General features: G+C 38.1%; 46 protein-coding genes (1 of these 46 running past the window's edge). 27 read left to right on the top strand and 19 right to left on the bottom strand.

Features of this window, described 5'->3' with window-relative positions; all coding sequences use genetic code 11:
- From BVC88_RS17020 to BVC88_RS16975, 10 genes are all read left to right on the top strand, one after another.
- On the top strand, positions 1-112 hold the 3' end of the coding sequence (locus BVC88_RS17020) for a LysM peptidoglycan-binding domain-containing protein (protein WP_075351925.1). The gene continues 1,256 nt to the left of window position 1, outside the view; only the last 112 of its 1,368 coding nucleotides appear in the window; the start codon falls outside the window, past its left edge; it ends in the stop codon at positions 110-112.
- A gap of 113 nt (positions 113-225) precedes the next feature.
- Positions 226-1,323: a DUF4837 family protein gene (locus tag BVC88_RS17015; RefSeq protein WP_075351924.1), complete on the top strand. Its 1,098-nt coding sequence runs from the start codon at positions 226-228 to the stop codon at positions 1,321-1,323.
- Between the two features lie 23 nt (positions 1,324-1,346).
- Complete coding sequence (locus BVC88_RS17010) at positions 1,347-3,617, top strand: NADP-dependent malic enzyme (protein ID WP_075351923.1); 2,271 nt, start codon at positions 1,347-1,349, stop codon at positions 3,615-3,617.
- Positions 3,614-4,207: a Holliday junction branch migration protein RuvA gene (ruvA, locus tag BVC88_RS17005; protein ID WP_075351922.1), complete on the top strand. Its 594-nt coding sequence runs from the start codon at positions 3,614-3,616 to the stop codon at positions 4,205-4,207. The genes BVC88_RS17010 and ruvA overlap by 4 nt, the downstream gene beginning before the upstream one ends.
- A 12-nt stretch (positions 4,208-4,219) precedes the next feature.
- Positions 4,220-11,350, top strand: a complete 7,131-nt coding sequence (gene sov, locus BVC88_RS17000; RefSeq protein WP_449353816.1) for a T9SS outer membrane translocon Sov/SprA — start codon at positions 4,220-4,222, stop codon at positions 11,348-11,350.
- A gap of 55 nt (positions 11,351-11,405) precedes the next feature.
- Positions 11,406-11,783, top strand: a complete 378-nt coding sequence (gene gcvH, locus BVC88_RS16995) for a glycine cleavage system protein GcvH (RefSeq protein ID WP_075351921.1) — start codon at positions 11,406-11,408, stop codon at positions 11,781-11,783.
- A gap of 8 nt (positions 11,784-11,791) precedes the next feature.
- Complete coding sequence (locus tag BVC88_RS16990; protein WP_139316596.1) at positions 11,792-12,166, top strand: VanZ family protein; 375 nt, start codon at positions 11,792-11,794, stop codon at positions 12,164-12,166.
- A gap of 69 nt (positions 12,167-12,235) precedes the next feature.
- Positions 12,236-12,913: an energy transducer TonB gene (locus tag BVC88_RS16985; protein ID WP_075351919.1), complete on the top strand. Its 678-nt coding sequence runs from the start codon at positions 12,236-12,238 to the stop codon at positions 12,911-12,913.
- A gap of 147 nt (positions 12,914-13,060) precedes the next feature.
- Positions 13,061-13,729 carry an energy transducer TonB gene (locus tag BVC88_RS16980; RefSeq protein WP_075351918.1) on the top strand — a complete coding sequence of 223 codons (669 nt, stop codon included), beginning with the start codon at positions 13,061-13,063 and terminating at the stop codon, positions 13,727-13,729.
- Positions 13,730-13,824: 95 nt separating this feature from the next.
- Positions 13,825-15,402, top strand: a complete 1,578-nt coding sequence (locus tag BVC88_RS16975; RefSeq protein WP_075351917.1) for an N-acyl-D-amino-acid deacylase family protein — start codon at positions 13,825-13,827, stop codon at positions 15,400-15,402.
- Here BVC88_RS16975 and BVC88_RS16970 read toward each other — a convergent pair.
- The 3 genes from BVC88_RS16970 to BVC88_RS16960 are packed head-to-tail and all read right to left on the bottom strand — an operon-like array spanning position 15,399 to position 20,653.
- Complete coding sequence (locus tag BVC88_RS16970) at positions 15,399-16,268, bottom strand: YicC/YloC family endoribonuclease (protein ID WP_245803666.1); 870 nt, start codon at positions 16,266-16,268, stop codon at positions 15,399-15,401. The genes BVC88_RS16975 and BVC88_RS16970 overlap by 4 nt on opposite strands.
- A 20-nt stretch (positions 16,269-16,288) precedes the next feature.
- Positions 16,289-19,585 carry a biopolymer transporter Tol gene (locus BVC88_RS16965; protein WP_075351915.1) on the bottom strand — a complete coding sequence of 1,099 codons (3,297 nt, stop codon included), beginning with the start codon at positions 19,583-19,585 and terminating at the stop codon, positions 16,289-16,291.
- Between the two features lie 21 nt (positions 19,586-19,606).
- On the bottom strand, positions 19,607-20,653 hold the full coding sequence (locus tag BVC88_RS16960; RefSeq protein ID WP_075351914.1) for an NAD(P)/FAD-dependent oxidoreductase: 1,047 nt from the start codon (positions 20,651-20,653) through the stop codon (positions 19,607-19,609).
- 55 nt (positions 20,654-20,708) lie between these two features.
- Here BVC88_RS16960 and BVC88_RS16955 point away from each other — a divergent pair, with 55 nt between their 5' ends.
- Genes BVC88_RS16955 through BVC88_RS16935 form a run of 5 tightly spaced genes read left to right on the top strand, consistent with a single transcriptional unit; the run spans position 20,709 to position 27,784 of the window.
- On the top strand, positions 20,709-21,362 hold the full coding sequence (locus tag BVC88_RS16955) for an MBL fold metallo-hydrolase (RefSeq protein ID WP_075351913.1): 654 nt from the start codon (positions 20,709-20,711) through the stop codon (positions 21,360-21,362).
- Positions 21,359-22,051, top strand: coding sequence for a CDP-diacylglycerol--serine O-phosphatidyltransferase (gene pssA / locus BVC88_RS16950; protein WP_075351912.1), 693 nt, complete (start codon positions 21,359-21,361; stop codon positions 22,049-22,051). The genes BVC88_RS16955 and pssA overlap by 4 nt, the downstream gene beginning before the upstream one ends.
- Positions 22,048-25,302 carry a type IX secretion system sortase PorU gene (gene porU, locus BVC88_RS16945; RefSeq protein ID WP_075351911.1) on the top strand — a complete coding sequence of 1,085 codons (3,255 nt, stop codon included), beginning with the start codon at positions 22,048-22,050 and terminating at the stop codon, positions 25,300-25,302. The genes pssA and porU overlap by 4 nt, the downstream gene beginning before the upstream one ends.
- Positions 25,299-26,513 (top strand): type IX secretion system outer membrane channel protein PorV, encoded by a 1,215-nt coding sequence (porV, locus tag BVC88_RS16940; protein ID WP_075351910.1) that lies wholly within the window; start codon positions 25,299-25,301, stop codon positions 26,511-26,513. Before porU ends, porV begins: the two co-directional genes overlap by 4 nt.
- Positions 26,513-27,784, top strand: coding sequence for a M16 family metallopeptidase (locus BVC88_RS16935; RefSeq protein ID WP_075351909.1), 1,272 nt, complete (start codon positions 26,513-26,515; stop codon positions 27,782-27,784). Before porV ends, BVC88_RS16935 begins: the two co-directional genes overlap by 1 nt.
- Here BVC88_RS16935 and BVC88_RS16930 read toward each other — a convergent pair whose 3' ends face one another.
- From BVC88_RS16930 to BVC88_RS16920, 3 genes are read right to left on the bottom strand one after another with little or no spacing between them, the layout of a single operon-like run.
- The gene (locus BVC88_RS16930) at positions 27,785-28,735 is read right to left on the bottom strand and encodes a glycosyltransferase family 2 protein (RefSeq protein WP_075351908.1); all 951 of its coding nucleotides are present in this window, start codon (positions 28,733-28,735) and stop codon (positions 27,785-27,787) included.
- Positions 28,722-29,663, bottom strand: a complete 942-nt coding sequence (locus tag BVC88_RS16925; RefSeq protein ID WP_083639141.1) for a hypothetical protein — start codon at positions 29,661-29,663, stop codon at positions 28,722-28,724. The genes BVC88_RS16930 and BVC88_RS16925 overlap by 14 nt, the downstream gene beginning before the upstream one ends.
- Positions 29,641-30,060 carry a sugar 3,4-ketoisomerase gene (locus tag BVC88_RS16920; protein WP_175574441.1) on the bottom strand — a complete coding sequence of 140 codons (420 nt, stop codon included), beginning with the start codon at positions 30,058-30,060 and terminating at the stop codon, positions 29,641-29,643. Before BVC88_RS16920 ends, BVC88_RS16925 begins: the two co-directional genes overlap by 23 nt.
- Before the next feature lie 128 nt (positions 30,061-30,188).
- Between BVC88_RS16920 and BVC88_RS16915 the strand changes: the two genes are divergently transcribed.
- Positions 30,189-30,785, top strand: coding sequence for an IMPACT family protein (locus BVC88_RS16915; protein ID WP_075351907.1), 597 nt, complete (start codon positions 30,189-30,191; stop codon positions 30,783-30,785).
- Here the strand turns inward: BVC88_RS16915 and BVC88_RS16910 are convergent.
- From BVC88_RS16910 to BVC88_RS16900, 3 genes are read right to left on the bottom strand one after another with little or no spacing between them, the layout of a single operon-like run.
- On the bottom strand, positions 30,775-31,377 hold the full coding sequence (locus BVC88_RS16910) for a 3'-5' exonuclease (RefSeq protein ID WP_075351906.1): 603 nt from the start codon (positions 31,375-31,377) through the stop codon (positions 30,775-30,777). The genes BVC88_RS16915 and BVC88_RS16910 overlap by 11 nt on opposite strands.
- A 1-nt stretch (position 31,378) precedes the next feature.
- Positions 31,379-32,836, bottom strand: a complete 1,458-nt coding sequence (gene nhaC / locus BVC88_RS16905; RefSeq protein ID WP_075351905.1) for a Na+/H+ antiporter NhaC — start codon at positions 32,834-32,836, stop codon at positions 31,379-31,381.
- Positions 32,837-32,890: 54 nt separating this feature from the next.
- The gene (locus BVC88_RS16900; protein ID WP_075351904.1) at positions 32,891-34,015 is read right to left on the bottom strand and encodes an NAD(P)/FAD-dependent oxidoreductase; all 1,125 of its coding nucleotides are present in this window, start codon (positions 34,013-34,015) and stop codon (positions 32,891-32,893) included.
- A gap of 74 nt (positions 34,016-34,089) precedes the next feature.
- Between BVC88_RS16900 and BVC88_RS16895 the strand changes: the two genes are divergently transcribed.
- Positions 34,090-34,566: an Mpo1 family 2-hydroxy fatty acid dioxygenase gene (locus BVC88_RS16895; RefSeq protein ID WP_075351903.1), complete on the top strand. Its 477-nt coding sequence runs from the start codon at positions 34,090-34,092 to the stop codon at positions 34,564-34,566.
- Here BVC88_RS16895 and BVC88_RS16890 read toward each other — a convergent pair.
- Complete coding sequence (locus BVC88_RS16890; protein WP_075351902.1) at positions 34,560-36,836, bottom strand: patatin-like phospholipase family protein; 2,277 nt, start codon at positions 36,834-36,836, stop codon at positions 34,560-34,562. The genes BVC88_RS16895 and BVC88_RS16890 overlap by 7 nt on opposite strands.
- 218 nt (positions 36,837-37,054) lie before the next feature.
- Here BVC88_RS16890 and BVC88_RS16885 point away from each other — a divergent pair, with 218 nt between their 5' ends.
- Positions 37,055-37,552, top strand: coding sequence for a DUF4494 domain-containing protein (locus BVC88_RS16885; RefSeq protein WP_075351901.1), 498 nt, complete (start codon positions 37,055-37,057; stop codon positions 37,550-37,552).
- Positions 37,553-37,605: 53 nt separating this feature from the next.
- On the opposite strand, the gene BVC88_RS16880 is transcribed toward BVC88_RS16885, so the two are convergent.
- The 3 genes from BVC88_RS16880 to BVC88_RS16870 all read right to left on the bottom strand — a co-directional run bounded on the left by BVC88_RS16880 (position 37,606) and on the right by BVC88_RS16870 (position 40,035).
- A complete protein-coding gene (locus BVC88_RS16880; protein ID WP_075351900.1) occupies positions 37,606-38,601 on the bottom strand; it encodes a DUF6515 family protein in 996 nt (331 codons plus the stop codon).
- Between the two features lie 20 nt (positions 38,602-38,621).
- A complete protein-coding gene (locus BVC88_RS16875) occupies positions 38,622-39,353 on the bottom strand; it encodes a DUF2092 domain-containing protein (protein WP_075351899.1) in 732 nt (243 codons plus the stop codon).
- Between the two features lie 79 nt (positions 39,354-39,432).
- Entirely contained in the window at positions 39,433-40,035 is a 603-nt protein-coding gene (locus BVC88_RS16870; RefSeq protein ID WP_075351898.1) for an HD domain-containing protein, read from the bottom strand.
- A gap of 81 nt (positions 40,036-40,116) precedes the next feature.
- On the opposite strand from BVC88_RS16870, the gene BVC88_RS16865 reads away from it, so the two are divergent.
- Complete coding sequence (locus tag BVC88_RS16865) at positions 40,117-41,160, top strand: PAS domain-containing protein (RefSeq protein WP_075351897.1); 1,044 nt, start codon at positions 40,117-40,119, stop codon at positions 41,158-41,160.
- Positions 41,161-41,235: 75 nt separating this feature from the next.
- Here the strand turns inward: BVC88_RS16865 and BVC88_RS16860 are convergent, their stop codons facing one another.
- Positions 41,236-42,108 (bottom strand): SDR family oxidoreductase, encoded by an 873-nt coding sequence (locus BVC88_RS16860; RefSeq protein WP_075351896.1) that lies wholly within the window; start codon positions 42,106-42,108, stop codon positions 41,236-41,238.
- A 103-nt stretch (positions 42,109-42,211) separates the two neighbouring features.
- Here BVC88_RS16860 and BVC88_RS16855 point away from each other — a divergent pair, with 103 nt between their 5' ends.
- On the top strand, positions 42,212-43,018 hold the full coding sequence (locus BVC88_RS16855) for a hypothetical protein (protein WP_075351895.1): 807 nt from the start codon (positions 42,212-42,214) through the stop codon (positions 43,016-43,018).
- Between the two features lie 54 nt (positions 43,019-43,072).
- Here the strand turns inward: BVC88_RS16855 and ahcY are convergent, their stop codons facing one another.
- Both ahcY and BVC88_RS16845 read right to left on the bottom strand, forming a co-directional pair.
- Complete coding sequence (ahcY, locus tag BVC88_RS16850; RefSeq protein WP_075351894.1) at positions 43,073-44,392, bottom strand: adenosylhomocysteinase; 1,320 nt, start codon at positions 44,390-44,392, stop codon at positions 43,073-43,075.
- A 79-nt stretch (positions 44,393-44,471) separates the two neighbouring features.
- Positions 44,472-45,236, bottom strand: a complete 765-nt coding sequence (locus tag BVC88_RS16845; protein ID WP_075351893.1) for a biotin--[acetyl-CoA-carboxylase] ligase — start codon at positions 45,234-45,236, stop codon at positions 44,472-44,474.
- A 64-nt stretch (positions 45,237-45,300) separates the two neighbouring features.
- On the opposite strand from BVC88_RS16845, the gene rsfS reads away from it, so the two are divergent.
- The 4 genes from rsfS to BVC88_RS16825 all read left to right on the top strand — a co-directional run bounded on the left by rsfS (position 45,301) and on the right by BVC88_RS16825 (position 49,451).
- Positions 45,301-45,648 carry a ribosome silencing factor gene (rsfS, locus tag BVC88_RS16840; RefSeq protein WP_075352005.1) on the top strand — a complete coding sequence of 116 codons (348 nt, stop codon included), beginning with the start codon at positions 45,301-45,303 and terminating at the stop codon, positions 45,646-45,648.
- A 64-nt stretch (positions 45,649-45,712) separates the two neighbouring features.
- Complete coding sequence (gene ftsH / locus BVC88_RS16835; protein ID WP_075351892.1) at positions 45,713-47,782, top strand: ATP-dependent zinc metalloprotease FtsH; 2,070 nt, start codon at positions 45,713-45,715, stop codon at positions 47,780-47,782.
- Positions 47,783-47,850: 68 nt separating this feature from the next.
- Entirely contained in the window at positions 47,851-48,627 is a 777-nt protein-coding gene (locus BVC88_RS16830) for a UDP-2,3-diacylglucosamine diphosphatase (protein WP_083639139.1), read from the top strand.
- Positions 48,624-49,451 carry a hypothetical protein gene (locus BVC88_RS16825; RefSeq protein WP_075351891.1) on the top strand — a complete coding sequence of 276 codons (828 nt, stop codon included), beginning with the start codon at positions 48,624-48,626 and terminating at the stop codon, positions 49,449-49,451. Before BVC88_RS16830 ends, BVC88_RS16825 begins: the two co-directional genes overlap by 4 nt.
- Positions 49,452-49,510: 59 nt before the next feature.
- Here the strand turns inward: BVC88_RS16825 and BVC88_RS16820 are convergent, their stop codons facing one another.
- Positions 49,511-49,936 carry an FKBP-type peptidyl-prolyl cis-trans isomerase gene (locus tag BVC88_RS16820; protein ID WP_075351890.1) on the bottom strand — a complete coding sequence of 142 codons (426 nt, stop codon included), beginning with the start codon at positions 49,934-49,936 and terminating at the stop codon, positions 49,511-49,513.
- A gap of 182 nt (positions 49,937-50,118) precedes the next feature.
- Here BVC88_RS16820 and BVC88_RS16815 point away from each other — a divergent pair, with 182 nt between their 5' ends.
- The 3 genes from BVC88_RS16815 to BVC88_RS16805 all read left to right on the top strand — a co-directional run bounded on the left by BVC88_RS16815 (position 50,119) and on the right by BVC88_RS16805 (position 54,550).
- Positions 50,119-51,501, top strand: coding sequence for a sigma-54-dependent transcriptional regulator (locus tag BVC88_RS16815; protein WP_075351889.1), 1,383 nt, complete (start codon positions 50,119-50,121; stop codon positions 51,499-51,501).
- Positions 51,491-52,834, top strand: coding sequence for a sensor histidine kinase (locus tag BVC88_RS16810; protein ID WP_075351888.1), 1,344 nt, complete (start codon positions 51,491-51,493; stop codon positions 52,832-52,834). The genes BVC88_RS16815 and BVC88_RS16810 overlap by 11 nt, the downstream gene beginning before the upstream one ends.
- Before the next feature lie 177 nt (positions 52,835-53,011).
- Positions 53,012-54,550, top strand: a complete 1,539-nt coding sequence (locus BVC88_RS16805) for a glycosyltransferase family 39 protein (protein WP_075351887.1) — start codon at positions 53,012-53,014, stop codon at positions 54,548-54,550.
- A gap of 316 nt (positions 54,551-54,866) precedes the next feature.
- On the opposite strand, the gene BVC88_RS16800 is transcribed toward BVC88_RS16805, so the two are convergent.
- Positions 54,867-56,186, bottom strand: a complete 1,320-nt coding sequence (locus BVC88_RS16800) for an Ig-like domain-containing protein (RefSeq protein ID WP_075351886.1) — start codon at positions 56,184-56,186, stop codon at positions 54,867-54,869.
- Between the two features lie 227 nt (positions 56,187-56,413).
- Positions 56,414-57,671, bottom strand: a 1,258-nt coding sequence (locus BVC88_RS16795) for an Ig-like domain-containing protein (protein WP_217694770.1), incomplete at its 5' end; no start/stop codon positions are given.

The raw sequence follows: 57,671 nt of genomic DNA, 5'->3' as shown, positions 1-57,671 counted from the left end.
GCTTTGGATCATTTCTAAAAAGAATCCAGGATTGACGGTAGAGCAGCTAAAAAGATTAAACAACCTCAATACCAATAATATCAAACCTGGACAGAAGCTTATCATCGGCTAAACCTAATCTTTCCTGTTTGTTAATTTTTTTTAACTCCATTGAAAATTAAGCCTTAAAAAAGGATAAGTATTTTTAAGTAGTTAATTTAATCGAGGAATAGAAAATCAACCCCCATGCGAATTATATCAAGCTGTATTTTAACATTAATATTTGCTGCCCTTTTCTCTTGTAGCCAGGATGGAAGTATGGCAGACAGCTCCAAACCAAAGGCACGTGGTTCCATTGGAGAAATCATAATGGTCATCGATTCAGTGAAATGGGCCGGTCCTGTGGGTGATGAACTGAGAAATATCTTTGAATCAGATCTCCCTGGAATGTTTAGGTCAGAAGCTAAATTCAAAGTCAATATTGTAGATCCTAGAGCAATGACCCGGATGCTGAAAATGTCCACCAATTTGATCTATGTGACAACATTTGATGATAAGAGAGGATCCAGTCAAGTCATTAATTCCCAGTTCTCGAAAGAGTCCAAGGAGAAAGCAATGAATGACCCAAGTATATATTCGCTTCGTATGGAAGATGAATATGCAATTGGGCAAGAGGTTTTATATCTTTTTGGAAATAATGAGAATGAACTCATCACCAATCTCAAGAAAAATGGAAGCCGCCTTCAAAATTTATTTGAAGTTCGGGAAAGGGGAAGATTAGAAAGAATTATCCTTGCCAGAAAAAATACAGAAGCCGCTGCGGAAGCTAAAAAAAACATAGGTATTCAGATCAATGTTCCCGCGTCTTATCAAATAGCAAAGTCCGAAAAAGGATTTTTATGGTTAAGGCAAATCACACCAACTGCCAACCGGCCAGATATAAGTTTAATTTTTCATGTGGAAGATTATGTTGATGAATCTCAAACTTTTCCTGAGAACATCCTCAAAATCAGAGACTCAGTTACAAGATTCAATATTTTTGGAGATCCAGAGGATCCTACCTCCTATGTATTAACGGAAAAACAAATCCCCCCAGCCTTCCGAAACATGGTGATAAATGATAATTTTACCACCGAAATCAGGGCTTCCTGGAGAACCAACAACTTAAGCATGGGTGGAACATACCTAGGCTATCTGATGGTTGACGAAGAAAAAGGAAAACTTTACTACCTTGAAGGTTTCGTGTATTACCCAAATGAGGTACATCGAGATGCCCTTCGAGAGATAGAGACCATTCTTCTAAACACAGATATAAATTGGAAAGAGGAGCAGGAGGAGACCTAACCCAAAAATAATTTTAGCTTTTTATGGCAATTAAAATTCGCAGAGAGGACGCCCTCAATTATCATACACAGGGTTCACCTGGCAAAATTGAGGTAGTCCCAACCAAACCACTTTCCAGTCAAATGGACCTCGCTCTTGCTTATTCCCCTGGAGTGGCTGAGCCTTGTAAAGAAATTGAAGCAGACGTGGAGAACGTCTATAAATACACAGCCAAAGGAAACCTCATCGGAGTTATCACAAATGGAACTGCTGTTTTAGGACTAGGAGACATCGGCCCTGAAGCGTCTAAGCCTGTGATGGAGGGGAAAGGGGTATTATTCAAAAAATTTGCAGGAATTGATGTATTTGATATTGAAATCAATGAAAAAGACCCAAAGAAATTAATAGAGATCATCCGATCTTTAGAGCCCACTTTTGGCGGAATCAACCTAGAAGATATCAAAGCACCAGAGTGCTTCGAAATAGAGCGAGAGCTCAAAAAACAAATGAATATCCCTGTGATGCACGATGATCAGCATGGGACTGCGATTATTTCTGGAGCTGCATTGCTAAATGCACTTGAAATCGTAGAAAAAGATATTACTAAAATAAAACTTGTTGTAAATGGCGCGGGGGCTTCAGCTGTTTCTTGTACCAGATTCTATATGTCTCTTGGGGTGAAACGAGAAAACCTAGTGATGTGCGACAAGGAAGGTGCAATCCGAAATGACAGACCTGATCTTGATGATATCAAAAAGGAATTTTCAACGGATCGTGATATACACACCCTTTCAGATGCACTTAAAGATGCAGATGTCTTTTTGGGACTTTCTGCGGGAAACATTGTCAACCAAGATCAAATAAAATTAATGGCTCCGAATCCAATCGTTTTTGCTTTAGCAAATCCGGATCCAGAGATACCTTACGAACTTGCAATCGAAGCCCGGGAAGATTTAATCATGGCTACAGGCCGATCTGATCACCCTAACCAAGTGAATAACGTATTGGGTTTCCCATACATTTTTAGAGGAGCTCTTGATGTCCGTGCCACTGCCATCAATGAAGAAATGAAGTTAGCTGCAGCAAAAGCAATTGCTAAACTTGCAAAAGAACCAGTTCCAGATATTGTAAATAAGGCATACGGCGAAAGTAAATTAGGATTTGGAAGAATGTATTTGATTCCAAAACCACTTGATCCACGACTCATTACTACAATTGCCCCGGCGGTTGCAAAGGCTGCAATGGAGTCTGGTGTTGCAAAATTTCCAATCAAAGATTGGGATGCGTATGAATTAGAACTTCAAGAGCGAATCGGAATTGATCAGCGATTAATGTCTGTGGTTATTGCAAGAGCTAAGAAAGATCCAAAACGAGTAGTTTTTGCAGAGGCAGATAATCGAAAAATCCTTAAGGCAGCCCAGATCATCAAAGATGAAAAAATAGGAAACCCTATTTTATTAGGAAATCGTGAAAAAATCCTAAGTCTGATCCAGGATAATTCGCTTGATCTTTCAAACGTATCCATAATCGATCCGCTTGAGGAAAAGGAGATGATACAAAAATTCACCTCCATTCTTTTTGAAAAGCGTCAGCGAAAAGGAATGAGTATTTCAGAGGCCTCACGATTAGTCACTCAACGAAATTACTTCGGTGCTTTGATGGTAGAAACTGGAGCGGCAGATGCCTTTATTTCGGGCTTGACCAGAGATTATCCGAAGACTATTCTCCCTTCCTTGCATTCGATAGGGGTGAAAAAAGGAGTAAAAAGGGTAGCTGGTATGTATATCATGAATACAGATAAGGGACCTTTCTTCTTTGCGGATGCTACAGTAAATCTCGATCCAACAGCCGAAGAATTGGTGGAAATAATTGGTTTGACGGCTGAGGCAGTGAAATTCTTCAATATGGAGCCAAGAATAGCTATTCTCTCCTATTCAAACTTTGGCTCTGCTCAGGGAGATATCCCTGCCAAAACTGCAAAAGCAACTGCACTCGCTAAAGCAAAATATCCGGATTTGATTATAGAAGGTGAAATGCAGGCGAACGTTGCAATTAATGAGGAGATTCAAAGAGATATGTATCCTTTCTCCAAGCTGATTGGAAAAAAAGCAAACACTCTTATTTTCCCAGATTTGAGTTCAGGAAATATTGCATACAAGCTTCTTTCTGAACTTGGTAATGCCGAAGCGATTGGGCCAATTTTACTTGGAATGAACAAACCTGTTCACATTCTCCAGCTAGGTAGCTCCATACGAGAAATCGTAAATATGGTAGCCATCGCCGTGGTAGATGCCCAAACGAACGATTCAATATGATTTCCTATGTAAGTGGAAAATTGGTTTTCAAAGATCCTACTTATGTAATCATTGACGTAGGAGGTTTAGGGTATCACGTGAAAATCTCCCTCCAGACTTATAGCAAAATAAAAGATGAGGAGCAGATCAGGCTCCTCACTTTTCTTCATATCAAAGAGGATGCACACACACTTTATGGATTCAAACAAGAGGAAGAAAAGCGCTTATTTTTATTATTAATTGGAATCAATGGTGTAGGTCCAAACACCGGGTTAATGATTCTTTCTTCACTTAGTACCGAAGAAATTGAGCATGCGATCCTTTCAGGTGATGTAGCAACCATACAACATGTCAAGGGCATTGGAGCCAAGACAGCTCAAAGAATTATCTTAGAATTAAAAGATAAAGTTGGAAAATCAGGGACAGATACAACTTCTTCTTTGGGATTCTTGAAATCAAATACTAAAATCCGAGAAGAAGCGTTACAAGCATTAATTACCCTTGGTTTTCAAAAAGCTGCAGCTGAAAAAAATATAGCTTTGGTGCTGAAAAAAACAGAAGGAGAAATTTCATTAGAAGATTTAATTAAAGCATCTTTAAAGACACCATAATTTCTAGCTGTATTGAACTTTCGGAAGACACTGACTTTTTTCAGGCGAAGGTTTCTTGCAGGTTGGCTTGAATTCATCATCCTATTTGGCCTCTTGCTCGCCTTTAACCCTTCCCAGGCTCAACAAACCAGTCCTGACAGCACTCAGTCTCGGATTGATTCATTGAATCTTAGGAGAATGACTCCCTCGTATTTGCTTTGGCAAAACATGAGGACAAATCCCCTATTCCCCCCAAGAAACCCTTTTTTTAATTCCAAAATCCCTTACTATTCACCCTCTCCGGTGACTCAAAACTTAACCGTGGTAATGGATTCAACCCTACGATACAAAATCGTAGATGAACTAGACTCCACTCGGGTAGGGAATGAACAAGAGTATGATTTTGAAGAATTTTCAAAGATCCAAGAATACAAAAACCGACAAGATTATTGGAGGAGTAGAGCTCGAGGAGGAGATGGTGAAAGCGCTGTAGAAGGACGAGGATTGATTCCTCCCTTGACAGTTAGCCCTACATTTGATCGATTATTTGGAGGGAGTGACGTCAATATTGTGCCATCTGGGTATGTCAATCTGGATTTTGGGGCAGTTTTCAGAAGAATAGATAACCCGACTCTTCCAATCCGTCAACAACAAAATGGAGGTTTTAATTTTGACCAGCAGATACAAATGGCCGTCAATGGCACCTTGGGTGAAAAGGTTAAAATCGGGGCGAATTTTGATTCCAATAACTCTTTCGATTTTCAGAATCAGTTGAAAGTCGAGTTTAATGGTTTTGAAGAAGATATTGTAAAATCAATCGAAATCGGCAATGTAAGCATGCCTGTACAGAATCGACTGATTCAGGGAGCACAGAATCTTTTTGGCGTCAAGACTCAAATGCAGTTTGGTAAACTGAATGTCACTGCAGTTGCCTCCACTCAACGAGGTCGACAAGATAATTTGGTAATCGATGCGAATGGACAAGGCAGAACATTCGATATACAAGCTTCGAAATACGATGAAAACAGACATTTCTTTCTTTCTCACTTTTTCAGAGACAATTATGAGCGTTGGTTGAGAGGACTTCCTCAAGTCCTATCCGGAGTCAATGTAACTCGTATCGAAGTCTATATAATGAACCGGGCTACAAATACGGAGACGCTTCGGAATTTTGCTGGATTTGTAGATCTAGGGGAAGGAAGAGTCCTCCTCAATCCAAATAATCCTGCAATCGGTACTGGAAACCCTACTTCACCCGCGGCAAATAATGCTAACAATCTTTACTCCTCGATTTCAAACAATCCGGCTTTCAGACCCTTTGATACAGGTTCGCGAGAAATAGAAAGTAGTCTAGGTTTACGAAAAGGAGTCGATTTTGAACAAATCAACGGCGCCAGAAAACTGGATGAAACTGAATTTTTCTTTAATAAACAGCTCGGATATCTTTCGCTTTTCAGAAGATTGCAAAACGATGAAGTCTTGGCAGTTTCTTTCGAATACACCTATAATGGTCAAGTCTATAAAGTGGGTGAATTGACTGAAGATTATCAGAATCTCGCCGAAGATCAAATGATTTTCTTAAAGCTACTTCGACCGGCACGAATTAACCCACGAATTCCAACTTGGGATTTGATGATGAAAAACGTCTATTCACTGAATGCAAATCAGATTTTGAGAGATGGCTTCCAATTACAGGTGATCTATCGTGACGACCGCACTGGTTTAGATAATCCTTCATTATTGGAAGGTCAAAATGTAAAAGATGTTCCCCTCATTCGATTAACAGGTTTAGATAATTTAAATCCTCAAAACGACCCCGCTCCCGACGGTAATTTCGACTTTGTAGAAGGGTTGACCATTTTGACTAATCGTGGGCTTTTGGTCTTTCCAGTCTTGGAGCCTTTCGGGTCAAATCTGGAGAAAAATTTCACCCAATCGGAAATTGTACTTAAGGACAAATATGTCTACGATACCTTGTATCGAACTACACAGGCTGATGCTGAACTAGTCACCCGATTAAATAAATATTTCATTAAGGGTCGATTGACTGCTGGTTCAGCTAGCGAAATCCAACTCCCCGGTTTGAATATTTCTCCAGGATCAGTTATCGTACAAGCAGGGAATATCCCACTTACTGAAGGAGTAGATTTCACAGTTGATTACAATACCGGGAGACTTGTAATCATCAACGATGCAATTCTTCAATCCGGAAAGCAGATTAATGTCAGTTTTGAAAAAGCTGATTTGGTTTCTTTTCAAACGAGAAGTTTACTTGGAACAAGGCTGGACTATCTTTTCAATGACAAATTCAATTTGGGAGGTACTTTTCTTTACCTCAATGAAAGACCAAACGTAACCCGAATAGCAACTGGAAGTGAAACGCTGCGAAATAGCATGTGGGGATTAGATGCTAATTATAGCAGCGAATCGCGTTTTCTAACCAAACTTGCTGATGCACTACCTTTTACCGATACGAAGGAAGCCTCCATGGTTAATTTTAGTGGTGAATTTGCACATCTAATTCCAGGCACATCCAATCAGGTAAATGGGGAGCAGGCATCCTATATTGATGACTTTGAGGCAGCGGTGACACCATTTAATCTAGGTGGTGCTGCCAATCAAAATTGGAAATTAGGATCTACTCCTGCTACCAACGACAATCGCTTTGACTTGAGTAATCAAACTGAAGACAACCTAGGCGCGACTTACAGAAGAGCCCGAGTAGCTTGGTATAACATCGATAATATTTTTTACAGAGAAAACGGACCTGGAGTCCCAAGTAATATCACCCGGGAAGACAGAAGGAATCATTATGTAAGGAGAGTTCTCCCTCAGGAGATTTTCCCTCAGCAAGACAGGGAAGTTATCATTACTCCAGAGCCCTTATTTGAATTTGCGTTTTTCCCAAGCGAACGAGGAATGTACAATTACAATCCGGACTTGACTTTTGAAGGCTTCTTACCAAACCCAAAACGAAACTATGGTGCAATTACCCGTGCAATTACTACTGAAGTAGATTTTGACAGAACCAATATTGATTACCTGGAATTTTGGCTATTAGACCCATTCATTGAAGGTGAAAATGGACGAGTTTTAGATGGGGTATTCAATCAAAATAATACTACCGGAGGAAAAATGTTCATCAACCTGGGTGATATTTCAGAAGATGTGATGAAGGATGGAAGGCATGCTTTTGAAAATGGCCTTCCTGCAGATGGCGACCCTGCAGAAACCGGAAGTAATGAATGGGGAAGAATCACAAGAGAACAATTTTTACTACCCGCTTTCGATAACTCAGAGACCTCTCGTATAAATCAAGACGTAGGTTTTGATGGATTAAAAAATGAAGACGAGCCAGCTTACTTCAGAAGTAGATTTTTAGATCGAATCACCGTCTCGCAGGAAGCTCGAAATACAATCGAGCAGGACGTTTCCGCAGACTTTTTTCAATATTACCTTGATGAAAGATTTGATGAGAATAATGTAAAAATTCTGGAGCGCTACAAGAAATTTAACGGAATGGAGCAAAATACTCCAGTCACTGCTAACCAAAACCTCCCATATACTCCATCTGGCTCCAACCTCCCAGACAATGAGGATTTGAATACTGATAACACAATTAACGAACTTGAAAACTACTACGAGTATGAGTTAGATCTTCGACCTGGTCAATTGGAAGTGGGCAGGAATTATATCGTAGATAAAGTCACTCACGTCGAGGCAGGTGAAAGTGTAGATTGGTATTTAATTCGAATTCCTGTTCGACAACCCGACCGAGTTCAAGGGAATATAACGGGCTTTAAATCAATCCGATGGATCCGTACATATTTGACGGATTTTGAACAGCCGGTAGTCATGCGTATGGCAAATTTCAGAATGGTCGGGAGTCAGTGGCGAGTCTTCCAAGAGTCTCTTTTTGAAAGAGGTTTTTTCGAAATACCGGAACCTGACAATTCAAATGTGACCGTAGATGTAGTAGGAATTGAGGAAAACAGTCAAGGAAGTGCCACTCAAAGTCCATATGTACTCCCTCCGGGAATCATACGGGATCGTGACAATACTTCTACCGTGGAGCGAAGACTTAATGAGCAATCACTTCGAGTATGCGTAGAAGATCTTCAAGCAAAAGATGCCCGGGCAGTATTTAAAAATGTCACTTTGGATTTGGTACAGTTTGAACGAATCAAAATGTTCCTCCACGCTGACAGTGAAGATGCATTGGATGGGGAGATAACTGCATTCCTACGATTAGGAACTGACTATACAGACAACTACTATGAGATTGAAGTGCCTTTGATTATCACTCCAAAAGGTACTCGGGATCCGAGGCAGATTTGGCCTTTGGAAAACGAAATTGACATAGCAATCCAAGAAATTGTAGGTGTAAAAGTCGCCAGAGACAATAACCAAGTGCCCCTCAACCTTCCTTTTTCTCAGCAAATAAGACAATATAAGGTGACGGTAGTTGGAAGACCGGAATTATCACTCTCCCAATCCTCGATGATTGGTGTGAGAAACCCAGGCCTAAATGGTGGCGGAAGTAGAAGCGTTTGTATATGGGCAAATGAGCTCAGAGTGACTGGTGCAACCAAATCAAATGGCTGGGCTGCCAATGCTTTATTAAATGCAAAAATTGCAGATGTGGCTGTGGTATCTGCTTCGATTCGTCATAATTCAATTGGATTTGGCGGATTAGAAACCAGACTTTCCCAGCGATCAAGAACTGCTACAACACAATATGATATCTCCACCAATGTAGACATCCATAAATTGTTGCCTGAAGCTCTTGGTGTAAGTATTCCTTTCTACTTCAGTATCGAAAACTCAACGACCAAGCCCGAGTATGATCCTTTAAATCCGGATGTTCCATTTGAGGTTGCTTTGCAAAAATTTGAAACGGATGCCCAACGAGAGGCCTATCGTGAAATTGCATTAGATCAAATGGACAGAAAAAATATCAGTTTCAACAACGTCAGGAAAATAAAAACTAATCCTGATGCAAAAAGCAGATTCTTCGATATTAGCAATTTTTCACTTTCCTACGCTTACGGGACCGTGACACAAACTAACGCTCAAATCCAAGACTATAATTTCAAAACTTATAGAGGTAACATTACTTATAGCTATCAACCAAAACCTTGGAGTATTGAACCTTTCAAGAATTCAGAGTTCTTGAATTCTCCACATTTGAGGTTGATCAAAGATTTTAATCTGAATTTGTCTCCAACTTTAGTTTTGGCGCGACTCGATGTAGATCGGCGGTTTTTGAGGTCTCAATATAGAAATGACCAATTGGGCACTTCAGGGGTTGATCCACTCTTCCAGAAGAGCTTTTTTATGAATCGGTTCTATACGGTCAACTGGGATTTGACAAAAAATCTTCGAGTAGATTATACAGCGAGTGTCCTTGCAGTTGTAGATGAACCTCAAGGAGATTTGGATACAGAGCAAAAGTCTGATTCTGTACGAGCTAATTTCTGGAATTTTGGTAGAAGAACTAATTATAACCAAAATGCGACACTGAATTATACTGTACCATTTGATAAATCTCCACTTACCGATTGGATTCGTGCGGAATACAGATATGGGACAACCTATACTTGGATGACAGGTGCGATTGGCCAGAAAGACACCTTAGGTAACGCTATCCAAAACACACGAGACCAATCAATAATTGGAAAATTAGACCTTGTTAAATTATATAACAAAAATAAAAAGCTCGCCGCACTGAATACTCCTAAGCGGCCTAGTATCCCAGGAAGAGAAAGTATAAACGCAGAAGACACAATAGGCACGCCTTTTACCAACAAAATCATTAAAGCGCTAATGATGGTTAAAGAATTTACTTTTACCGTCGGGAAAATCGAAGGAACATTCCTTCCAGGGTATCTCCCTAACACTGGTCTGTTAGGCATGGACCGAGCATTTAATAACCCTGGACTAGGATTCCTATTTGGGTCTCAAGATCCTACCATTAGAAATGATTTTGCAAATGCAGGAATAATGGCGCCAAGTGCCGAATTGACGCAGCCTTTTTCTCAAAACAGAGCGGTAAACATGAAGTTTGGAAGTATTGTAGAGCCTATTCAGGACTTCCGAATAACCCTCAATGCTACCAAACGGGAAATAGGAGATTACCAAGAGATTTTTAGAAACTCAACTGATAATCCTGGGGAATACCTTTCGATAAGTCCAAATAGAATTGGAGCTTACAGCATAACCACAATTATGATAGGAACGACATTTAGTCGTGATGATTTTGATAATATATCTCCACTATTTACCGATTTTGAAAACAATCGAGCAATCATTAAATCAAGACTTGATGGTTCAATCACGGGAGGGGAATATGCCTTAAATGGTCAAGATGTACTTATTCCATCTTTTATAGCTGCATATAGGGGTAAGAGTGCATCTGAAATTAATTTAAATCCATTTCCAAAAACTCCATTACCAAATTGGAGACTGGATTATCGCGGCCTTTCTAGGCTAAATGGATTAAAGGATATCTTCAGTAGCATTAATATCACGCATGCTTACGAGTCTAATTATGATGCAAGCAACTTCTCAAACTCACTTCAATACCAGCGTGGATTAGAGCTATACAATACACTACAAAACATTCCAGTTCCTACAGAAGTAAATGAATCTGGCCAATTCATTCCAATCTATGTATTAAATCAGGTAGTACTTTCGGAACGATTTAGTCCTTTGATCGGAATCGATCTATTGACAAAAGATCGATTGAATATTTCGATAAACTACAATAAAGAACGGAACCTTGGCCTTAATTTTTCTAATTCCCAAGTTACCGAACAGCGAAGCAGCGACATTGGTATCAACATAGGTTACATCAAAGCTGGAATGAAGATTCCTTTCAAAATTCAAGGAAGGCAAACTGTTTTGAAAAATGACCTTCAATTCCGTATGGACACACGTATAGTAGATACTCGAACTGTACAGCGAAAAATTGAAGAAGCCAGTACAATTACCAATGGAAATCTAAGTTTACAAATCAGACCAACTGTAAGTTATCTGATCAATCAGAACCTGAATTTAACTTTCTATTTTGATCGCACCGTTAATGATCCTCGAGTGACTACTGCATACAAACGAGCCTCGACTTCATTTGGTGGACAATTAAGATTTAATTTATCTCAATAGATTTCAAACTTACTTTAATCCTGCTATTTTTGACATCTTATAAAATTTCGAACAAATGAATTTTCCTCAAGAATTAAAGTACACCAAAGACCACGAGTGGGTAAAAATAGATGGTGATGTAGCAACCATCGGAATCACAGAATTCGCTGCCGGCGAATTAGGAGATATTGTCTATGTAGAAGTTGAAACTATCGGAGACAGTCTTGATACTGGTGAGGTCTTTGGATCAGTAGAAGCAGTAAAAACTGTTTCTGATCTTTTCATGCCTGTTTCTGGAGAAATTCTGGAATTAAACTCAGAACTTGAGGATAATCCTGAACTAGTAAACGAATCGCCTTATGGAGACGGATGGATGATCAAAGTTAAAATCTCAGGTGATCTTCCTAGTGACTTACTTTCTGCGTCTGATTACTCAGAGCTAGTCGGAAATTAAGCTAAAAAGTGATTCGAACGGTTCTTGCAATAAGTTGGCTAGTAATTATATCACTAGCGATGCTTACCCCGGGTAATAAACTCCCCGATGCAAACTATTTCGAACTTCAAGATAAGCTAATTCACTTGATTTGCTTTTTCGGACTAAGTTTCCTTTGGACTGGAGTCGGAATCAAAAAATCTGAAGTCAGCGAGAATCGAAAAAGGTTGATTTTCAATTTCATCTTATTCGGTGTTTTGGCAGGAATAGTTTTAGAGAGCCTTCAGCATTATATACCAAACAGAACTTTTGACATTATGGATATGATTGTCAATGAAATAGGTGGAATTTTAGGTTTCTTAGCATATTTTAAGATTCCAACAGACAAAATCAGTTTGGATTAATGAGTTATAATTATTAGAATTGTTATTCATTCGTTAGACAAAAATTAACCAGTATAAACCAAACTCATCATGGAAGCAAAAAAGACTCCCAGCGCTGATCTAACCAAAAAATCAGGAATGTTCCTGAATCTTGGTTTAGCGGTAGCTGTTGGATTAACTCTTGCTGCATTCGAGTGGAAGTCATTTGACGGTGGTTCTTTGAAGGATCTTGGTCAGGTAACTGATAACTTCGAAGAATTGCTTGATATTCCAATCACAGAGCAGCCACCACCACCACCGCCACCACCAGTGGAGCAACCGATCATCGAGGAGATTCCTGATGAAGTTGAAATTGAAGAAAAAATTGAAGTAAACTTTGACGTAGACGTTAAAGAAACTACTGTAATCAAAGAGGTAGTAATCGCTGATGCACCAGTTGTTGAAAAAGCTGATGAAATCTTTGATGTGGTAGAAACTCAACCTAATCCTCCTGGAGGAATGTCAGGTTGGAATCAGTATCTATCCAAAAATTTGAAATACCCAACTCAAGCAAGACGAATGGGTATTGAAGGAACAGTAATCGTTGTATTCGTAGTTAATACTGATGGTTCTATTCAAGATGTCGAGGTTCTCCGAGGTATTGGAGGAGGTTGTGACGAAGAGGCCATCAAAGTTGTAAGCGAGGCTCCAAAATGGGAACCGGGTAAGCAACGTGGACGTCCAGTTCGTACTCGAATGAGATTACCAATTCGATTCAAACTAAGCTAAAAATGAGACCTGAGAAATCAGGTCTTTTTTTTGTGCAATCTCTTTAACAACTTTTTAATTAGTTAATTTTTGTTAGCAAATTAGTTTCTGCTTTTTCATTGGGTTAATTTCTATGAGTAGTTTTTTCACAACCTAAATCAAACTCTCATGGAATTAAAGAAAAACCCTCGTTTGGATCTCAGGAGATGGTCCTCTACTCTTACCAATTTGGGATTAGTAGTAAGTATTGCACTAGTTTTGGTTGCTTTTGAATGGAAAGCATATGAAGATTTTAAAATCAAAGATTTCTCTGGAAACTCGGAAATTTGGGATATCCCGGATGTTCCGATAACGATTCAAACTCCACCTCCACCCCCTATCATACCCATAGAACTAATCATCAAACCAGATAATGAAGAGATCGATAAAAAAACTGAATTGATTATTGATATCGATTTTGAAGAGGAAAAACCAGTTATTGATGTCACTTTGGAGGGACCGCCTACAGTAGAAGTTCCTGATGAGATTAATGATTTTGTTGAAGTTCAAGCTTCATTTAAAGGTGGTATGGATGCCTGGTACGCTTATCTTAAAAAAAATCTTATCTACCCAAGTCAAGCGAGACGAATGGGAATTGAGGGATCCGTAATTGTGCGCTTTGTAGTAAATACGGATGGCACAATTCAAGATGTTGAAGTATTGAGATCAATTGGAGGAGGTTGCGATGAAATTGCGATGAAAGTAATAGCAAACTCCCCTGCGTGGAATCCGGGAATCATAAAGGACCGACCAGTAAGATCAAGAATGACAATTCCAATTCGCTTCCGATTGGATTGATTCAATTATTACTTTAAAAAAAAATTGAAGCTTTTATTTGTTGATAAAAGCTTCTTTTTTTTACCTAAATTAGAAATGCACGTGAAATCAACCCAATGCGAAAATTTGCGCTCATTTCGATTCTTCTAATCTTCTTTTTTACAAACTGTTCTCAGAACAATCCGGATTTTGATATCCTAATCCTCAATGGCACTATCTACGATGGTACCGGACAACAACCAATCCAAGCAGATATAGGAATCAAAGACGATCAAATCATAGCAATAGGGAACCTAAGTTCGTCTACAGCATCTAAGTCAATTGATGCAAAAGGTTTAGCGGTTTCTCCAGGATTTATAGACATGCACACACACCTAGAACCGTTGATGGATATGCCATTGGCTGAAAGTTTAGTGAGACAAGGTGTGACACTAGCTTTGGGAGGGCCAGATGGCGGAAGTCCATGGCCGTTTGGGAGTTATTTGGATTCGCTTTCTAATACGGAATTGGGAATTAATGTTGCCTATTTAATCGGTCACAACACAATCCGTAAAGAGGTCATGGGACTTGAGGACCGTGAACCGACGGGCGAAGAACTAGAATTAATGAAACGGTATGTACAGCAAGCGATGAATGAAGGTGCCTTTGGGATTTCCACGGGATTAAAGTATTTACCTGGAACTTTTGCCAAAATAGATGAGGTAATTGAATTGTCTAAAGTAGCTGCCAATGAGCAAGGAATTTATACTTCACATTTGAGGGAAGAAGGATTGGGTCTTTTGGACGCTGTAAAGGAAGCGATTTTGATTTCCCGAGAAGCCCAAATCCCTGTTGTGCTTACTCATCATAAAGCAATTGGAGTAAAAATGTGGGGAGCAAGTACCAAAACATTATCTATGGTAGATTCAGCCAGGAAGATAGGTTTAGATATCATGATGGATCAGTATCCTTATACTGCAAGTCATACAGGAATTAGTGTTCTGATTCCAAGTTGGGCTATGGAAGGTGGTGATTTTGCCAGAAGAATAGAAAATCCGGTATTAAAAGACAGTATTAAAAAGGGAATTATCTATAATATTCTCAACGACAGAGGAGGTAAAGATCTCAACCGAATTCAATTCTCTAGAGTAGAGTGGGATCAATCTTTGGAAGGAAAGACACTTCAAGATTGGGTGGAAAGAGAAGAGATGGAGCCTACAATTGAAAATGGAGCTGAATTAGTAATTCAAGCCCAACTCAACGGTGGAACAGGAACCATTTATCATGCGATGGATGAGAGCGATGTGGAGCGAATTATGAAACATCCTATGACGATGATTGGGTCAGATGGGAGACTCTCAAGACCTGGTGATGGTCAGCCACATCCCAGAGCATATGGGACATTCCCCCGTGTTCTTGGATACTATGTTAGAGAAAAGAAAATCCTTTCGCTACCTGAGGCTATTCATAAAATGACTGGACTATCTGCTGGTCGGCTAGCTCTAAGCAATCGAGGACTGATCAAAGTTGAAAATATAGCTGACATTACCATATTTGATCCTGAAACTATAATAGACAAGTCGACCTTTACAGATCCTCACCAATACCCAGAGGGAATCGAATACGTAATCATCAATGGGAAAATAGCTATTGATAAAGGCAAATACTTAGCCGTACCAGCAGGGAAAGTTATTCGTAAAACCGCTAAAGATTAAAGAACATTTAGTACTTGTTCCTTAATTTTCTCTAGCTCATCCTTCATATGAATAACGTGTTTTTGCATAGCTGCATCATTTGCTTTAGAGCCAATGGTATTGATTTCCCGCCCTATTTCTTGGCAAATAAAACCAAGTTTTTTTCCTTGGAGCGTATCTTCTTTTAGGCATTTTGAAAAATAGTTCAAGTGGGTATCTAGCCTAACAAGTTCTTCGGTAATATCCAATTTTTCAAAATAATAAATCAGTTCCTGCTCAAAACGGTTAGCATCGAAAGCATTTTCATCTAACCACTCATTGAAGTGATTTCTGATTTTATCTTTTATTTTCGACTTCCGATTCCCCTCATTTTGTTTTATTTCCTCCAATCCAACAACGATGGTCTCGATATTCCCTTTAAGTTTTTCGAAAAGAGAATTTCCTTCATCCTGACGAAATGAATCACACTTATTTAGCGCTTCAGTAATTACTTTTTTTACAGCTATCCAATCTCCTTCATCATCCTTCTCATCTGTAGTGATTTGAGATATTACATTTGGAGATTGTAATGCCAGTTTAAAAAGGTCCGGAGAAGACTCATTGACCAGAGTTGCTAGCCCTTTGTATTTCTGATAAAAAAGTTGAAATAGACTTTCATTTATAGCTACCGGAAGATCTACTGATCCTTTGGTAGAAAAGTCCACTGTGATACTCACTTTGCCACGGTCCAAGATAGATTGAGCAAGAGTCCTGATCTCAAGTTCCTTTTCAGTGAACTGTCTTGGGCTTCGAATAGATAGATCTAAAAACTTTGAATTGAGTGAACGGACTTCTACTTGAATAATAAGGTTATCATTTTCAAAGCCGGCATTTCCGTAGCCGGTCATGGATTTTATCATAGTGTAAATTAGAAATTGAAGCCTAAAGTTACATAGAACTTCAAATCTTCATTGGTATAATTTCTTACAGGTCTTGCTACATCAAACTTTACATAATAATTAAGCAAGACGGTTCTTAAGCCCGCTCCGTAACTTTGTAGCCAAGGATTATTGAAATTATTTAGAGTAATCGTAAATGGAGAGCCTTCTGTATCAATGATTTCGGTATTCTGGTCGTTGACTTTTTCCCAAGGAGCAAAATCATCCCATGCAGAACCGATATCATAGAAACCTACCAATTGGAAGTTGCGAATAAAATTAGAAGTAATATTCCCCCGCGTCAGGTATGAGAAAAGAGGGATTCTAAGTTCAGAAGTAAAAGTAATCACATTACTACCCCTTATCTCATCGTAATCAAAACCTCTCAGATCAACAAAATCTGCAAATAAGATATTCGAATTCTCTACCCAATTTGGATTTCGAATAGGAGACGGTTCAGGTCTATTGGATGGAGGTTGAAAGAAATCATTAAATAGCCAATTATCCATTCCTCCAACAAGGTAGGTTTGGGGATTATTCCCCATAAATGAACCAACATATAGTCTGGAAGCAAAAATAATATTCTTATGAATTCGCTGGTAATTCCTTAGATCTGCATAGAAATTACTAAATGACCTACTCGAATTGTTTAACGAAGTATACTGTGAATATCCTATTTTGGCTTTAAACCCTGCTTGAGAATATAGGCCAAGTTGTTCCGTTTTGTCAAAGACCAATTCAGCTTTTCCACCCACATAGTTTACTGCCAAATTACTTTGATCAGGATCAACTCCAAAAATCAAAGAATCAGGATTAATATTGAGATACTGTGTCTTGGCTATAAATGGAGAAACTGTAACCCTGGTATTTGCATTTAGGGGATAGGAAAAGCCTGCCTCAACTTTTGTCAAAATATATTTCTGTTGAGGTAGATCTCCTTGATCAAGACGGATAGTTCTTCGATCAAAACGACCTCTAAAATCTACCCTACTTTTCAAATATTCATATTCAAAGAATAAATCTCCTCCTGATCTAAAATCAAGAGATGTCATCACCCCTCCATGAAAAGAATGGTTATCCAATAAATCAGTCATTTTCCCGGTTAGATTGATACCAAACCCTCTAAGTGGATCTACCACAAACCTTGTATTCACATTATTGATAAAAAACTGAGGCTCCATTCTTCGGGGTCCAGATACTCTTTTTTGTAGACTTTGCTTTCGGAAAGTTTCCAAAAGGTTTACTTTATTTTCTTGACCTTGACTGGACCCTCGAGCGATTGTTGGATTAGGAAGTGAATCAAAAGTATAATTATCGGTATCAATACCCCTTTTGGATTCAAAACTCAAGCGTTTCAAATCAATAGAGGTCGTATTATTCTTAGATGTTGTATCTATAGGAACAATTGGTTTTTCAGATGCAGCGGGGGCTAATACAACAGGCGAAGGAGCTTTTTCTCTAGCTTCTCGTTCTTCAATTAATCTTCTAGCAGCCAATCGTTCATTAAGGGTTTTGGCCTGTTCCAGTTGCACTCTTGGGGTGCTTGGGGTAAACTGGTCGGCGTTCGAAAAACTATCCAATATTAAGAAGCTCTCTCTACCATCTCTAACAGCATAAGCTATTTTATTCATTCGACTATTTACATCAAATGCTTCAAGACTTTTATTAAATGCAGAGATCTGATTCGAAACCTGGTTTCCAATATTTAATCTCATCAAATTATTTATCCCACTCAAATCACTTAGGTAGACTATAGTGTTTGGATTTATTTTTCTGGCATCCAAGTTCTTACTATTCGTATTTGTCAACTGCGTAGTAAGAACAGAATCCGTAACCTGCGCCATATATAGATTATAGTAATCAGGATATTCTTTCAAATCAATAGGCTTCCCAACTAATGAGTCAGGAACCGCTTTCATATTTGATGAATAAATAATAGTGGAGTCATTTAAAAACATTGGTGACAAATCATCAAACTGATCATTTGTCAATCGCTTCCCTTGACCTCTGGTGTTTAGGGTGTAGATATCAGACTTCCCATTTGAAATAGCGGAAATGGTCATATTCTTTCCGGTAGAATTGAAATCCAAACTAAGAATCTGAGTAATATTTCTTAAAAATATTTTGTCTTGTGTAGTTCCATCGATCGATCTGAGCCGAAGTGTAGTAGTTCCCCTTTTAAAGGACGCAATCGCAATATTTGCGGAGTCGCGCCATGCAATAACCGGAGATAAGAAGTTTGGATTCTGGTCTTCTAAAACCGTCCCTCCTGTGAAAACAGTTCGTTCCTCACCAGTTGAAACTTCTCTTACCTGAACTTTATATTTACCCCCATTATTAATAACATATGCAAGATTCAATCCATCAGGACTAAATTTCACATCGTTGATAGTACCAATCACACGAGGCAATGTCTCTGCAATAGAAGAAGATCTGTTGACGTCTTTAAAAGATGCTTTTATCTGAGAATTAATTGCCAAATAGTAGTTTTTCCAATCTTCTGTAAATGTTTTGTAATTCAATCCAACAGTATTTGCAATACTGTTTTCTTCATTTCTATTGATCCTTGATAAGTTGAGAATACTCGAAATATATCTTCTCCCATATTTCTCTGCTATGTAATTCCAAATCGATTGGCCCACTAAAGCTGCTTCTCGCTCTTTTAATTTTAGTATTTTGGGTTTTTCTTCTTCTTGGAAAAAATGACGAATGTAATCATCCATTTCCCTACTCCACCCCTTAGCTAAATAAAGAGCAATGCCATCTACATACCACTCAGGAAATGAGTTCATCAAGTTGGATTGAAATGCATCTGAGGCAGATGATCCATAAAGCATTTCCTCGATGATTATCTTTGATGTACCATAGATCAGATCTTCTTTAAACTTGTCCATTTGTCCTTTATAGGACACTTCGGCAATTAGCCGGTTGAAATTAGTTTGCCCCTCTTCACTAAACTGCTCTTTATTCAGTCCTAAATTACTTTGCAAAAGCTCTTCAGGTGAATTATAGATGTAAATTCTTGGCTTGGTATAGGCGACATAGCCAATCATCTGGGTCATTCGATCAAATTCAGACTCCAAGAAATCGATTGCCATTTTAGCATTTGCGCCACCCCGATCGTAATAATAAACTTCGAAGTTGTTGGATGTATAAAAATACCATTCGAATTGCTGGTGCTGAAGTCTATTTTTACCAAATCGTTCTTGATCAAACTGAGCAAGAGCGAAAAAAGAATTCAACCATAGGCCGGCAAAAATGACTATTCGGATCAGGTAATATCGCATTCGTATTGCTGAAAGATGATTTTAAATATAATTAAAATAACGAGCTATGTCCACTTCACTTTCTATTGGAGAATTGACCAATAGGAACTCTGACATCAATTTACTGAAATATGGGACAAGTGACACTCCTTTAGCCCCAAATCCATTGAATATGTAAACGCTATGGGCTTTAGGATGTTTACCTAAAAATGGTTTTCGGTCTCTAGTGGCTGGACGAATCCCGGTTTTATGACTTACTATTTTTTCTACAGGACTATTAACCAATTCCTTCAAACGATCAAGAATCTCATTTTTAGCACTTTCAGTAGGGCCTTCTTCCAAATCATGCTTGGTATAGGTCGAGCCAACTCGAAAGATATTATTCCCTAAACTCACCCGGAAAACACCTCTGTTCACAATATATTCAGGATCAAAAGATTGCTGGACCTCCAATAATTCTCCCTTCACAGGGGCGAATGGAAGGTATCCAAAAAACTTTGAATTCATGGATCCTAGTCCATTACAATAGACCAACGCTGTTGTCTCTAAATCCTTGTATTCCCAACCTTCGGAATTTGAGATAAGTAATTCCTCATCGAATTTTTCATGAATTAATTCCCCTTCAAAATAGGAATTCATGGCATCTAAAAAACTTGGAATCTGAAGCCAACCAGAATTTTTTAGCATTACCCCACCAAAGTGATCAAAGAGGTATTTGGATTGACTGCTGGAATAAATTTGCTCCAAAAATTCAGAAAACCCAGGATCCGCACTGTGTCCCATCCATTCGTTTTGCTCCTCAATTGATAAAAACGGCCGATAAATTGGTTGGTGAATCAAAAACTTCTTCCCAGTCAGTAATTCCAATTCTTGATAAAAGGGTTTTATCTCTGCAAAGAGTTGATCCGCTTTCCAGGTTTTTACCATTTTACGACCTGTCACAGGGTTATAAAGTCCTGCTGCGATCCGACTGGATTGATTTGCTTCGGGGAGATCGTAAATTCTAATTTTCTTACCGGCTTTTTTTAATCTATAGCCTAGACTAATTCCGGCAATCCCTCCTCCGATAAGTAAAAAATCAATTTTCATACCCCAAATTAAAGGTATAATTACTTATTTTGCTCGTCTACAGCCAACAATTGCTATGCTCAAAATCAAGTCTTTTACTTTCAACCCCTTTCAGGAAAACACTTATTTAATCTATGATGAGACTAAAGATGCTACCCTCATCGATCCTGGCTGCTTTGGCATTGCAGAACAACTTGATTTACTTGACTTTATTTCTAAAGAAAATCTAAAAGTGACACAATTGCTCAATACGCATTGCCATATCGATCACGTTTTGGGAAATGCGTGGGCCAAAAAAACTTTTGGTGTAAAACTTGGGATTCATCAAAATGAGAAACCTGTTCTTAAATCTGTTGAAGTCTATGCTCCGAACTATGGTTTCAGAGAATATGAATCGGCTGAAGCAGATTACTATTTGGAAGAGGGTAAATCCATCCAAGTTGGAAAGGAGGAACTTTCTATCCTGTTTGTACCCGGACATTCGCCTGGCCACTTGGTCTTTTACCATGAAGATTCACATCGCGCCATTGGCGGCGATACTCTGTTTAGAGGTAGTATTGGCAGAACTGATCTTCCAGGTGGAAACCACGATCTTTTACTTCACAAAATAAAATCTGAGTTATTCACACTTCCCGAAGAAACCATTATTTATCCAGGTCATGGCCCTGAGACTACCATCGGCTTTGAAAAATTGAATAATCCATTCGTAGGCAAATCAGCTATATCTTGAATCTAAAATCACATATCCCAAATGCGTTTACCCTCCTTAACCTCCTTTCCGGAGTAATTGGTATTATTTGGGTGCTCGATGGACAAATTGTTTCTGGAGCTTATTTTATCCTCATCAGTGCAGGCTTCGATTTTTTTGACGGTTTCGCGGCAAGAATTCTAAAAGTACCTAGTGAAATTGGAAAACAGTTAGACTCCCTAGCCGATTTAGTTTCATTTGGGGTGCTGCCTGGCCTCATCTTGTTTCAGATGGTAAAGGTTGAATCAGATATCGATTGGCTTCCTTATTTGACCTTAATCATTCCGTTGCTTTCTGCATATAGGCTAGCAAAATTCAATATTGATACGCGACAGACCGATCAATTCATTGGACTCCCTACCCCTGCAAATGCACTGTTGATCAGCACTATACCATATTTCGCCATAGCTTGGCCCAAAATAGGAATTTGGCTTACTTCGCCTTTTGTTTTAGTCGGCATAGCTTGGGTGATGGCAATTTTATTGATTTTGGAACTTCCGCTAATCGCTTTAAAATTCAAAAACTTTTCCGTTTCACAGAATGTCTTTCGTTATATTCTTATTCTAGTCAGTTTGGGATTGATCATCCCTTTTGGTTTGGCGGGTATCCCTGTCATAATTCTGGCGTATATAGGATTATCAATCATCGAAAATGGCAAAAAACGGCAATGACCGGCTTTCACATTAAACTAATTTTAACGAGTTTGGCCTTTTGGCTTCTTTTGAATGCCAATGCTCAGACACAATTTTTTAAATTCAAGATCTCAAAAGAAGGGGTATATCATCTCACATTAGATCAAGCCAGATCTATGGGAGCATCAAGTATTTCCGAAGTTTCTATTTTTGGTTATCCAGGTATGCTTCCCCAATCAGTTGATAGTAGCTTCCTAAAACTCCAAGAAATACCTGCGCTAGAAAAAGATGGGAAACTCTATTTTTATCTTTCCTCGGCCCATACCTATTCCTATTCAGAACCTGAAGGTTTGAACTACAACCATCATTTATTTAGTGATTCTCTCAGTTTTCTAATTTCAAAAACTCCATCTCCCAGAAGGATAGAATCTATTCAAGGAGAAATCGCCGACGAATCTCCAGCAATTTTTTATCAATGGTCCTTTCTTAAAGAGGAAGAAAATAATATCCTGAACTCGGGAAGAATATGGTATTCCAGATCCCTAGCTCCAGGAATAACCAGAGGTTATGCTTTTCCTTTGCAAAGCGATTTTGATTCCCCTTGGAAATTGAGCGCAATTTTAATGAGTCAATCACTTTCAACATCCAATTTGAAACTGGCAGTCGATGATTTAATTATCTCCTCAGCCGATTTTGCGCCTATTCCTTCCAGTACCTATGGTGTCAAAGGAAGAGAAAATTCAATAATAGAAGATTTCATTCCTTCAGGAAATAAAATTGATCGTGTTCGAATTACTTATGAATCTTCAGATGCAAATGCCTCTGGCTACTTTGAATATTTGGGGTTTGGAGCACCGGTAACTAGCATTGGGATGAAAGAAGGTGTGTTTTCAAAATCCTCAAAAGAAAAAAGCACGATCCAGCCTGCTCAAGGACTCTCTGTTTGGGAAATCAGTGATTTCCACAATCCAAAACAATTTGATTTTTCCTCAGGAAATAAGTTTGAAGCTCAAAAAATAGTTGTGTTTAACCTAAATGAGCCACTTTCAATCCGAGAACTTTCCCCGGCAAATTTATCTCTGAGGAATCAGGAATCATGGCCAGAGTTGTTAATCATTTCCCCTAAGATTTTTTCAAATTCGGCTGAGAAACTCCGAGTACATAAGCTGTCAAGAGGAATCTTTGCAGAAGTGATTTATTTGGATGAGGTCTATGATTCATTTGGATATGGCAACAAAGATCTCAATGCGATTCGAAATCTGATCGCATGGCATTATCATAGGGGGAAAAATTTAAAAAATGTCCTGATTCTTGGCAAAGGTACTTTTGACTACAAAGGGAAGCTCGGTGGAAGACCAAATTTGGTACCGATATATACCAGCCGCAATAGTCTAAATCCACTGGCTACATTTAGTTCAGATGATTATTTCGGGCTGATTGACTGGGGTCAGGGAATCTGGGAAGAAAGTCGTGCTGGCGATGAGATTATGCAAATCGGAGTGGGAAGGCTTCCAGTCATTACCACTCAGGAAGCAGCAATTGTTGTAAATAAAATCATCCAATATGAAGAGAACCCAGTTCCAGGGGATTGGAAACGAACTATAGCTTTTCTGGCAGATGATGGGGATAACAATATCCACTTACGTGATTCGGAAGCACATGCATCCACCGTAAGTGAAATGTCTCCGGAACTCAAACAAAATAAACTCTACCTAGATCGATTCCCTCAGATTTCAAATGAAGAAAGACAGTCCTCGCCTGAAACAAAAAAGGCATTGGAAAAGCAGCTTCAAGACGGAACCCTTTTTCTTAACTACGTGGGACATGGAAATGAAACAACATTGACTGCAGAGGAAGTTTTTTTGGTTTCCGATATTCAAAATTGGGCAAACCAGGAAAAGCTGGCATTGTGGGTAACCGCTACCTGTGAATTCGGAAGACATGATAGCCCGTTTATACGATCTGCTGCTGAGGAGCTCTTAACTGTTGCAAATAAAGGCGCTATTGGACTTTTAACGACGGGAAGACCGGTTTTTAGCAGCGTAAACTTTTCACTCAATGAGGCATTTATAGCTACTGTTTTTGAAAAGGAAAATGGAATTTATCAGGATCTCGGTTCAATTTTCAAAACGACCAAAAATCAAAGCCTAAATGGCCCTTTAAATCGGAATTTCAGTTTACTGGGTGACCCAAGTATGCGCTTGGCTGCCCCTGATCTTACTATTGAATTCACATCCTTTAAAAATCCTGACTCAGGGAAAGAATTAGATACACTTTCCATCTATCAAGTATTAGAGTTTGAAGCTCAAGTAATCAATCCTATCAGCAAATCCATAGAAGCGAATTTCGCAGGAGAATACAAGATTGAACTACGCGACAAACCTGAAATTGTAAACACACTTGGTGATGAAAGTGCCCCTACCTCATTCAAAGAAGAATCCGTTTTACTCTTCCAAGGTACCGGGATGATCAGTTCCGGGATAATGAAAGGAGAATTAATTATCCCAAAAAATAGTAATCCTGAGTTTGGGAAAGGAAGGTTTAGAATCATTGGCAGGGAAAAAACAAGTTTATTGGAAGCCTATGGAGAAAGTAGTCCTATACTAGGGGGAGAATTATCACAAAAGCCTTTGGACCAGCAAGGGCCAATTATCTCACCTATTTTCGGAGATAAAAATGATCCTAAACTTACTTTCGCATCCACCACCATTCCACTATTTGTTTCATATTCTGATGAAAGTGGTATTAATATTTCAAATCTAAAACCAAGCGAGTTATTACAAGTACAAGTTAATGATAACCCACCCCAGCCTTTAAATAATCTGTTTTTAGCCGAAGCTGGATCTTTCAAAAATGGAACACTAAACCTTATGTTGCCGGGATTTAAGGAAGGTGAGAATAAAGTGACTTTCCTAGCATGGGATAACCTAGGAAATGCAAGTGTTTTAGAAAAAGAAATTCGAATTATAGGGAGTGAGAGATTACAAATCACACGACACTTGACTTTTCCAAACCCAACTGTGACTGAGAGTAATTTCATAATTGAGCATAATAGACCCGGTGAAAACTTACTGCTAACACTTTCAGTTTACAATTTGAATGGTCAAATACTATTTACAAAAAGTGATCGTTTAGTCAAAGCTGATGCTTTAATTAATGGTTTGAGATGGATTTTTTCCCAAAGTCAAACCAAATATCCGGCAAAAGGAACTTATATTTACATGTTAACACTTCAGTCAGAAATAGAAAATTCCTCTGATATGGTAAGTGGAAAAATTGTTATTCAATGAAAAAAATAGCCATTATTATTAGGATAAACCTATTCCTTGCAGTATTCACTCTGGCTAATCTGACTACCTATGCCCAAAATAGTGTTATTATTTCAGGGCAGGATCCGGATCGAAGAGTAATCACTACGGCTGTTCCTTTTTTAAATTTTGCACCGGATTCAAGACATTCTGCAATGGGTGATGTAGGCGTTGCTACCTCTCCTGACGCAAGTTCAGCTCATTGGAATGCCGGTAAATTAGCATTCGTTGATGATCAGATGGGATTTTCTCTTTCTTATTCACCTTGGCTAGGGAAACTGGTCAATGACATGTCCCTAAGTTATTTAACAGGTTTTTTTAGAATTGATGAAGTATCTGCGTTTGGATTTGATCTTAGGTATTTCAATATGGGTGATATTCAACTGACTGACGAATTTGGAAACGAATTAGGAGAATTTAACCCAAGGGATATAGCCATAGGCGGAACCTATTCCAGAAAATTATCTTCTACCCTAGGGTTAGGTATTTCAGCAAGATTCATTCATTCAAATCTTTCGGGAAACATCTCTTCAGTAGGTGGTTCTGAGGGAAGACCTGGAATTAGTGTAGGTACTGATGTGGGGCTCTATTATTCCAAACCGATTTATTCAGGATCAAAAGAAGGTAATTTTTCATGGGGAGTGAGTATTTCAAATATTGGCCCAAAAATTACATATAATTCAGCAGATGATCTGGATTATATTCCAACTAATTTGAGAATTGGCACTGCTTATTCTCTTGAATTAGACCCAGTTAATACCATCACTTTTGCTTTAGATTTCAATAAATTATTGGTGCCAACGCCTCCAATTTATGCCACGAATGAAGATGGATCTTTGGAAACAGATGAGAATGGGAATCTAATAATCCAAGCTGGAAAAGATCCTAATAGACCATTAATTTCAGGGATGTTTGGTTCATTTGCTGATGCTCCCGGTGGGTTTTCCGAAGAAATGCAAGAGATTATGATCTCTTTCGGTGTAGAATATACTTACGATGAAAAATTTTCCTTACGAACAGGTTATTTCTACGAAAACCCAAATAAAGGAGGAAGAAGATATTTCACTATGGGTGTGGGCTTTGATTTACAAAAGCTCGGTTTTGACTTTTCGTACTTAGTGCCTCAAACTCAAAATCATCCATTGGCAGAAACACTCAGATTCTCCCTTTTATACACGATTCCAAACAACTAATGATTCTTGATCGCTCAAAAGCTCCTGAATTTAAAATTCCGGATGATTTTGAATTAGAAGCCCCGGAAAAAATTATTCTTTCGAATAATTCTCCTTTATTTTTTGTAAAAACCCCGGGCATTGATGCAGTTAAAATTGAGGTAATCTCAAAGAGTAATCGTGTTTCCCTTTCGATTAAGCATTCCTTGATTCCTACTTTTACCCTTCAAATGCTTCAAGAAGGGACGTCAAAAAGAACTGGTCAAGAAATAGCTGAACTCTTTGATTTTCATGCTTCAGGACTTAATACTATTTTATCCTATTCGCATGAAGGACTTGGCCTCATCAGTACTAAGAAGCACCTTTTCGAAGTCTTTCCCTTGTTTTTAGAATTGTTTACTGAAGCCACTTTTCCTCAAGACGCACTTGAAAAGCGAAAATCTCAGCAAAAACTTTCTATTAAACTTAATAATGAGAAAACTGCTTCCAAAGCAAACCAATTGTTTCGGAAAAGCCTATTCGGTTTTGAACATCCATTTGGAGCTGAAATCGGAGAGCAAGAAGTAGATGAAATCAATGCTGAACTTCTACTGGACTACTATAAAAATCTTCTTTGGAATTCCGTTGAGTTTTTTGTGACAGGTGATTTAAACCCTACAGAACTTCAGACCCTTATTTTGGGATTTCAAAATCTTCCTAATCGAATTTCCACTATTGAGTCTATATCAAACCCTGTCAGCTCTAATCTTGGAGAAATAGAATCACGTGGGGATGCAGTACAGACCAGTATCCGAATTGGTGGATGGTCCATTCCAAAAAGTCATGAAGATTATATCCCCTTAACTGTATTCAACACAATTCTTGGAGGTTATTTCGGTTCAAGATTGATCAAAAACATACGGGAAGACAAAGGTCACACGTATGGAATTCACAGTAGTTTGGCAGAAATAGGAGATTATAATTATTGGGTTATCAGTGCTGATGTACAAAAAGTATTTTATCAAGAGGTTATAGATCAAATCTATCTTGAAATACAAAACCTGGTGACAGTCCCCTTGGAATTAGATGAATTAGAGGTAGTTCGAAATTACATGATTGGACAAATGTTGTCAGCTTTCAGCTCTTCTTTTGATTTGATTGATCGTTATAAATCCGTCCATTTTTCAGGATTGGACTTCAACTATTATCGGCAAAAACTCGAATTTCTTAAAAATTTCACTGAGGTAGATATCCTAAAGATTGGAGAAAAGTATTTTTCAAAACATCCGTTTATTGAAGTGGCAGTTGGATAATTATGTCATCTTCACATAAAGCCAAGAGAAATCAAACCGATGTTTGAGCCAAAACTTATATAAGAAAAACTCCAAACCTTTCAATCCAATTTCCTCACCCAGTTTTACAAACCCTTCTGCCGGTTCAAAATTACCTGACCACAGTGCATGCTTTAATTCATAGAGTATTCGCCTGCCGAGGGCTTTATCCTCTTCTGGATGAATATTCATCTGTTGGATTTTTTTACAAACAATCAGCGTACTAGGAAGCATTTTTGATTGATAACGTTGATATTGTCCAGAGGAAAGAGATTTAGAATGCTTTCGTTTTAGTACTCCAATATGGTCTGAAAATACTACAGGGTGATTTCGTGCCAGCCGAAGTTGAATATCAAAATCCTCGTAATATAAGTTGGAATCATAGCCTCCAGCTTTTTCAAGAATTTTAGCATTGAATACTATCGTCGGAGAAGAGATATAGTTTTGATCAATCAGAGTCTCGTAAAGCTCTCCCTGGATAATTTCATTAACCAATTCCCCCGACGTTGATCTCTTATAAAACGTCTTAATCTCCCCATCCGGGGACAAAATATACGCATCTGAATAGACGAAAGCTGCGTAAGGAGCCCGTTTTAATTTATCAATAGAAAGAGATAAATGGTCTGGGTACAGCACATCATCTCCAGAAAGGTCAACAACATATTGACTGTTGATATTCGCAAGTGTTTCATTGAATAAACCACAATAACCAGATTCTTCAGTTTTAAAAATAGTTTTTACAGAAAGTTTACCGGCACTTTGTGCAACCCACTTTTTGATGATTTCGGGAGTTCCATCCGTACTTCCGTTGTCAATTATAATGAGTTCTTTGGAATAATAATCTTGAAGCCGGACACTTTCCAGTGTCTCTTCAATCCATTTTGCATGATTGTATGCAATGCATATTATCGTAACACGGTCAGAAATTTTCATTTAAATTCTTTTCCCAAGTGATTTTGTTGCTGATATCGTTCGAAAATCTGGATTTAAAAAACATCAGACTATGATTGGCTCCAGATTCGATATCTGAAGAACCTAAATCAATAAAGTCAACTTTCTGTTCCTTTGCAAGCAAAAAAAGTTCGTATAACAAGAAGTCTCCTCCATTTTTGACCATACTGGATGAATCTATTGCAGAAAGAAAATAATAGATAGAGTTTGAAGTAAGTTTCACTGCCAAAGCATATCCAACAGCCCCTTCTTGGTTGTCTAGCTGAATTAAAAAATACCTATCCGGAAATTCTGAAACTTGATTGATCAATTGATTTTCATCTATGCCAACGTGATATCCTTTTCTTGAATTCCATAGTTTAATCTGCTTCAAAAACTCAAAACTTGTAATAGTTCCATGAGAAATAGAGAGAGCTGAAGTTTGTAGTTTTTTTTGGATTTTGGGAGCTTCAATCCGAAGGAACTTTTTGATACTATTTGTTCCAATAAAAAAGTGATGACTGAGGATGTTTGTTTGATTAAACTTCAGCTTGAAGAGTAAATAATTAATTAAATCTGAAAAGGGTTCATAAGGTTTTGGGGCTTGAGTAAGCGTTAGTTGCTTTACTCCAAGACGTTTCAACTCGGTCTGAAGAATATTAATAAAGTTTTCTATTGAAACCGAATTCACATTTTTTGAACACCAAAATCCTCCGAAGGGAGCTCTAGGGATAGAGACAGCTTGGCCATCCGATGAAATTGCAATTGAAATGGATATTTTGATTTTTCCTTTTTTCTCGAGCTGAAAATCCAAAAATTCGACAAACCCTTCCTTGGTTAGGTTAGATAGAAAATAATCCTTCTGAATTATTCCAGATGGTAGAACTTTTATTTGCGTCGAATCAATGCTATCGTTTCTTGAGCGTTTCAAAATAATCTTTGTCTCTTATATAATCTTCTTCAGAAAATTGCCTGTCAGACATTCCCAAAAGAACGGAACTGGGGCAAAACCTAACTATTGTCCAATGCAGCGGTGGTATAAAAAGCCCTTCCCCGGGTGAAGATAAGCTGAAGGAAAATTTATCTCCTTCAGCTGAATGGATTTCGATTAAAAGTTTTCCTGTGAGTGCAACCAGAACCTGAGATTCCTTCCAATGTGCATGGTTTCCTCTTGTTTCATCTGCAGATACATTTGAGATCCAAAAACAGCGCTGAATTCCTTTTGGAAATAAATCAAAATTTTCCCAGAAATGGAGATCACCTGAAGCTTTGGACTCACCCGGAAGTTGTACTAGAAAGGGAGATTGAAGGTTCATTGAGTTTTCCATAAAGGGAAATTTCATTATTAAAATTAAGACAAATCAAGTTGAAAAAAGATTAACCAAAAGTTATTTTTCCAACTTAATTCCCAAATCATTTACCTTTGTTTACCTTATCCGTGCCTTAAATTAAAGCTTTGGAAGACAACTATTTAACATTAAGTACTGAAAGTGAAGGCCTTTTCAAAGACCGGAGTAGCAAATTTTTCTATTATGCATTTCCTGTTTCCGATGAGGAAGAAATCAAAGAACGCCTAAAAGAGCTTCGCAAAAAACATTTTGATGCACGTCATCATTGCTTTGCTTGGAACTTAGGAACTGACGGGATGAATTATCGGGCAAATGACGATGGAGAGCCCAATCATTCAGCGGGAGATCCTATTCTAGGACAGATAAGATCTAACAATCTAACCAATTGTCTCATCGTAGTGGTTCGTTATTTTGGAGGTACAAAGCTTGGCATAAGTGGATTGATAAATGCCTACAAAACCTCCGCTGCAATGGCTATTGCCGAAAATGAAATCATAGAAAAGCTGATCACTACTCGAATCTCTATTTCATTCACTTATCCTGCACTCAATGAAGTGATGAAACTTATCAAACTCCATGAGCTTCAAATCGTCAATCAGGAATTGGAATTAACCTGCAAAATGAAGTTAGAGGTTAGAAAAAGTATGGAAGATCGAATTAGAGAGTCATTAGAGGAAATCGAAAGTCTCAAAGTCATTGATTGAATAATTCATCTAAATAACCTTTCGACTTCAAGACATTGAAGATTTCAACGCATGCCCAGGCGTCAGTAGCGGCATATCGCTGCTGCTTTTGAGTCAATGTAGTTGCTTCCCAATTGGATACTTGCTCAGATTTGGAGATTCGGATATTCAATACCATTGCGCAAAGATTTCGCACTCCCACGTTTTGAAATCCGACTTTTTTCAACTCATCATTTAAATCAAAAAAGGAATTCGCATAAAATGAATCTGTCAGTTTTGCAAGACCCTTAATATCATCATGAACAGCCGCCCCTACCTTAACAATGCTTTCCTTTTCAAGCAAATTTTGAATAGAATCGGGAAAGCCAATTTTATTCACTCTAAACAAAAATGCTTGAGATGGAGTAGAAAGCTGCAATAAAGAAACCGGATTCACTACACCTTTTTTGAAAGCAGGCTTTGTCTCGGTATCAAATCCTAAAATCCGCTGTGCTCCAAGGAAGTCCACCACCTCCTCAACATCATCCAGATCTTCTATTAAAAAAATTTCTCCTTCAAATTGATTTAGCGGAAGTTCGTTAATCTCCTCCTTTGTAATTTTTAATGGAATCATACTAATCTTCTAATTCACCCTCCTCATAATATGTAATACCGATTTTTAAATACCCGTACAAAATTGTCATAATTGGACTAATAATGTTGAAAAAGCAGTAAGGGGCATAGACCAATGTGGCTACTCCTAAAACGGAAGCCTGGGTAGCTCCGCAAGTATTCCAAGGGATAAGAACAGATGTCACAGTACCCGAGTCTTCCAATGTACGACTTAGATTCTCTGGCTTTAGTCCTCTTTTCCTATAGACATTAGCGTACATTCTTCCGGGTACTAAGATCGCTAAATATTGATCTGAAGTAGTAATGTTAAAGAAAATACATGTAGCTGCTGTCGAAGCAATTAGAGATCCTACGCTATGTACCTTTCTGATTACCGCCTCAGCTAAGACCTGAAGCATTCCACTCACTTCCATAATGCCACCGAAAACCATCGCGCAAATGATCAACCAAATAGTATTCAGCATCCCACCCATTCCTCTAGTAACCAGCAGTTCGTTAACAACATCATTAGAAGTGACCACACTTACCTCACCGTATAAAGACATCATTATTGCTTTGAAACCTTGATAGGCATAGGAACCTCCTTCATTAGCAATTAAACGAATAATTTCTGGCTGGAAAATCAAAGCAAAAACTCCTCCTAGGAGTGTTCCAGCCAAGAGTGCTGGAATAGCCGGGACCTTACGGATAATCAAAATCAAAACTAACGCCGGAACAATAAATACCCAACCAGTAATATTAAAACGCTCTAAAATTACATTTGAAATAGACTTAACATCATCTACACTTCCATTGGTTTCGTAATTAAACCCAATCACAATAAATAATATCAGCGTAATTGTAATGGAAGGTATTGTGGTTTTTGCCATATATCTAATATGGGTAAACAGGTCTGTACCAGCCATTGCAGGTGCTAGATTTGTTGTATCCGAAAGAGGAGACATTTTATCCCCGAAATAAGCACCGGAGATAATCGCGCCGGCAATGATTCCTTCCTCAAAACCAAGTGCTTTCCCAATCCCCAGCAAGGCTACCCCGACTGTGGCAACTGTAGTCCAGCTACTTCCTGTTGAAATTGAAACTACTGCACTTACGAAACAGGCAGCAAGCAAGAAAATTGTCGGACTAAGCACCTGCAATCCGTAATAAATCATTGCAGGTACAATCCCGCTTATCATCCAAGTACCTGCTAAAGCTCCAATCAAAAACAAAATCAGAATACTCGACATCGCTGAGCTGATACTTTTCACAATGCCATCTTGAAGAGTCTCCCAATTAAATCCCAACCTACCGATCGCTACGATTGCAGCAACAGCAGAAGATAAAATAAGAACTATTTGATTAGATCCAGATAATCCATCTGTGCCAAATACTTTAATATTTAAGACCAGAAGGACTATTAAAAAAACAAGTGGGATAAGAGCGTCAAAAACCTTTGGAGTACGAGTCAGTCCTTGCATTAATCGAAGTTTGGTAAATTTTAATGGTTGAATCTAATCAAAAATAATTAATTACTATTCTGACAGAACTACTGCCAATTCCTTCCCTACTTGCCAACCTATGGCTACACCCATTCCCCCCAACCGGACAGCGGCAGCAGCTTTTTCACCTACCGCCTGAATCAGAGGAGATTTCTTGTTTCCAAATGCCATTATTCCAGTCCATTCTGTCTCCCATTCGATTTCTTTACCGGGAAAAATTACTTCAGTGGCTAATTTTTGAAGGTGAGTTTTAATCACAGGATTAATTTCAAATTTCAGACTGTTTTCACCTGCCTTATCTATATTCCTTGCACCACCAAGTAATAATCGTCCATCAATCTGTCGAAAGTAAACATAGCCCTTATCCATGTGAAATGTTCCTTGCCATGGCACCTTGAAATCCAAAGGCTTACTCAATAAAATCAATCCTCTACCAGGCTGAACTTCCGATTCTTTCCAAAGCTTTTCTGTAAAGGCATTGGTACATATGGCTATTTGATTGGCTTTAAACTCAAATACCTGCTCTCCTCCGGCATCCTCTGCTATGACAACCCCTTCGTCTTTTTGAATTTCAACTACCGATACTCCTGTCAGTATTTTTATTCCTTCAGCTTGTGTAAGATCCCAGAGAACTTTCATGTATTTCCCAGGATCAAGCTCACCCTCAAATTTATTCTTGATTACTTTTTTTATAGAATCATTAAATCCTAATCTCTCTTTTTTCCGAACTTCAGAAAAGACATCATCCTTAAATATCCCTTTTAAAATCTTATTGATATCGGCAATTTGCTCCGCTGCAGAAAGTTGTTGCTCATCCAGAAGTTCATACCCAAAGCTATGGCGATATCCCAAAGCTTTGTCTCCAAACTTTTTACGAATCGAATTAATCCCTAAATAACGCCGCTCAACTAAAGCAACAACCTCTTTTTGAGTCATTTGCCAAAAATCATCTAAGATTTCTGTAAGGCTCCCAAAACAGGCAAAACCCGCATTTTTTGTACTTGCCCCAGTAGGAAAAATCCCCCTTTCCAAAATCAAGACAGATGCTTTCGGGTGCTTTTTCTTAAAATGGATTGCTGTCGATAAACCCACGAACCCTGAACCGACAACGATTAGGTCGTATTGAAAAAAGTGTTTTGTTTCCCAATAGCTGAACATTTTATTTTTCTAAATTTGATTTAAGCCTATAATTAGTATTTTCATAAATCTAACAGAATATATCCCAAAATGCCATGAGAAAAATAGACGCATTGTTACATGAATATGGATTAAGCCACCAAAACCCTACAAATAAACTCATTCATTGGTTTTGTGTCCCTGCAATTTTTTTCAGTGTAGTGGGTCTCATATTTAGTATCCCGGCTGGTCCATTACCGGAATTACTTCCATTTCTTGGGGATTTTGCCAATTGGGCTACCATTACATTAATTCTGGTTCTTATCTATTACGTCACACTTTCCGGGCCTTTGACATTGGGTATGCTATTTTTCTCAGCATTATGTTTAGCCCTAGCAAATTTTATTGATTTGACATTTGGATACTTGTGGGCAGTCAGTCTAGGTATTTTTGTGATAGCATGGATTATTCAATTTTATGGTCACAAAATCGAAGGAAAAAAACCATCTTTTCTAAAAGATGTGCAGTTTTTAATGATCGGACCAGCTTGGTTAATGCACTTTATTTATAAAAAATGGGGACTTTCTTATTGAATTGAATCCATTTCAGATTTTGAGAAAAGCGCCTTTAAACGACTAAGTGATTTCTGATTAGATGAAGTGTATATACTGCTTAATATGGACTTTTTCTCCCGCGCTGTTAACCTCCAATTGAGCGAAGCTCTTTGCATATTTTCCTGACTTTCTGTCAATTCCTCTATTTGCACCTTCTCGGGAGCATATTCAAACTCAATTTTCTCAAGTGAAAAAGGCATTGATTCAATCATGTAGTTAAAGAGGACCTCATTTTGAATAGTCTGAATATTGTCCCAATTGGCATATATGTTTTTAAATGGGGTAAATATTCGCTGAAAAATTCGTGGGGGAAGTGTAGGAGATATTTCGGATGATTTTTCTGAATCCCGAATAGTAATCATAATCACTCCACTTGTATTTTTAGCAATCCAATTTTGAAATACATAGAGAAAGCGTAATCCATCTTGAATCCCAAAATTATCTGATAAGCCAGTATCCATTGTCTCCATTATGGGATTAGAGGGGAGTTGAACATTCGGAGTAATAAACGGAAAAGTGGCGCTCATGCGTAAAGCCGAAAGAAATCGCAGGTTTTTAGCATCATGTTTTGCAAAAAACCGAAGAAAATCTACTGTTTGTTTCTTTTCATTAATCCCGGTTTTTCCAAGCATCGAGGTTCCAAAAAACGACATGGAATGCGGAGATACGACTAATTTCCGACCATCATTTGTAATAAGAGAAGTAACTGGCAAAAGAGGAATCATCCCTACAAATTCTGGCTCGGCATAGGCAGATATGGGTTTGTCCAAGACATGTTCAGTATTAATATTCAATTGATTTTCAAAAGCAAACCCCCTGTCTTTTAAATACTTTCGTCCATTGTAATCAAATGATTGATTTCTGATTATCAAATCATTCACCAATAAACTAAAAATAATAGGATTAAGATTATCAGTAGATATTTGGTCCAGATATTTAGAATCTGTAGGATCGATAGACTGATCAGTTAAAGACCTCAAGTAAATTTCCCTAAAAAACGCCTCTCCAATCACACCTCCGGAAGCTCCTGTGAGTAGTTCCATATGCTTGGTGATCTCCCCGTTTTTAATTTCATGAATGCTTTGAAGAACCTTTAGCGTCCATAGTGAAGCACGTTGTCCACCTCCACTAGCTGCCACAATTACGAGTTTTGGTAAGGAATCACTGGGGAATTTTGACTTCCAATTATCCAAAATCCGAATGGTATTATCCCGATCTTTCGCTATGGTATCAGGATGGAGTAAAGAATCCAAATGAGCAAGAGTATAGGCAACTGGCGGCACGGAATAATCAATACCATAGGCCTCATGAGGGCGGTTGAGGAAGTCAAAATTTGAAAAATAGTTGATCAACACCAAAAACAGTATTACTGCCAGAGTAGCCCATCTTCTCAACCAAAAATTAACTGCCCCGGCGATCATTATCAAAATAGCCAAGAGCAAAGTAACACTCATTGCCGCTGGCAACTGAAGAAAAGGATGCTCTTTAAAAAAACCTAAAATGATCACAACAAGGATCAAAAAAACCTGAATTAAGAAAAGATTTAAGTGATTCTGATCAAAAACCCGAAGTAATTTAGTGGCTTCAAATCGGGAGATATCAGGTCGAACTTGCTCAAAACGAAGTCTCAAATTGAGAAAATAATGGACTTTATTTTTTTGGTTTTTCAGCTCTTTATATTGGCTGATCACATTTGCTCTTGTCAATTTGACCTTTCGAAGTCGCTTATCCAATGAGCCCGCAAAAATGACAAAGAAGTCTTTATTGGTAAAGGCAAAATAAGCGAAAATAACACTGTAGGAAATAATACTTCCAGCCGAAAAACCCAAGAAATAGTATAAAACCTCCCAGTCATTAGAGAGATCATTATTTAATTGAAAAGTGACAAAACGGTAAATATATATCAAGTAGAAAAATAGAGGAACTATCGAATTATTAATACAATAATGAATGAAAGGCTTACTCAAAATTGCTAAAAATGGAAATTTACCACCATCCATAATATATGTGGACATGTGAAATCCCATGGTAAAAACCGCAAACCCAACTCCAATCAAAAAGAAACTTATCCATGAAACCTGATTGAGATATTCTGGATCCAAAAAGAGAAAGGGTATTCCCAACATCACTCCTATTCCCTCCAAAATAGTCATCAAAAGGACTATCCAAATGATAATCAAAGAAAGATTTTTTCTGAGATGGAGTAAGAATAGTTGTACAGGAAAACTATACCAAATTTTATCCCACATGAATTAGTTTTTCGGATAATTTACATTTTTTATTTTAATCACCACCAAAGGATAAATAGCGGATTTCAGGAATTTATTTAAATCTACCCTTCAAAAAAAAATACTACTGAAAACCAAGTCATTAACTACCAAAAAACATATATCTAAAATTGTTTCTTTCAATTTGCTCTTGTCCTTCGAAAGGAAAATTTTACCTTCGAAACTCAAAATATAAGCATATGAGAACGTGGTTTTTGTGTAAAGTCAAATACGCTAAAGAGAATGAAGAAGGCCTTCTGAAGAATATTTCAGAGCAATACTTAGTGGATGCTGTATCATTTACAGAAGCTGAGGCAGTCCTTTACGATAGGTTAGCCTCCCAAATCAGAGGGGATTTTCAAGTTACTGGGATTTCCAAAAGCAATATTGTTGATGTATTTCATTACGAAGAGTCTGATATTTGGTATAAATGCAAAATATCCTATCTCGTAGCAGATGCAGATAGTGGCAAGGAGAAAAAAGTAACACAGTACATGATAGTCACCGCAGATGATGTGAAAAATGCTTTTGATCGAATTCAAGAAAGCTTAAGCAATATGTTGGTAAGTTTCAGAATCCCTGATATCGTAGAAAGCCCAATTGTGGAAGTTTTCCCTTTCGAAAAAGACGAGATCGCTGAGCAACTACCTCCTGGCAATTTCAGGCCTTTGTCTGAAGTTGAATCAGAAAACGAATAACATAAAAGGCCTCAAATTGAGGCCTTTTATGTTACTTTTAAATATGACAATTTTTAATTTTCAGGTTCTACTTGGGCGATTTCATACATGTTTTTACCATCCACTTGCACAGGTAAATAATAGGTGTCACCAATTTTGACATAAGTCTGATCACCGACTTTAACTTCTTCTCCGCCTTCAGGTAGCACGTCAACTATAGCACCAGCCGGAGGTGGAACTACAGTGTATCCGCCATCAGTTTTTTCGTAATAGGTATTTCCATAGTAGTAATTATTTACTGTTGGACTCACTTCTACCTCTTTAGCTTCGCTAGGTATTACTTGCACCGTAGCTCCTTGAGGTGCTTCTACTACCACATAACCATCCCCCTCTTGTACATAAAACACACCTTGATCGTAATGATATTGTTGATTTTCAATAGAGACGATAATAGCCGTAGTAGCTAATGCAGCTACAAAAAATCCCCAAGGATGCCATACCGGACCCCAATAAAAAGGTGTGTACGGATGATAGTAATAAGGTCGAAAACAGGAAAATCCGAACCCACCATAAAAATATGGAGGACGAGGATAAGGCCGATAAGGAGGACGATACGCTCGGTTATTGGTATTTCTTACGTTTACATTGACATTTCTACTATTATCAATGTTGACTCTATTATTATTCCCAATATTCTTGTTCCCAGAATTGATATTATTATTTCCTACACGATTATTAGTGGTGTTTCCTACCTTGTTATCCTTGATAGAGGATACTTTGCTATTATTAGTTGTTTTTGGGGATACTCTATTCGAGCCACCATTTAAAGTGGCTTTGGAACTGGAATTGGTAGCCCTGGTGGTAGGTCTGGATGTTGTTTTTGGTTTAGCAGATGTAGCAGGTCTACTAGTAGCAGGGCGAGAGGGTGCAGGACGAGAGGTTGCTGGTCTTGCTCCTCCCCTACCTCCTGCAGCAGCTCGCATCCGCTGAGCTTCTGCTATTTCAGGGAAAATCAACAAGCCAAGAACGCCTAAAAAAGCTCCTAATAATTTTATTTTTGAAAGTTTCATAGTTATTTCTCTTTTAAATCTCACTTCTGATTAAGCCAAGTTATTTGTTTTGCTCCCGGCGGAGGAGTAAAATCAAAAATGCTATTTGGATACGTTTGATTAAACTCCCAATCAGAAAAATCTACTTCATACTGGTATGCGTAGGGTTCGCCCAAATAAGTGATTAACGTTTTTACAGGTAAAAAATATAAATCATTTGAAATCCAAAGTTGAATCGTTACTGAATCGTTCGAACAGCCAATATGAAATACCCGCTGTCCATTTACGGTAGTTTGTCCTAGAAATTGAATGTAGTCCATCTCAGACACTATTTCCTTTGAAAATGAAGGATATAGTACATCTGCAGAAGTTACTTCGATTCCAAAATCGCTATATAACCAATCAAATGTCTCAATTAAATTATCAGGAGCATCTGCTATAGTATAGATATTATTAGTGAAGGAGTAATAGGCTACTTGCGATCCATTATAGCTGTATTTGTCCTCTTTTTGCTCTCCTGTTATCTTCGCCACAAACTTATTCGGACCTGCAATCTTAACTTGACTTCCGGTGAATTCTTTAATGAAGAAATTATTTGCAAAAGCTACATCTTTGGAGACATGAGTATTAAACCCAACAGAATTCAATTCTCCAAAAAGAGTACTCATCTTATCCAAAATCAGAATTGCTGTAGTGTCTTTTGAATTCTCTTGCGGATAGGCACTAAAACCTAAAAACAAGATGGTAAGCGTAAAACATATTTTCTTAATCATAAATCGCTTAATTTTTTTTTAAAAACGGTAGAATTAAAGTTACTGATTTACTTATAGAAGAACCAATTCAATGAACCAATCAAGCATCGATTTGATGATTGATTACAAATTCAATCAATTCGTCTAGTTCAATTTGTGCCCTCATGGTAGCGTCAGCGATATCCTCACGACTTACCTGAGCAGCAAAGGTTTTCTCTTTCAATCTTTTTTTCACTCCTTTCACTTCCATACCTACGTAACCCTCTGGTCTCATTAGCGAATAAGCATGGATCAACCCACTTAACTCATCGAATGCATAAAGCATTTTATCCATCTCGGAGACTGGTTCTACTCCAAAATATTTAGGTCCATGAGAAGCTATTGCCCGAATGATTTCCGGATCTAGATTTCTCTTTTCAAGTTCTTCCACAATTTTATTACAGTGGGTATCTGGCCATTTTTCCCAATCGGCATCATGAAGCAAGCCAGCTAAGTACCATCGATGTTGAACTTCTGGAGAATATCCTTTTGCTCCAGCATACCTCCGCATCAAATGCCCAACTTGTTGCATGTGGGTTATCAGCCTCTCGTTGCTAACCCATTCTTTTAAGAGTGCAAATGCCTCTTCGGTAGTGATTACATTTCCTCGATTATCTGGTGACCCAAATTCATCTCGATTTAATTTCATTTGATTATAATTCATTTTAAATGTGTTTTTATGTATTTTATATAAATAATTATGTTATTAAAATAATTAATACTTAAAACTAATTATCTTTGATTTATGATTGATAGGGAATCCGTCCATGCTCTAGGCCAAGTTGCTCTGACTTCAGAATATTTTCTGCAAATAACCTTGGACAAATCTGGCGAGGTTGCCTCATCAGATCCTAATATTGGCCCAATCCCCTCATTGTTTGAAATGAAAGATAAACCTATCTTTTTTTCAGACTGTTTTTTATCTTCTGATTGGCTGAAGTTTGAATCTCAAAGGTTAAAAGCTATAAAAAATTCGCATCAATCTTTTCTGGTGGAGTTGAATAAAATTAATTATCCAGAAAATGATACCATACCAACCAAATGGGAATTCTTTTTTATTTCTGAGGATTTTGAAACTTGCCTCGGAATTGGACACCCAATTCAGTCATCCAAGCCATATGAAGTCGGCTTAGGAGATTTTATGGATAATCCTTTTGGAGATAGAGAAATTTTAGACAGTTTGCTTGAAGACAAAATGATCGGCTTTTGGGAATTTGACTTCAATACCAAAACAGATAATATGAGTCAGGGATTAGGCCATATGCTTGGATATTCTGAAGAAGAGTTAAGTCAGAATAAAAGCATTTCCTGGCAAAAGCACATTTATCCGGATGATTTTCCAGGTTTGATGCGAGACCTAAAAAACCATTTTCGAACAACCGGGAATATTCCTTTTAAGAGGGAGTTTAGGATTTCATCCAAAAGCAATGAGACTGTCTGGGTATTAGGATTTGGAAAAACTATTCGCTGGTCTAAATCAGGCCTTCCTGTTAAAGTATTGGGGTTTCTTTTGGATATCTCGGATAGAAAAAAGCAAGAAATCTGGATGAAAGAACATCATCACTTCTTGCAAGAACTCGCCTTTGAACAGTCACATTCTTTGCGAGCTCGTGTAGCAAATATTTTAGGTATTTTAGAAATACTTGATTCGGAACCCAAAAATGAAGAGTCTCAAAAGCTTATCAATATCATCAAGGAGGAGACCAAAAAGCTTGATATTTCATTGAAAAAAAGTATCCGGGAATCAGTCCTTCAAAACAAATCAATCCAAGGAGAAAAAACTTTCTAAAAAAGGGACCAAAGTCCCTTTATAAATTCCTGATTTTCCATTTTGATTTCAAATAGCCCCAAACTATGCTGGGGCTCATGCTTTTTTTCCTCTTGAGGCTTCCATCATATCCCACATCTCTTGAGGTATCGCATCCAGGTTATTAAACTCTCCCGCACCCTTAAGCCATTCGCCTCCATCGATTGTAATCACTTCTCCATTCACATACGATGAAAAGTCCGACACCAAATAAGCCGCAATATTTGCAAGCTCTTGATGCTCCCCAACCCGACCTACAGGCACTTTTTTTGCAGGATCAAATTTCTTGACCAAATCACCTGGAAGTAATCTGCTCCATGCTCCTTCTGTTGGAAAAGGTCCAGGAGCGATAGCATTTGACCGAATTCCATATTTTGCCCACTCCACTGCAAGAGATCGAGTCATCGCAAGCACTCCAGCTTTTGCGGCTGCTGATGGAACTACATATCCAGAACCTGTCCAAGCATAAGTAGTCACGATATTTAAAAATGTTCCTTCCTGTTTAGAGGAAATCCAGTCTTTTCCCGCAGTAAGGGTTACCTGAGATGTACCTTTCAAGACTATATCCAAAACAGTATTAAACGCATTGGTTGAAAGCCGCTCAGTCGGACTGATAAAATTACCTGCAGCATTATTCAATACAACATGGATTTCTCCCAATGCTGCTTTTGCTGCTGACCACATCTGCTCGACTTGATCAATATCCCTGACATCACATGCTAAGGCCACCACTTTCCCGCCCTTCTGGGACATCATTTCATTTGCGGTCTCTTGAAGGACTTCGATCTTTCTGGAAGTAATCACAAGGTTGGCCCCGAGCTCTAGAAAATACTCTCCCATTGATCTTCCGAGTCCAGTCCCACCACCGGTAATTAAAATATTTTTTCCCTTCAGCGTTCCTTCTTTTAACATGCCTTCGGCTCGTATCATAGTCTATTTGGTTTATCTTGGTTTATCGTTTTGGTCTAAGATAAGGATTTCGGTCTGGTATTTGAAAGAAGAAAATTGAAACATTTGAAATTCTTATTCACAAATGAAAAACCAGTATTCACTTTTACTATTGTTGTTATTCCCTTTACTTTTTGCTTGTGAAGAGGATGAGGATAAAACAATTCAGACTGACCTTACGATGGAGGCTAGTCAACTTTTTAACATTACTAACAGCTGGGGAGAAAGTCTTTATTTTGCTATGTTAAGTTGGGAAGATTATCAAGCTGTCAACCCATATGATCTTCCAGGATGCCCGAGAATAGTATTAGAACAAAGTTTAAAGCAAGTCACTTTGGAGTTTTTGCCAGATTCAATGTGTATTAAGACAGGTCAAGCCAAGCGTTCAGGAAAAATCATTTTAGACTATACTCCTGAAAATTCAAGTACTGGGAATTGGATCTTAGAATATCAGAATTATACCATAAATCAAGATTCATTGCATGGCACTCGGAGATTCTCTAAATCGAATTTCAATAAAGTGAAGGAGCAATTTGACGATCTAATCCTTAAAACCAATAATGGTGTCAATTCTACTTTTTCCGGAGATATAGATCATACTATTGCTAGGCTAAGATTAGAATTAATTGGTATAAGTTCTTTGGGAGCTGTCACAGGAACCAATCCAGCCGGAAGAAAATTTACAATAGATCTCACCGATCCAAGACAAATTCTGGTATCATGTAGCAAGGAAAATGAAATTTTACCCATATCTGGCAAAGAATCCTGGACGGTAGCCCGAGGAGCCAGTAAGAGTGTAATTCATAAAATCAACTACGAATCGACTGGTAATTGCCAGGTAAATGCGACTGTAACCTTAGCTGATGGGAGAAGCCTTGTTTTAACACCCTAAATGAAAAAAAGCCCCGAATTTCTCCGAGGCTTTTGACTGTTCGTTGATTCTAGATTAATATCTGTAATACTCCGGCTTGAATGGTCCAGCGACCTCAACTCCGATGTATTTTGCCTGATCTTCAGAAAGAGAATCTAACTCCACTCCTAATTTGGACAAATGAAGCATTGCCACCTTCTCATCCAAATGCTTTGGAAGAACATATACTCCTACTTCGTAATTTTTATAATTTTCCCAAAGCTCCAGCTGCGCCAAAGTTTGATTTGTAAACGAGTTGGACATTACAAATGAAGGGTGGCCAGTAGCACAACCTAAATTGACCAATCGTCCCTCAGCAAGAATAATGATTTCTTTTCCGTCTAGATTATATAGATCGACTTGAGGCTTGATCACATCTTTAGTATGTCCATAGTTTTTATTCAACCATGCCATATCAATCTCGTTGTCAAAGTGGCCGATATTACAAACAATAGCTTTGTCTTTCATAGCCTTAAAATACTCACCATGAATGATATCCTTGTTTCCAGTAGCGGTCACCACAATGTCAGCCTCTTTCACTGCATCCGCCATTTTCTTAACAGCGAAGCCGTCCATTGCAGCCTGTAAAGCACAGATCGGATCTATCTCTGTCACAATCACTCTTGCTCCTGCACCTCTAAGAGAAGCTGCAGATCCTTTTCCTACGTCTCCGTAACCTGCGACTACTGCCACTTTTCCAGCCATCATTACGTCAGTAGCTCGTCGAATAGCATCTACCAAAGATTCTTTACAACCGTATTTGTTATCAAATTTTGACTTGGTCACAGAATCATTCACGTTGATTGCAGGCATCGGAAGTGTTCCGTTTTTCATCCGCTCATACAATCTATGCACTCCAGTAGTAGTCTCTTCAGAAAGTCCTCTGATACCAGCTACCAACTCAGGATACTGATCCAAGACCATATTTGTCAGGTCTCCACCATCATCAAGAATCATATTCAATGGCTGCTGATCTTCACCGAAAAAAAGTGTCTGCTCGATACACCAGTCAAATTCCTCTGCGGTCTGACCTTTCCAAGCATAAACTTGAATACCTGCTGCTGCAATAGCGGCTGCCGCGTGATCTTGGGTAGAAAAAATATTACAAGAGGACCAGGTCACCTCTGCTCCCAAGGCCTTCAAGGTTTCAATCAAAACAGCAGTTTGGATTGTCATGTGAAGACATCCAGCAATTCTTGCACCTTTCAGTGGCTGAGATGAACCAAATTCTTCTCTTAACGCCATTAAACCCGGCATTTCCGCTTCTGCAAGTTTAATCTCTTTTCTTCCCCACTCTGCTAGAGAGATATCCTTTACTTTGTATTGGATGAATTTTTCAGATTTAGTTTCTGACATGTTTATGTGTAGTTAACTGATAAAATACTTGTAAAACAGGCACAAAGGTACCCCATAAAATTTGGAATCGGAAATGACTTCAGTAGTTTAGGAATACAATCTCTTTTAACCCAAAAAGTTCAATATCACCTGATTCAAGTTCCACCTCTAACTTTCCTTCTTTGGAAACACCAGAAATCAATCCTTTAAATTCACCTCGATCATCCTTAAAATTACTCCATTCGCCTTTCAAGTAAAGATGATACAAGTATTCGTTTTTGATTTCTGCCCAATTACCTCTTTTTAAATGCAAATATCCTTGCTCAATTTGAGTAATAAGAAGTCTAAACAGTTCTTTAAGATCAAACTGGTTACCGGTGATATTTGCCAAAGAAGTTGCTTTCGTTGATTCAAATGACTGCTGGTTGATATTTATTCCAATCCCAACCACTGCAAATTCCCATCCATCACCGGAAAACGTATTTTCAATCAATACTCCTCCTATTTTACCATATTCTGGAACAATTAAATCATTTGGCCATTTAACTTTGATAGACGTAATATATTCTTGTAATAACTTTCGGATACTATTTGAAATCGCCATATTCAAATAAAACTGTTCCGAAAGATCCATGAAAGAGGGTTTAAGTACCAGCGAAAAAGTAAGGTTTAAGCCCTTTTCTGAAAGCCATTTATTACCCCGCTGTCCTTTTCCACGTGTTTGATGTTCACAGATAATTATAGTCCCTTCGTGAGCTACTTTCTCTTTGATCATTTGAATAGCTTTGTCATTCGTGGAATGACACTCTGGCAGGAAATGAACATCTTTCCCCAAAAAAATCGTATTGGCAAGAATTTTATACATAAATTTTGAATCCGGCGAAAATCTAAGGAAAACCCGATAGGGTAAGTAAAATTAAATGAATAATATGACAGCAGAAGAGCTGAGCAAAATAATTGTAAAAGGAATGGAAGACAAAAAGGCTTCCGACATAATTGTAATGGATTTAAGAAATATCAAAAATTCTGTTTCAGATTTTTTCGTTCTTTGCTCTGGTAATTCTGACACTCAACTTGAAGCAATTGCTGATTCAATTGAAGAGCATGTGTTTAAAGCAGGAGAAAAAGGACCTTGGAAAAGTGAGGGAAAAAGTAGCGGACAATGGATCTTGATGGATTATGTGAACGTTGTTGCTCATATTTTCCTTAAAGATAAAAGACAATACTACGGACTAGAGGATCTGTGGGGAGATGCAAAATTCACCCGAATCAATTAAAAGTCTTCAAACTTTAACTACCTCAAACCGTTTTACCATAAGTTTATAGAATCATCACTAAGCAATGAGCGATACAAAAAAAAGTAATAAAAAATTCGTCCCTAAGGCACCTCAAAAGCCTAATTTTCAACTTTGGCTAATCATAGTAGCAGTTTTGGTATTAATAGGCCTTACTTGGGTTCAAAACCGAAACTCGGTCATTGACATCACTCAAAAACGATTTGAGGATATGTATGTGGCTGGAGATGTCTCCAAAGTGGTTATAATCAAAAATATGGAAAGGGTGGACATCACCCTGAACAATACTGGACTGAATAATCCAAAATACAAAACAGAATTGGAGTCTAATTCTGCATTTTTCAACCCAGCTGGACCTCATTATTCGTTCCAAGTGGCTTCTTTAGACAAATTTGCCAATGACTTCGATGCCTTAAATGAAAAAGTAGATCCAGCAAATCGAACAGAATTAGATGTCGCAACAGAGGAAAACTGGGGTAGCTACTTTTCAAGCTTTGGATTCTTGATTTTGCTATTTGTGCTATTTTGGTTTATGATGCGAAGAATGGCTGGACCTTCTGGACCAGGCGGACAAATCTTCAATGTTGGAAAATCAAAGGCTCAGCTTTTTGACGCTGAGAATAAAGTGAAAATCACATTTGACAATGTGGCAGGTCTTGATGAAGCAAAAGAAGAGGTTCAAGAAATTGTTGAATTCCTCAAAAATCCCGGAAAATTCACGAAACTAGGCGGTAAAATTCCGAAAGGAGCGCTACTCGTAGGCCCTCCAGGTACTGGTAAAACTTTATTGGCTAAAGCCGTCGCTGGCGAAGCAGGAGTTCCATTCTTTACGCTGTCAGGTTCCGATTTCGTTGAAATGTTTGTCGGAGTAGGTGCAGCACGTGTTCGGGACTTATTTAAGCAAGCAAAAGAAAAAGCACCTTGTATCATCTTTATAGATGAGATTGATGCGATCGGTAGATCCAGAGGAAAAGGTCAAATGCCTGGCTCAAATGACGAGCGGGAGAACACCCTAAACTCTCTTTTGGTAGAGATGGATGGTTTTGGTACAGATACTGGAGTTATCGTAGTTGCAGCAACAAACCGTCCGGATGTATTGGATAGTGCCTTGCTTAGACCAGGACGATTTGATCGTCAGATTTCTATTGACAAGCCAGATATCAACGGTAGAGAGGCAATTTTCAAGGTTCACTTGAAGCCTATCAAAACTGCTGACGATGTAGATCCTAAGAAATGTGCAGCCCAAACTCCAGGTTTTGCTGGTGCAGAAATTGCCAACGTATGTAATGAAGCAGCTTTGATAGCAGCTAGAAGAAATAAAAGCGCGGTAGATATGCAGGATTTCCAAGATGCAGTAGATCGAGTAATCGGAGGTCTGGAAAAGAAAAATAAAATTATTTCTCCTGATGAGAAGAAAATCGTGGCTTACCATGAAGCTGGTCATGCTGTTGCAGGTTGGTTCTTAGAGCACGCTGATCCTTTGGTGAAAGTAAGTATTGTACCTCGTGGAGTGGCCGCGTTAGGCTATGCTCAGTATCTTCCAAAAGAACAATTCCTTTACCAAACAGAGCAGTTGGTAGACGAGATGTGTATGACATTGGGAGGAAGAGCGGCCGAGCAGATTATTTTCAACAAGATATCTACAGGCGCATTAAGTGATCTTGAGCGAGTGACTAAGATGGCATATTCTATTGTTTCAGTATATGGAATGAATGATAAGATTGGAAATGTTTCTTTCTATGATTCCAAAGCTGATGGATATAAAATGACCAAGCCTTATTCAGAGACCACCGCTGAGACAATCGATGAGGAAGTAAGAAAATTGATTTCTTCTGCCTACCAAAGAACTTTAGAACTGTTGACCTCTAAAAAGGCAGAGTTGGAGATTTTGGCAAAAGAGCTTTTGGAAAAAGAAATCCTTTTCCAATCGGATTTGGAAAAGCTAATTGGTAAGCGTCCTTTTGAAAAAGAAACAACTTATCAAGCGTTTACAAATAAAAAAGAATCTGCTCCAGAAGTAGTCACTGATAAATTAAGCACCCCTGAAATAAAAGGTGAGGCTGAAGTACAAGGTGAGGCGAAGGTACTCCCTGAGGAAAGTAAATCAGACAACTAATATTTTTAACAAAAGCCCTGAATGATTCAGGGCTTTTTTATTTTTGCATTCGCACCTTATCTTTCAAAATGCAACCAACCACTTTGGATATTCAGCTGAATGGAAAAAAACTGTTCTTTGCTTCCGATTTTCATCTTGGAGCTCCAAACGAAACCGAAAGTAAACTACGCGAAAAAAGGATCATCCGTTGGCTAGAGTCAATTTCAAAAGAAGCAGCAGCCATCTTTCTGGTTGGGGATATTTTTGATTTTTGGTTTGAATATGGTCAAGTTATTCCCAAAGGTTTTATACCCTTTATTTCTAAAATATCACAACTGAGAGACCAAGGGATTCCAATCTACTTTTTTACTGGAAACCATGATTTATGGATGAAGGATTATTTCACTGCGGAATTAGGAATCCCCATTTTTCATGAACCAATACTTCTACGAGTAAATAATGAAAAGATACTCGTTGGACATGGCGACGGATTAGGTCCAGGAGATTACTCCTATAAAATCCTTAAAAAAATCTTCACCAATCCAATTTCAAAATGGCTTTTTCGATGGATACATCCTGATTTTGGAGTTAAACTAGCCAAGGCTTGGTCTGGCCATAGCAGAATCACGAATATCGCAAAAAATGAAAGCCATTTCTTGGGAGATGATGAATGGCTTTGGCAATACTGTAAAGAAGTGGAAGCTGGTACTCATCACGATTATTATATTTTTGGCCATCGACATTTACCTTTGGAATTAAAAGTTTCTGAAAATTCTACTTATTTTAACTTAGGTGAATGGGTTAACCAAAATACTTTTCTTGAATTTGATGGTGAAAAATTTGAACTGATTGAATTTAAAAAATGAAGAAATTCATCTTGCTCTCCTTTTTTCTAGCTTCTTTCCAATTGATGGCGCAGGATAATAAGCTGGGGAATCCGATTGCTGAAATCCAGTTAGAGAATCTTGATTTAATATCATTCGACAATAAAGACAATCTTTTTGCGAGCAATACGTCTGGAGATATTTACCAGTTTGATCGATTCGGAAAAAAAACAAATCTTTTTTCCCCTTCGAGGCAAGGAAGATTAAATCAATTGGAGGCAGCTTGGACTGTGAACATATTCAGTTTTTCTGCGGACTTGCAAGAGTATAGGATATTTGATCGTTTCTTGAATCCTTTAGCTGAAAACAACTTACTACTTGCTGATGTCAATCTTGTAAAAGCTGCAACCTTTGGAAACAATAACACAGTCTGGGTTTGGGATGAATCAGATTTAAGTATCAAATCTTTGGATTACCTACGAAACCTGGTTATCCAAAGTCAACCATTGAATCTGATTTTGAATTCAGATGATTTAGAGGTCCTTGAGATAAGGGAATTTAAAAATCGGCTATTTATGAATATTAAAAATGAGGGAATTTTCATATTCGACAACCAAGGAAACCTGATCAAAAAGATTAAAATGGTGCTAAACCAAAAAATGTGTTTTTACAATGAATATCTCCTTTGGACTGAAGAAGGCTTTTTAATGAGTATATCAATCAAATCACAGTCAATTTTTAAAATCGCTCCAATCGAAAATTTAGAACCCGAAACCATTCAAATTGGCCAAAATCGATTGGCCCTGATCCAAAGGGGTAGAATTATCCTTTATGAATTACCAAACTGGTTAAAATCCCTACGCTGAGATAAAAAAAGCAAATCCATTTCTGAATTTGCTTTTCCTTTTTTTAAACAAACAATTTCTCAGCTGATTTTGACTAGTTCAATCTCAAATATCAAATCTTTCCCAGCCAACTGGTGATTGGCATCCAAAGTGATTTTTTCCTCGTCAATATTCACCACCACCACTGGCATAGGCTGACCATTTCCACCTTGCAGCTGAAGCGTCATTCCGATTTCAGGCTTAATATCCGCAGGAACTTGAGCTACAGGTACATCGATCATCATATCTTCTCTTCGCTCTCCATAGGCTTCCGCCGCTGGAATAGTTACTGTTTTTTTGTCTCCGATCGCCATTCCATGAACAGCCGTATCAAAGCCTTTGATCATATTGCCATCTCCTAGTGTAAATCCAAGTGGAGCTCTGGAAACGGATGTATCAAACACACTTCCATCTTCTAATTTGCCGGTGTAATGCACTTCTACTGCATCCCCTTTTTTAGCTTGCATATTCTTTCGGTTTAGTAAACCACAAAGTTACAAAAAACTCTGAGGGCATAAAATCAGCACAAAACTGTCCGATTTTAAGATAAAATCGTACACTTTCGTACACCTATTAATGGAAAATCCCTTCAAAGCCTTTAAATTAGGCTTGGCACTATTTTCCCAATACATCATTCAAAGAATCAACCATGGAGAACCAAGACTTAGGAAAAATCCTCATTATTGATGACAATGAAGACTTATTGTTCGCTGCAAAAATGCTTTTGAAAAAGCATGCTAAAGAAGTAATGATCGAAAAAGATCCGCGAAGAATTCCATTTCTGATCAATAACAATAACTACGATGTGATCTTATTGGACATGAATTTCCGGGAAGATACAACCTCCGGAAAGGAGGGATTTCACTGGCTTAAGCAAATCAAAGAAATTGATCCTAAAGCAGTGGTAATTCTAATTACTGCATTTGGAGATGTGGAAATGGCCGTACAAGCCTTGAAAGAGGGCGCGACTGACTTTATACTTAAACCTTGGCAAAACGAAAAACTCATCGCAACTCTTTCCTCTGCAATCAAGCTTAAAGAAAGTTACAATGAAGTGGACAAGCTTCAGAAAAAGCAGAAACAACTTCAAACCGATCTAAAGAAACCCTATAGCGATATCATTGGGCAGTCTGCTTCAATGAAAAACATCTTCTCCATAATCGATAAAGTCGCTCAGACCGATGCGAACATTTTGATTTTGGGGGAAAATGGAACAGGTAAAGAACTCATCGCTCGTGCAATTCATGAACGTTCACATCGAAAAGACGAAATCTTTGTAGGGGTAGATATGGGGTCCATCACCGAATCCCTATTTGAGTCAGAACTATTTGGACATAAGCGAGGTGCATTTACTGACGCCAAGGAAGACCGAGCTGGTCGATTTGAAGTAGCGGACAACGGAACCCTTTTCCTCGATGAAATTGGAAATCTATCTATGCCGCTTCAGTCTAAATTATTGACCGTATTGCAAAAGAGGGAAGTGACACGGATCGGTACTAACAAAGCTATCCCTGTTGACATTCGACTTATATGTGCCACCAATATGCACGTACATGAGATGGTAATGGAAAACACCTTCCGTCAGGATTTGCTTTACAGAATCAATACCGTAGAAATATTTCTACCACCATTACGCGAGCGTCACGATGATATCCCAGTTTTGGCTAATCACTTTTTGAAGAGCTACGCACAGAAATACCGAAAAGAATTCAAAGGGTTTACTTCCGCTGCGATGGACTTGCTTCAGCGCTATGGATGGCCGGGAAATATCCGGGAACTTCAGCATGCAATAGAGCGAGCAATTATCATGGCAGAAGGAAATGAATTGGACTCCCGTGATTTCTTCTTCCTTTCGGCAAAACCAGCGTCTGACAAAGCACCTCAAGCAGTCACACTCAACTTGAATGACATGGAACAGACTACCATTCAGAGAGCTATCGACAAAAATGGTGGAAATATTTCCAAAGCTGCAAAGGAACTAGGCTTGACTCGGGCATCTCTCTATAGAAGATTAGAAAAATATGGACTATAAGGTTGGTTTACTGGGAAGAATAGCCTTTTTGGCAGCCTCCCTTTTCCTGCTTGCCTTCACCATCTTTGATGAATGGGGAGTCTTTATGATCTCTCTTTTATTGATTTTAGTGATTTTTCAGATTATTTATCTCCTTCGTTACTCCGAAAGCTCCTTTCAAAAAGTCCGAACCTTCCTGGACAATATCAAGCAGGATAAATATTCCCAGCTCTACCCTGTCAAATTTGATGGGACCGAAACCGATGATCTTCACATCGAATTCAACGCCATACTGGCAAAGCTAAAAGAAGATCAGGCAGAGAAAGAAGCAAACTTCCAATACTTCCGCTCAGTATTTAAACATCTGAGTATCGGTCTAATAACCTTTGGTGAAAACGGTCAAATTCAGATCATCAATACAGCTGCAAAGCGAATTCTAAACGTAGAAAATCTAATCAACATCACCGAAATAGAAGGTATCAATAAAGAGCTTCACTTGGCAATCCAACATCTCAAAACAGGAGGTAGCGAACTCATCAAAATCGCTCATCCGGACGGTATCATGCAGCTATCTGTCTATGTAATTGAGCTTCTGATGCGTGGGGAAAAATTTAAACTCGTTTCCCTGCAAAATATCCAATCCGAACTGGAAGAGAAGGAAATGGAAGCCTGGCAAAATCTGGTGAAAATTCTCACCCACGAGATCATGAACTCCATCGCCCCAATCTCTTCACTAGCTGGTACAATCAAGGATGATCTGGAAAAGAAGATCGATTCGATCTCCGAACTCACACCTCAAGATCTGGAGGATTACTTGATGGGAATAGCTACTATCGAAAAACGAAGTCAAGGTTTGACGAGCTTTGTATCTGACTTCCGGTCTTTGGCACATATTCCAGCACCGAAGTTCAGCAGCATTGCAATCGGAAAGCTCTTTGATCAATTGGAAATACTACTACAGCATCAACTGGAATCTGGAAAAATTACCCTGAACAAAGTTCTCGATCCTAAGGAACTGATTCTATTTGGCGACCAAACCCAGATCGAGCAAGTTCTAATCAATCTGACACAAAATGCCATTCATGCTCTAGAGGACGCCGAGGAAAAAGTAATCACGCTCCATGCTTACATCGACGAATCAGGTAAGATCATTTTGGAAGTCGCTGATACAGGAAAGGGAATCGAAGAAGAAGCACTAAGTAAAATCTTTATCCCCTTTTTCACCACCAAGAAAAAAGGGTCCGGCATAGGCCTGAGCCTCTCCAAGCAGATCATGCGTCGTCACAAAGGGAACATACAAGTCAAATCCAACCCAGGAGAAGGCACAACCTTCAAGTTGATTTTTAACGGATAGTAAGGATCGGAAGAAAAGTAAAGTCAGTAAGAAGAATGCGGAAAATCACAAGCTTCGAAATGAGTTTATGGCTATTCAATTGAAAAAAGGATTTCTTATAACCGATAGAAGAAAAGATTTAACTTCAAATGGGCGAAAACAAATTTCATATTTAGAGAAATTTAAGGTCCTCCGGTTATGAAAAAATCTACAGCTCTGCTTCTTTTTTTTGTGCTGGCAAAGTTTTCACTTCAAGCAATTGTGGTACATCCTGACTTTGATCTACATCGAGATGAGTTTCTACATTTAGATCAGGCGAATCATCTGGCTTGGGGCTATCTTTCTGTTCCACCACTGACATCTTGGATATCAGTCATTATTTCTTGGTTGGGAAATTCGGAGTTTTGGATTCGCTTTTTCCCGGCTCTATTTGGGGCTTTAACTTTGGTTTTAATCTGGGATTTGGTCGAGAGATTGGGCGGAAGTCTTTTTGCCAGAAGTCTTGCAGCCATCACTTTGCTTTGCTCCGCGTTAATTCGCCTGAATATTCTTTTCCAACCTAATTCGTTAGACATTCTTTGTTTTACCTTGGTTTTTTATACCCTGATTAGGCACTTTCAAACGGAAAAAAATCACTGGCTGTATATACTAGGACTGAGTTTTGCGCTTGGCTTTTTGAATAAATACACCATTGTATTCTTGGCAGCAGGCCTCTTACCCGCCCTTTTATTAACCAAAAGGAACATTTTTCTAAAAAAACACCTTTATGGCGCTTTGATCTTAGCCTTGTTCCTAATAAGTCCAAACCTGATCTGGCAAATTCAAAACGGTTTCCCTGTTCTCACCCATATGCAGCTCCTGAGCAGCACACAGTTGGTAAACAACAGCAGAATTGGATTCCTGATGGATCAACTACTTTTCTTCTATCCTTCACTACTGGTTTGGGTAGCTGGATTAGGGGGCTTACTTTTTTGGAAAAAGCAAAGCGAGTTTCGTTTTGTTGGTTGGACTTTTCTGTTCACCATGGGAATTTTCACCTATTTCCAAGCCAAAGGCTACTACGCCATCGGTCTTTACCCCTTGCTTTTGGCTTTTGGGGCAGTTTGGATTTCAAGTACAGTGGAAGCTTTAAAACCTGCATCTAGCAAAATAGCAAGTGCAGTGATTCTCATCATGCCGCCACTGCTTTTCCTTCCAGCAATCACTTTGATTCACCCATTTTATTCCCCAGATCACATACAATCAAATCCTCCAAACTATGCTAGACTAGGATTGAGCCGCTGGGAAGATGGGAAAGAGCATCCTATCCCACAGGATTTTGCGGATATGCTAGGCTGGAGTGAATTAGCGGCACTGGTAGATTCGGCCTATCAACTTATGCCTGAGAAAGACCGAACATTGATCATTTGTAGTAATTATGGTCAAGCAGGAGCGATTAATTTCTATTCTAAAATCCCCGAACTCGAGGCCTTGACTATGAATGCGGATTACTTGTATTGGTTTGATTTGGAGCAAAAAGTGGATCATTTGATTTTAGTCTGGGAAGCTGATGAAAAAATCACACAACGCGAAATTGGTTTTTTTGAGGAATATCGAGAAATCGGAAAAGTCACTCATCCCCTAGCCAGAGAAAAAGGGACAACAGTTCACTTTCTCAGAGCGGCCAAAGGTGACATCAATCCTGTACTTCGTGAAGAAGTGAAAGAAGAAAAGAAAGTATGGGAAGAGAGAAATTGAAAAGCCTTTTCTGAAAAATTTTGGAGTAAGGGACCTGGAAGCTTAGGATTAAATCAAAATCTGCTCATTCGATTTTTTTCAATAACACAACTAAATGAAAATGGATAAACACAATCCAGAAAAACAACTACTTATACTCTTCAAATTAGCATATTTAAAGAGCACTATCCATATACCCAACTCTGTAATCCTCAAAAAAACTTTAGGAATTAAAACCTGAAAAATCAGATTTAGTCTCAGCCTTTTAAGGAAAAAATAATAACCTAAAGTACTGCAGAAAAAAAATAGGGCTTTTAAAAGCCCTATTTTTTACATATTATCTAACTAGCAGTTTATTTATTGTTGAGAATTTGACATCGCCATTTTTAAAAAATGCTTTTACTTGTATTTGATATACACCTTCATCTGCGTTTACCCAATTGAATGTAAATGGAGAATTAACAGAAGAACCTAGCAAAACACCATCTTTATAATATTCAATTTTTTGGACTTCACTTACAGGATTTGAAGCTGAAGTTTTAATTGATACCGTGGTATTTTTTTGTACAGTACTATTATTAAGTGGAGAAGTAATTCTTACATCCGTATCTTTTTGAAATTGGGCTATTAAAATTTTTCCTCCTGAAGTGGGTGCAGGTGCAGTAGTGACCTTGTACGCCTGACTCGAACCATCATCAGGTAAATTAATACTTAAATCATCAATATAATATGTGGTAATATTTGGGACCGTTTTATCTGCGTAGGCATTAATGCTATATTGGTTAACATCTACCTCAGGCCTTAGCGTATTTCGAAGTCCAGTGTCGATTACTAAAACATCATCTTGCCATAGCAAAACTCTACCATTGTTACCTTTGTCCTGAATAATTCGCATTTGAATTTTCACCCATTTGTTTACAGGTAGATCAATTCCAACGGGAGCTTTCCAAACCACATTAGTTGTACCACCCCAAAATTTTTGAAGATCAGCCAGAGTAAGGTAATTTGCTCCCCTTGAACCAGCACCACCCCTTACATCTATACCGACAGAAAAATGGGGATTGTTTATTTGATCGGGCCCAGTACCTGGACCTCCTGGCGCAAATTTAACACCTTTAGTTTGAAGTAAATTGAACCAAGCATTATTTGGATCTAAATCTATTTTAGCTGGAAAATATACATATTGTGTAAAAATAATATCCTTGTTTGCAGCTATTTCTTTCCACCTAAAGTTCCTTGTACCATGCGAATTACCACTTGTTGTATTTATAGAAAGTTTAAGAGAATAGTTTCCCGTTCTAGCAAAAGTAGTTGATGCTACACTGTTTCCGGTTCCACTATTAAATTCTCCTCCTCCCCCATCACCAGTCCATTCTTTCTGATCCCCATTTTCATGACCAGCTGACCATAATAATTGACCCAATTTATTGGATGGTGTATTGTAAAGAACATTTCTTTTCAAAACAAAACCTTCATTTTCGGGTGAATTGTTTAAAGTCACTGGGGCGTATGGATTTTTTCCCGAAATCTCATCTTTTCCAACACCAAGGTTTTCGAAAATAGTTACGAAAAAAAATAAGATAATTAAATTTAATTTTATTAATGAATTAGTTTTCATAATTATTCTTTTTTTATTCCAAAGGTTAGTTCTAAACATATTAATAATTTAAAATTACCATAAGATTTAATTTATTCCCTCTATTAATCAATTCCTAAATCGAAAGTATCTAAACTAGTTTTTATACTGCTAATAGCATTCCAATAATTAGTTGGATACTATCTTCTCGAAGGAGGTTTAAGTTTTTTACTTTAAAGATCTGGCTTTAGTTTCTTACAGTTTAGGCAGAGTAAACACATCATCCTCTAGAAGTTTAACCAGACTTATCATTTTTTGATAAATCTCTTACTTGAAATATTATTTCCATTTGCGATTAATTGCAAAACATAAACTCCATTTTTCAAATCAGATACATCAACAGTTACTGTAGAATCTTCAGATCTTCCATTGAAGGTTTTTTGAACGACACCATCCATAGATATCACTCTTAATTCAAGATCATAGACGTCATCCAAATTTGTAAAGATTACATTAAGGAATTCTGTTGTTGGATTTGGACCTATTACATAATCCAATTGCACACCACTAACTTCTTTTCTAGCGCTCAATGTCATTGGTTCTGAATAGACAACTGAACCTTTTGCATCAATTGCTCTAGCAACTAGCTGATGATCACCTTCTGGAATATTTTTCCATTGGAAAACGTAAGGCTGCGTTTCAGACTCCCCTAATAATTCTCCATTTAAAAGATACTCTACAAAATCAACCTTGTCTTCAAATTCAAGAAGTTCTACTTTAAGGTCTAAATTTTCTCCAGTTTTCACTTCTCTTTTGTTATTAGGAGAAATCAATTTTACAGCAGCTTGATTTCTTTTTAAAATCCTAATTGGCACCTCACTTGTAGATATTTTTGTACCGTCACTATATACTAATTGGGCTGTCAAATCATGATTGCCTTGTCGGGCGTTAGTCCAAACGAAGTCATAAGGTGCTGTTGATGAACTTCCAATTCTAATATTTCCTCGGAAATAATCGATTCTATTGATAGGATTATTATTATCAGGAATCTCCACTTTAATAGAAACATCATCCCCCGCAATAAATACAGCATCTTTTAATGGATCTAAAATTTGGAATATTTGTTGGATTTTCTCCTTAACCAGAATAGATACAGGCTCTGAAATTTTAAAGTTGTTAGGATCTTCGCCAATTGCTTTTGCAGTAATCGTATGTTGGGTTACTGCGGGAGACAACCAAGTGAATCCAAATGGACTGACATTAGAGGAACCGATAAGTTGGTTTCCGCTATAATATTCCACCTTCTTAACTGTTTCATCAGATCCTTGGAACATCACTAATAATTCAACATTCTCATCTGAATCAAATTCCTGATTATTAACAGGAGTAACAATAATTATCTCCGGAATGACAACCTCGCCTTCAGCAGGTGTAGTCTCAACTACGGTAATATTTACAACTCCAGAAATAGTAGCTGTTCCTTTGTTATCCGTTGCCTTTGCAGTCAAAGTGAAGTTTCCTACCGAAAGATTTGTCCAGGCAAAGCTGTATGGGGAAGTGGTATCA

This window comes from Algoriphagus marinus (assembly GCF_001936475.1).
In the GTDB taxonomy this organism is placed as follows: Bacteria; Bacteroidota; Bacteroidia; order Cytophagales; family Cyclobacteriaceae; genus Algoriphagus; species Algoriphagus marinus.
Note: the sequence above shows the minus strand (reverse complement) of the source record. Positions and strands in the feature narration are given on the sequence as shown.

Bases quoted from the DNA above. Each gene is read 5' to 3' on its own strand.
- BVC88_RS16845 (WP_075351893.1), bottom strand. From the start codon at position 45,236: ATGTATAAAATTCTTGCCAATACGATTTTTTTGGGGAAAGATGTTCAT.
- gcvH (WP_075351921.1), top strand. From the start codon at position 11,406: ATGAATTTTCCTCAAGAATTAAAGTACACCAAAGACCACGAGTGGGTA.
- BVC88_RS16935 (WP_075351909.1), top strand. From the start codon at position 26,513: ATGATTCTTGATCGCTCAAAAGCTCCTGAATTTAAAATTCCGGATGAT.
- BVC88_RS16875 (WP_075351899.1), bottom strand. From the start codon at position 39,353: ATGATTAAGAAAATATGTTTTACGCTTACCATCTTGTTTTTAGGTTTT.
- BVC88_RS16930 (WP_075351908.1), bottom strand. From the start codon at position 28,735: ATGAAAATTTCTGACCGTGTTACGATAATATGCATTGCATACAATCAT.
- BVC88_RS16895 (WP_075351903.1), top strand. From the start codon at position 34,090: ATGAGAAAAATAGACGCATTGTTACATGAATATGGATTAAGCCACCAA.
- BVC88_RS16970 (WP_245803666.1), bottom strand. From the start codon at position 16,268: ATGACCGGCTACGGAAATGCCGGCTTTGAAAATGATAACCTTATTATT.
- BVC88_RS16960 (WP_075351914.1), bottom strand. From the start codon at position 20,653: ATGAAAATTGATTTTTTACTTATCGGAGGAGGGATTGCCGGAATTAGT.
- porU (WP_075351911.1), top strand. From the start codon at position 22,048: ATGACCGGCTTTCACATTAAACTAATTTTAACGAGTTTGGCCTTTTGG.
- porV (WP_075351910.1), top strand. From the start codon at position 25,299: ATGAAAAAAATAGCCATTATTATTAGGATAAACCTATTCCTTGCAGTA.
- BVC88_RS16885 (WP_075351901.1), top strand. From the start codon at position 37,055: ATGAGAACGTGGTTTTTGTGTAAAGTCAAATACGCTAAAGAGAATGAA.
- BVC88_RS16830 (WP_083639139.1), top strand. From the start codon at position 47,851: ATGCAACCAACCACTTTGGATATTCAGCTGAATGGAAAAAAACTGTTC.
- nhaC (WP_075351905.1), bottom strand. From the start codon at position 32,836: ATGCAAGGACTGACTCGTACTCCAAAGGTTTTTGACGCTCTTATCCCA.
- BVC88_RS16800 (WP_075351886.1), bottom strand. From the start codon at position 56,186: ATGTTTAGAACTAACCTTTGGAATAAAAAAAGAATAATTATGAAAACT.
- BVC88_RS16890 (WP_075351902.1), bottom strand. From the start codon at position 36,836: ATGTGGGATAAAATTTGGTATAGTTTTCCTGTACAACTATTCTTACTC.
- BVC88_RS16965 (WP_075351915.1), bottom strand. From the start codon at position 19,585: ATGCGATATTACCTGATCCGAATAGTCATTTTTGCCGGCCTATGGTTG.
- BVC88_RS16860 (WP_075351896.1), bottom strand. From the start codon at position 42,108: ATGATACGAGCCGAAGGCATGTTAAAAGAAGGAACGCTGAAGGGAAAA.
- BVC88_RS16815 (WP_075351889.1), top strand. From the start codon at position 50,119: ATGGAGAACCAAGACTTAGGAAAAATCCTCATTATTGATGACAATGAA.
- BVC88_RS16805 (WP_075351887.1), top strand. From the start codon at position 53,012: ATGAAAAAATCTACAGCTCTGCTTCTTTTTTTTGTGCTGGCAAAGTTT.
- BVC88_RS16855 (WP_075351895.1), top strand. From the start codon at position 42,212: ATGAAAAACCAGTATTCACTTTTACTATTGTTGTTATTCCCTTTACTT.
- BVC88_RS16900 (WP_075351904.1), bottom strand. From the start codon at position 34,015: ATGTTCAGCTATTGGGAAACAAAACACTTTTTTCAATACGACCTAATC.
- BVC88_RS16980 (WP_075351918.1), top strand. From the start codon at position 13,061: ATGGAATTAAAGAAAAACCCTCGTTTGGATCTCAGGAGATGGTCCTCT.
- ruvA (WP_075351922.1), top strand. From the start codon at position 3,614: ATGATTTCCTATGTAAGTGGAAAATTGGTTTTCAAAGATCCTACTTAT.
- BVC88_RS16975 (WP_075351917.1), top strand. From the start codon at position 13,825: ATGCGAAAATTTGCGCTCATTTCGATTCTTCTAATCTTCTTTTTTACA.
- BVC88_RS16870 (WP_075351898.1), bottom strand. From the start codon at position 40,035: ATGAATTATAATCAAATGAAATTAAATCGAGATGAATTTGGGTCACCA.
- BVC88_RS16910 (WP_075351906.1), bottom strand. From the start codon at position 31,377: ATGATTCCATTAAAAATTACAAAGGAGGAGATTAACGAACTTCCGCTA.
- BVC88_RS16880 (WP_075351900.1), bottom strand. From the start codon at position 38,601: ATGAAACTTTCAAAAATAAAATTATTAGGAGCTTTTTTAGGCGTTCTT.
- BVC88_RS16825 (WP_075351891.1), top strand. From the start codon at position 48,624: ATGAAGAAATTCATCTTGCTCTCCTTTTTTCTAGCTTCTTTCCAATTG.
- BVC88_RS16820 (WP_075351890.1), bottom strand. From the start codon at position 49,936: ATGCAAGCTAAAAAAGGGGATGCAGTAGAAGTGCATTACACCGGCAAA.
- BVC88_RS17010 (WP_075351923.1), top strand. From the start codon at position 1,347: ATGGCAATTAAAATTCGCAGAGAGGACGCCCTCAATTATCATACACAG.
- BVC88_RS16985 (WP_075351919.1), top strand. From the start codon at position 12,236: ATGGAAGCAAAAAAGACTCCCAGCGCTGATCTAACCAAAAAATCAGGA.
- BVC88_RS16955 (WP_075351913.1), top strand. From the start codon at position 20,709: ATGCTCAAAATCAAGTCTTTTACTTTCAACCCCTTTCAGGAAAACACT.
- ahcY (WP_075351894.1), bottom strand. From the start codon at position 44,392: ATGTCAGAAACTAAATCTGAAAAATTCATCCAATACAAAGTAAAGGAT.
- BVC88_RS16810 (WP_075351888.1), top strand. From the start codon at position 51,491: ATGGACTATAAGGTTGGTTTACTGGGAAGAATAGCCTTTTTGGCAGCC.
- BVC88_RS16865 (WP_075351897.1), top strand. From the start codon at position 40,117: ATGATTGATAGGGAATCCGTCCATGCTCTAGGCCAAGTTGCTCTGACT.
- rsfS (WP_075352005.1), top strand. From the start codon at position 45,301: ATGACAGCAGAAGAGCTGAGCAAAATAATTGTAAAAGGAATGGAAGAC.
- ftsH (WP_075351892.1), top strand. From the start codon at position 45,713: ATGAGCGATACAAAAAAAAGTAATAAAAAATTCGTCCCTAAGGCACCT.
- BVC88_RS17015 (WP_075351924.1), top strand. From the start codon at position 226: ATGCGAATTATATCAAGCTGTATTTTAACATTAATATTTGCTGCCCTT.
- BVC88_RS16920 (WP_175574441.1), bottom strand. From the start codon at position 30,060: ATGGAAAACTCAATGAACCTTCAATCTCCCTTTCTAGTACAACTTCCG.